This window comes from Coprothermobacter sp., from assembly GCA_013824685.1.
Taxonomy (GTDB): Bacteria; Caldisericota; Caldisericia; order Cryosericales; family Cryosericaceae; genus Cryosericum.
On the sequence record PNOG01000004.1, the window covers coordinates 1 to 57,357 of the forward strand.

General features: G+C 57.3%; 59 protein-coding genes, 7 tRNA genes and 1 other RNA gene (1 of these 67 only partly in view). 35 read left to right on the forward strand and 32 right to left on the reverse strand.

The genetic code is table 11. From position 1 onward, the window contains the following. Positions 1-61 precede the first annotated feature (61 nt). Genes C0398_00370 through C0398_00380 form a run of 3 tightly spaced genes read left to right on the forward strand, consistent with a single transcriptional unit; the run spans position 62 to position 3,246 of the window. Positions 62-1,081, forward strand: a complete 1,020-nt coding sequence (locus tag C0398_00370; GenBank protein ID MBA4364450.1) for an ornithine carbamoyltransferase — start codon at positions 62-64, stop codon at positions 1,079-1,081. 51 nt (positions 1,082-1,132) lie between these two features. Next, positions 1,133-2,218, forward strand: coding sequence for a carbamate kinase (locus C0398_00375; GenBank protein ID MBA4364451.1), 1,086 nt, complete (start codon positions 1,133-1,135; stop codon positions 2,216-2,218). 20 nt (positions 2,219-2,238) lie between these two features. Continuing rightward, positions 2,239-3,246, forward strand: a complete 1,008-nt coding sequence (locus C0398_00380) for an ornithine carbamoyltransferase (protein ID MBA4364452.1) — start codon at positions 2,239-2,241, stop codon at positions 3,244-3,246. A 219-nt stretch (positions 3,247-3,465) separates the two neighbouring features. Here the strand turns inward: C0398_00380 and C0398_00385 are convergent, their stop codons facing one another. Together C0398_00385 and C0398_00390 are read right to left on the reverse strand one after the other, a co-directional pair. Further along, positions 3,466-3,663: a hypothetical protein gene (locus C0398_00385; protein MBA4364453.1), complete on the reverse strand. Its 198-nt coding sequence runs from the start codon at positions 3,661-3,663 to the stop codon at positions 3,466-3,468. Next, entirely contained in the window at positions 3,663-3,872 is a 210-nt protein-coding gene (locus tag C0398_00390; GenBank protein ID MBA4364454.1) for a hypothetical protein, read from the reverse strand. The genes C0398_00385 and C0398_00390 overlap by 1 nt, the downstream gene beginning before the upstream one ends. A gap of 243 nt (positions 3,873-4,115) precedes the next feature. Between C0398_00390 and thrC the strand changes: the two genes are divergently transcribed. The 13 genes from thrC to C0398_00455 all read left to right on the forward strand — a co-directional run bounded on the left by thrC (position 4,116) and on the right by C0398_00455 (position 14,253). After that, the gene (gene thrC / locus C0398_00395) at positions 4,116-5,357 is read left to right on the forward strand and encodes a threonine synthase (protein ID MBA4364455.1); all 1,242 of its coding nucleotides are present in this window, start codon (positions 4,116-4,118) and stop codon (positions 5,355-5,357) included. A gap of 133 nt (positions 5,358-5,490) precedes the next feature. Continuing rightward, entirely contained in the window at positions 5,491-6,759 is a 1,269-nt protein-coding gene (locus C0398_00400) for a serine--tRNA ligase (GenBank protein ID MBA4364456.1), read from the forward strand. A 92-nt stretch (positions 6,760-6,851) separates the two neighbouring features. Continuing rightward, positions 6,852-6,939, forward strand: a tRNA-Ser gene (locus C0398_00405). A gap of 16 nt (positions 6,940-6,955) precedes the next feature. Continuing rightward, on the forward strand, positions 6,956-7,867 hold the full coding sequence (locus C0398_00410; protein MBA4364457.1) for an RNase adapter RapZ: 912 nt from the start codon (positions 6,956-6,958) through the stop codon (positions 7,865-7,867). Continuing rightward, on the forward strand, positions 7,864-9,174 hold the full coding sequence (locus C0398_00415; protein ID MBA4364458.1) for a hypothetical protein: 1,311 nt from the start codon (positions 7,864-7,866) through the stop codon (positions 9,172-9,174). Before C0398_00410 ends, C0398_00415 begins: the two co-directional genes overlap by 4 nt. Positions 9,175-9,180: 6 nt before the next feature. Beyond that, entirely contained in the window at positions 9,181-10,053 is an 873-nt protein-coding gene (whiA, locus tag C0398_00420; protein MBA4364459.1) for a DNA-binding protein WhiA, read from the forward strand. Continuing rightward, the gene (locus C0398_00425) at positions 10,043-11,302 is read left to right on the forward strand and encodes a hypothetical protein (protein MBA4364460.1); all 1,260 of its coding nucleotides are present in this window, start codon (positions 10,043-10,045) and stop codon (positions 11,300-11,302) included. Before whiA ends, C0398_00425 begins: the two co-directional genes overlap by 11 nt. A 97-nt stretch (positions 11,303-11,399) precedes the next feature. Further along, positions 11,400-12,407: a type I glyceraldehyde-3-phosphate dehydrogenase gene (gene gap, locus C0398_00430; protein MBA4364461.1), complete on the forward strand. Its 1,008-nt coding sequence runs from the start codon at positions 11,400-11,402 to the stop codon at positions 12,405-12,407. 10 nt (positions 12,408-12,417) lie between these two features. Next, entirely contained in the window at positions 12,418-13,608 is a 1,191-nt protein-coding gene (gene pgk, locus C0398_00435; GenBank protein MBA4364462.1) for a phosphoglycerate kinase, read from the forward strand. A 92-nt stretch (positions 13,609-13,700) separates the two neighbouring features. Next, complete coding sequence (gene secG / locus C0398_00440; protein MBA4364463.1) at positions 13,701-13,898, forward strand: preprotein translocase subunit SecG; 198 nt, start codon at positions 13,701-13,703, stop codon at positions 13,896-13,898. A gap of 18 nt (positions 13,899-13,916) precedes the next feature. Beyond that, positions 13,917-14,001: transfer RNA gene (locus C0398_00445), tRNA-Leu, on the forward strand. A 23-nt stretch (positions 14,002-14,024) separates the two neighbouring features. Then, a tRNA-Val gene (locus tag C0398_00450) sits at positions 14,025-14,099 on the forward strand. 78 nt (positions 14,100-14,177) lie between these two features. Next, positions 14,178-14,253, forward strand: a tRNA-Phe gene (locus tag C0398_00455). Positions 14,254-14,392: 139 nt separating this feature from the next. Here C0398_00455 and scfB read toward each other — a convergent pair. Then, positions 14,393-15,778, reverse strand: a complete 1,386-nt coding sequence (gene scfB, locus C0398_00460; GenBank protein MBA4364464.1) for a thioether cross-link-forming SCIFF peptide maturase — start codon at positions 15,776-15,778, stop codon at positions 14,393-14,395. A 3-nt stretch (positions 15,779-15,781) separates the two neighbouring features. Beyond that, positions 15,782-15,949, reverse strand: coding sequence for a six-cysteine peptide SCIFF (gene scfA, locus C0398_00465; GenBank protein MBA4364465.1), 168 nt, complete (start codon positions 15,947-15,949; stop codon positions 15,782-15,784). A 77-nt stretch (positions 15,950-16,026) separates the two neighbouring features. On the opposite strand from scfA, the gene C0398_00470 reads away from it, so the two are divergent. Beyond that, entirely contained in the window at positions 16,027-16,629 is a 603-nt protein-coding gene (locus C0398_00470; GenBank protein MBA4364466.1) for a hypothetical protein, read from the forward strand. Between the two features lie 21 nt (positions 16,630-16,650). On the opposite strand, the gene C0398_00475 is transcribed toward C0398_00470, so the two are convergent. Together C0398_00475 and iorA are read right to left on the reverse strand one after the other, a co-directional pair. Further along, on the reverse strand, positions 16,651-17,295 hold the full coding sequence (locus C0398_00475; GenBank protein ID MBA4364467.1) for a hypothetical protein: 645 nt from the start codon (positions 17,293-17,295) through the stop codon (positions 16,651-16,653). Further along, complete coding sequence (iorA, locus tag C0398_00480) at positions 17,241-19,115, reverse strand: indolepyruvate ferredoxin oxidoreductase subunit alpha (protein MBA4364468.1); 1,875 nt, start codon at positions 19,113-19,115, stop codon at positions 17,241-17,243. The genes C0398_00475 and iorA overlap by 55 nt, the downstream gene beginning before the upstream one ends. 178 nt (positions 19,116-19,293) lie before the next feature. Between iorA and C0398_00485 the strand changes: the two genes are divergently transcribed. Further along, the gene (locus C0398_00485; protein MBA4364469.1) at positions 19,294-19,452 is read left to right on the forward strand and encodes a rubredoxin; all 159 of its coding nucleotides are present in this window, start codon (positions 19,294-19,296) and stop codon (positions 19,450-19,452) included. A gap of 15 nt (positions 19,453-19,467) precedes the next feature. After that, the gene (locus tag C0398_00490; GenBank protein MBA4364470.1) at positions 19,468-20,673 is read left to right on the forward strand and encodes a hypothetical protein; all 1,206 of its coding nucleotides are present in this window, start codon (positions 19,468-19,470) and stop codon (positions 20,671-20,673) included. A 62-nt stretch (positions 20,674-20,735) separates the two neighbouring features. On the opposite strand, the gene C0398_00495 is transcribed toward C0398_00490, so the two are convergent. Continuing rightward, on the reverse strand, positions 20,736-21,701 hold the full coding sequence (locus C0398_00495; protein MBA4364471.1) for a hypothetical protein: 966 nt from the start codon (positions 21,699-21,701) through the stop codon (positions 20,736-20,738). A 205-nt stretch (positions 21,702-21,906) separates the two neighbouring features. On the opposite strand from C0398_00495, the gene C0398_00500 reads away from it, so the two are divergent. Next, on the forward strand, positions 21,907-22,341 hold the full coding sequence (locus C0398_00500) for a nucleoside-diphosphate kinase (protein ID MBA4364472.1): 435 nt from the start codon (positions 21,907-21,909) through the stop codon (positions 22,339-22,341). Between the two features lie 33 nt (positions 22,342-22,374). After that, on the forward strand, positions 22,375-22,806 hold the full coding sequence (locus tag C0398_00505) for a hypothetical protein (GenBank protein MBA4364473.1): 432 nt from the start codon (positions 22,375-22,377) through the stop codon (positions 22,804-22,806). A 115-nt stretch (positions 22,807-22,921) separates the two neighbouring features. Here C0398_00505 and C0398_00510 read toward each other — a convergent pair whose 3' ends face one another. The 10 genes from C0398_00510 to C0398_00555 form a co-directional block, all read right to left on the reverse strand. Further along, a complete protein-coding gene (locus C0398_00510) occupies positions 22,922-23,563 on the reverse strand; it encodes a uracil-DNA glycosylase (GenBank protein ID MBA4364474.1) in 642 nt (213 codons plus the stop codon). Then, on the reverse strand, positions 23,487-23,942 hold the full coding sequence (locus tag C0398_00515; GenBank protein ID MBA4364475.1) for a dUTP diphosphatase: 456 nt from the start codon (positions 23,940-23,942) through the stop codon (positions 23,487-23,489). Before C0398_00515 ends, C0398_00510 begins: the two co-directional genes overlap by 77 nt. After that, a complete protein-coding gene (locus C0398_00520; GenBank protein MBA4364476.1) occupies positions 23,923-25,218 on the reverse strand; it encodes a hypothetical protein in 1,296 nt (431 codons plus the stop codon). The genes C0398_00515 and C0398_00520 overlap by 20 nt, the downstream gene beginning before the upstream one ends. After that, positions 25,163-27,310 (reverse strand): polyribonucleotide nucleotidyltransferase, encoded by a 2,148-nt coding sequence (locus C0398_00525; GenBank protein ID MBA4364477.1) that lies wholly within the window; start codon positions 27,308-27,310, stop codon positions 25,163-25,165. Before C0398_00525 ends, C0398_00520 begins: the two co-directional genes overlap by 56 nt. Before the next feature lie 6 nt (positions 27,311-27,316). After that, a complete protein-coding gene (locus tag C0398_00530) occupies positions 27,317-27,583 on the reverse strand; it encodes a 30S ribosomal protein S15 (protein MBA4364478.1) in 267 nt (88 codons plus the stop codon). 149 nt (positions 27,584-27,732) lie between these two features. Further along, a complete protein-coding gene (locus tag C0398_00535) occupies positions 27,733-28,665 on the reverse strand; it encodes a hypothetical protein (GenBank protein MBA4364479.1) in 933 nt (310 codons plus the stop codon). Then, a complete protein-coding gene (locus C0398_00540; protein ID MBA4364480.1) occupies positions 28,662-29,564 on the reverse strand; it encodes a hypothetical protein in 903 nt (300 codons plus the stop codon). The genes C0398_00535 and C0398_00540 overlap by 4 nt, the downstream gene beginning before the upstream one ends. A gap of 81 nt (positions 29,565-29,645) precedes the next feature. Next, complete coding sequence (locus tag C0398_00545) at positions 29,646-30,869, reverse strand: hypothetical protein (GenBank protein ID MBA4364481.1); 1,224 nt, start codon at positions 30,867-30,869, stop codon at positions 29,646-29,648. Further along, on the reverse strand, positions 30,856-31,770 hold the full coding sequence (locus tag C0398_00550) for a TIGR00159 family protein (protein MBA4364482.1): 915 nt from the start codon (positions 31,768-31,770) through the stop codon (positions 30,856-30,858). Before C0398_00550 ends, C0398_00545 begins: the two co-directional genes overlap by 14 nt. Before the next feature lies 1 nt (position 31,771). Continuing rightward, a complete protein-coding gene (locus C0398_00555; GenBank protein ID MBA4364483.1) occupies positions 31,772-32,512 on the reverse strand; it encodes a hypothetical protein in 741 nt (246 codons plus the stop codon). 112 nt (positions 32,513-32,624) lie between these two features. Between C0398_00555 and C0398_00560 the strand changes: the two genes are divergently transcribed. The 9 genes from C0398_00560 to ffs all read left to right on the forward strand — a co-directional run bounded on the left by C0398_00560 (position 32,625) and on the right by ffs (position 41,781). Then, complete coding sequence (locus C0398_00560) at positions 32,625-33,428, forward strand: octanoyltransferase (GenBank protein ID MBA4364484.1); 804 nt, start codon at positions 32,625-32,627, stop codon at positions 33,426-33,428. Between the two features lie 78 nt (positions 33,429-33,506). After that, positions 33,507-35,111 (forward strand): hypothetical protein, encoded by a 1,605-nt coding sequence (locus tag C0398_00565; GenBank protein MBA4364485.1) that lies wholly within the window; start codon positions 33,507-33,509, stop codon positions 35,109-35,111. A 2-nt stretch (positions 35,112-35,113) separates the two neighbouring features. After that, a complete protein-coding gene (locus C0398_00570) occupies positions 35,114-35,956 on the forward strand; it encodes a hypothetical protein (GenBank protein ID MBA4364486.1) in 843 nt (280 codons plus the stop codon). Then, positions 35,953-37,626, forward strand: coding sequence for a hypothetical protein (locus tag C0398_00575; GenBank protein ID MBA4364487.1), 1,674 nt, complete (start codon positions 35,953-35,955; stop codon positions 37,624-37,626). Before C0398_00570 ends, C0398_00575 begins: the two co-directional genes overlap by 4 nt. Then, positions 37,623-38,306, forward strand: a complete 684-nt coding sequence (locus tag C0398_00580; GenBank protein ID MBA4364488.1) for a deoxynucleoside kinase — start codon at positions 37,623-37,625, stop codon at positions 38,304-38,306. Before C0398_00575 ends, C0398_00580 begins: the two co-directional genes overlap by 4 nt. Then, positions 38,270-39,802: a single-stranded DNA-binding protein gene (locus tag C0398_00585; GenBank protein MBA4364489.1), complete on the forward strand. Its 1,533-nt coding sequence runs from the start codon at positions 38,270-38,272 to the stop codon at positions 39,800-39,802. Before C0398_00580 ends, C0398_00585 begins: the two co-directional genes overlap by 37 nt. Beyond that, positions 39,802-40,410: a dTMP kinase gene (tmk, locus tag C0398_00590; GenBank protein ID MBA4364490.1), complete on the forward strand. Its 609-nt coding sequence runs from the start codon at positions 39,802-39,804 to the stop codon at positions 40,408-40,410. Before C0398_00585 ends, tmk begins: the two co-directional genes overlap by 1 nt. 7 nt (positions 40,411-40,417) lie before the next feature. After that, entirely contained in the window at positions 40,418-41,473 is a 1,056-nt protein-coding gene (locus C0398_00595; protein ID MBA4364491.1) for a hypothetical protein, read from the forward strand. A gap of 43 nt (positions 41,474-41,516) precedes the next feature. Then, an RNA gene (gene ffs, locus C0398_00600) (signal recognition particle sRNA large type) lies at positions 41,517-41,781 on the forward strand. Positions 41,782-41,794: 13 nt separating this feature from the next. Here the strand turns inward: ffs and ispF are convergent. The 14 genes from ispF to C0398_00670 form a co-directional block, all read right to left on the reverse strand. Next, positions 41,795-42,982, reverse strand: coding sequence for a 2-C-methyl-D-erythritol 2,4-cyclodiphosphate synthase (ispF, locus tag C0398_00605; protein ID MBA4364492.1), 1,188 nt, complete (start codon positions 42,980-42,982; stop codon positions 41,795-41,797). Continuing rightward, complete coding sequence (locus C0398_00610) at positions 42,979-44,385, reverse strand: DNA repair protein RadA (GenBank protein MBA4364493.1); 1,407 nt, start codon at positions 44,383-44,385, stop codon at positions 42,979-42,981. Before C0398_00610 ends, ispF begins: the two co-directional genes overlap by 4 nt. Before the next feature lie 28 nt (positions 44,386-44,413). Further along, the gene (gene lysS, locus C0398_00615; GenBank protein MBA4364494.1) at positions 44,414-45,892 is read right to left on the reverse strand and encodes a lysine--tRNA ligase; all 1,479 of its coding nucleotides are present in this window, start codon (positions 45,890-45,892) and stop codon (positions 44,414-44,416) included. After that, positions 45,889-46,425, reverse strand: a complete 537-nt coding sequence (locus tag C0398_00620) for a transcription elongation factor GreA (GenBank protein MBA4364495.1) — start codon at positions 46,423-46,425, stop codon at positions 45,889-45,891. Before C0398_00620 ends, lysS begins: the two co-directional genes overlap by 4 nt. Further along, positions 46,418-47,410, reverse strand: coding sequence for a tRNA dihydrouridine synthase DusB (locus C0398_00625; protein ID MBA4364496.1), 993 nt, complete (start codon positions 47,408-47,410; stop codon positions 46,418-46,420). Before C0398_00625 ends, C0398_00620 begins: the two co-directional genes overlap by 8 nt. Next, on the reverse strand, positions 47,407-48,186 hold the full coding sequence (locus tag C0398_00630) for a pantothenate kinase (GenBank protein MBA4364497.1): 780 nt from the start codon (positions 48,184-48,186) through the stop codon (positions 47,407-47,409). The genes C0398_00625 and C0398_00630 overlap by 4 nt, the downstream gene beginning before the upstream one ends. A 24-nt stretch (positions 48,187-48,210) precedes the next feature. Beyond that, positions 48,211-48,302 (reverse strand) — tRNA-Ser (locus tag C0398_00635). A 96-nt stretch (positions 48,303-48,398) separates the two neighbouring features. Continuing rightward, the gene (locus tag C0398_00640; GenBank protein MBA4364498.1) at positions 48,399-49,463 is read right to left on the reverse strand and encodes a Holliday junction branch migration DNA helicase RuvB; all 1,065 of its coding nucleotides are present in this window, start codon (positions 49,461-49,463) and stop codon (positions 48,399-48,401) included. Positions 49,464-49,466: 3 nt separating this feature from the next. Next, the gene (ruvA, locus tag C0398_00645; GenBank protein ID MBA4364499.1) at positions 49,467-50,060 is read right to left on the reverse strand and encodes a Holliday junction branch migration protein RuvA; all 594 of its coding nucleotides are present in this window, start codon (positions 50,058-50,060) and stop codon (positions 49,467-49,469) included. After that, the gene (locus C0398_00650; GenBank protein MBA4364500.1) at positions 50,044-50,559 is read right to left on the reverse strand and encodes a crossover junction endodeoxyribonuclease RuvC; all 516 of its coding nucleotides are present in this window, start codon (positions 50,557-50,559) and stop codon (positions 50,044-50,046) included. The genes ruvA and C0398_00650 overlap by 17 nt, the downstream gene beginning before the upstream one ends. Before the next feature lie 7 nt (positions 50,560-50,566). Continuing rightward, a complete protein-coding gene (locus C0398_00655; GenBank protein MBA4364501.1) occupies positions 50,567-51,322 on the reverse strand; it encodes a YebC/PmpR family DNA-binding transcriptional regulator in 756 nt (251 codons plus the stop codon). Beyond that, positions 51,323-51,913: a pyridoxal 5'-phosphate synthase glutaminase subunit PdxT gene (locus C0398_00660; protein MBA4364502.1), complete on the reverse strand. Its 591-nt coding sequence runs from the start codon at positions 51,911-51,913 to the stop codon at positions 51,323-51,325. Between the two features lie 2 nt (positions 51,914-51,915). Next, positions 51,916-52,800, reverse strand: coding sequence for a pyridoxal 5'-phosphate synthase lyase subunit PdxS (locus C0398_00665; protein ID MBA4364503.1), 885 nt, complete (start codon positions 52,798-52,800; stop codon positions 51,916-51,918). Between the two features lie 22 nt (positions 52,801-52,822). Next, positions 52,823-54,103 (reverse strand): aminoacetone oxidase family FAD-binding enzyme, encoded by a 1,281-nt coding sequence (locus C0398_00670; GenBank protein ID MBA4364504.1) that lies wholly within the window; start codon positions 54,101-54,103, stop codon positions 52,823-52,825. 108 nt (positions 54,104-54,211) lie between these two features. Here C0398_00670 and C0398_00675 point away from each other — a divergent pair. The 5 genes from C0398_00675 (at position 54,212) to C0398_00695 (ending at position 57,136) form a co-directional block, all read left to right on the forward strand. Next, positions 54,212-54,288, forward strand: a tRNA-Arg gene (locus tag C0398_00675). 8 nt (positions 54,289-54,296) lie between these two features. Next, positions 54,297-54,767: a tRNA-specific adenosine deaminase gene (locus C0398_00680; protein MBA4364505.1), complete on the forward strand. Its 471-nt coding sequence runs from the start codon at positions 54,297-54,299 to the stop codon at positions 54,765-54,767. Beyond that, positions 54,754-54,844: transfer RNA gene (locus C0398_00685), tRNA-Ser, on the forward strand. The genes C0398_00680 and C0398_00685 overlap by 14 nt, the downstream gene beginning before the upstream one ends. Positions 54,845-54,905: 61 nt before the next feature. Further along, positions 54,906-56,306 carry a hypothetical protein gene (locus C0398_00690; GenBank protein ID MBA4364506.1) on the forward strand — a complete coding sequence of 467 codons (1,401 nt, stop codon included), beginning with the start codon at positions 54,906-54,908 and terminating at the stop codon, positions 56,304-56,306. Further along, a complete protein-coding gene (locus C0398_00695; GenBank protein ID MBA4364507.1) occupies positions 56,303-57,136 on the forward strand; it encodes an adenylyltransferase in 834 nt (277 codons plus the stop codon). The genes C0398_00690 and C0398_00695 overlap by 4 nt, the downstream gene beginning before the upstream one ends. A 52-nt stretch (positions 57,137-57,188) precedes the next feature. Here C0398_00695 and C0398_00700 read toward each other — a convergent pair whose 3' ends face one another. After that, positions 57,189-57,357, reverse strand: partial view of an isoleucine--tRNA ligase gene (locus C0398_00700; GenBank protein ID MBA4364508.1) — the final stretch only. It continues 2,993 nt past the right edge of the window; the window shows 169 of its 3,162 coding nt (coding positions 2,994-3,162); its start codon lies beyond the right edge, outside the window; the stop codon is at positions 57,189-57,191.

Below are 57,357 nucleotides of genomic sequence, written 5' to 3' on the forward strand. Positions count from 1 at the left end.
ACGTGAGTTGACACGCGAATACTAAGAGCGTAAGATACTTAGCATTCCAGGAGGTAAACTAATGAAAACAGATTTGAGAGGTAGAGATTTTATTAGCGTACTCGACTTTGACCGAGAGGAGCTGGAGACAATTCTTGAGGTTGCTAAATGGCTTAAAATGAGAAATGCCGTGGGTGAGCCACAGACAGAAATCCTCAAAGGAAAGGTTTTGGGATTGCTTTTTGCCTCGCCTTCAACGAGAACTCGACTTTCTTTTCAAACAGGGATCGTTCAGCTTGGCGGGTCTGCTCAGGTCTATAATCCTGAGGAACTACAACTTTCCCACAAGGAGTCGTGGAAGGATACTGCCGAGATGATTTCGAGATTTTTGGACGGTTTTGCAATTCGTCTCTATAATCTCAAAACCCAGATGGGTGCAGAAACATATGAATATGGAGATGCTAGAGAGGTTTTAAGAGGAATAGCTGAATATGCGAATATACCTGTAATCAATATGCTTGATGATAAGGAGCACCCCTGTCAGATCATGGGTGATATTCTTACGATGACGGAAAAATTCGGTGGGTTGGAAGGAGCTCGAAAGAAAAAGATCGTTATGTCATGGGCATATGATGAGAGGGCAAAATCTGCAGGGGTACCTCAGACAATGATTGCTGCGGGTTGCACGCTTGGGTTGAATATTACTCTTGCCTATCCTGACGAGCCAGGGCTTTACGATCTTGATAGCGAATATGTTGAATTTGCAAAGAAGGCAGCAGCAGAAAGTGGCGGTTCTCTCGTGATTGAGAATGACATCTGGAAAGCATCAAAAGACGCAGATGTCATCTACGCCAAGTCTTGGGCCAGGAATCCCGAAAAACACGCTGAAGTGGGCAAGAAATACAAGGATGATTGGCGTATTTCGCATGAGCATTTCAAGATCGCCAGTAAGAATTCTGTGTATATGCATTGTCTTCCTGCTCGTAGAGGTTTTGAAGTTACTGATCTCCTGATTGATGACCCGAAGATCTCCATTGTTAATGATGAGGCAGAGAACAGGCTTCATGTTCAAAAAGCAATCATGTCATTGACAATGAGATAGTTCTGTTCTGTAAAAGAAGATCTGAGAGATTCAAAGAAACAGGAGTTCACTATGGGAACAAGACAAATCAGGATTTTTGCATTTGGTGGCAATGAAGTTGCCCCGGTCGGTCTCGTTGATGAACATGGAAAGGCTATTATCCCCGATATTGCTATGCAATGGAAAAGAACAAAAGAAACCTGCGAGTCTATATCAGACATCGTGAATTCTTTTCCTGAAGATGATTACATCCTTACCCACGGTAATGGCCCTCAGGTAGGCAATGTTCTACTTCGCTCAGAGTATTCGAGGCCCATACTTCCTCCTCTTCCCCTTGATGTGTGCGGGGCAGATACTCAGGGCTCGATGGGGTATATGTTGGCACAGATTCTTGCAAACCAGCTAAAGACAAAAGGCATCAACAAACAGGTTGTGAGCATCGTAACACAGGTTGTCGTTGGTAAAGATGACCCTGGCTTCCAGAACCCTACGAAATTTATCGGCCCTTCTTACACAAAAGAACAAGCAATGGTAAGAGCCCAGACCGACGGGTGGGTCGTTAAGCTATACAAGAAAGACGAAATCGGCAACGAAATCTGGAGAAAGGTTGTCCCATCACCTGTGCCCCTTGATATCGTTGAGATTGATCTCGTTGAGGCAGCACTTGAAAGAGGTATGGTACCAATAACCGTTGGCGGCGGCGGCATCCCTGTTGTTTTGGAAGAGCCTGACGAACATGGTGTTTATCATAGCAACTATGGCTTTACTTTTGAAGATGGTAAAGATTTAAAGGTTTACAGAGGTGTTGAGGCCGTGATAGACAAGGATCTTGCTTCTGCTTTGCTTGGTACGATGCTTATAGAGAGAGCAAAGGAAAATGGAGAAGATGTTGATGTCACACTCACTATATTTACAGGAGAAGACGGAGCCAAGCTTCACTATCAGAAGCCTGATCAGGTCAACCTGAGACATTTGACTCTTGAAGAAGCAAAGAAATACTATTCTGAAGGGCATTTCCCCGCGGGCAGTATGGGGCCCAAGATTCTTGCAATTATCAAATTCCTTGAAGGCGGCGGCAAGAAGGCCTATATTTCCTTGACTTCGAAATATCTTGAAACGCTTGAAGGAAAAGCTGGGACGACGATCGTTAGAGAATAATGTAGTCCAGGGAGGTGGCAATGGACCTTTATGGTAAGGATCTGATTACTACGCAGGATTGGGGAAAAGAATGGCTTGATGAAGTTCTTGCCCTGGCAAAAGACATGAAGAAACATAGGTATGAAAAGCCATACACTGAAATCCTCAAGTACAAGACTTTCTTCATGTTCTTTTATAACCCCTCGGTAAGGACGAGGCAGTCTTTTGAAGCGGCGGCCACAGAACTTGGAGGGCATGCTCAATTTCTCGAGCCCAAAACGATGAGATTGAAGTCAAAAGAAAGAGCGGGCGAAACGATAGAGGATGCAGCAAAGGTAATGTCGAGATATGGTGTTGGCCTTGGAATAAGGATTCTTGAAGATGCTATTGAGCAGTATGGCGATGGCGAAGCATTGCTTAGAGAATATGCAGAATATGCATCAATTCCTATTGTCTCGATGGCTCATGATAAGTATCACCCCTGCCAGGGGCTTGCAGACCTCATGGGGTTGCAGGAACACATGGGAGATGTGAAGGGCAGAAAGATAACCATGATGTGGGGTTACTCCCCTATGGTGCGTTCCTGGAGCTCCGTTCAGGAGGATGTCCTCCTTCTTCCAAGGTATGGAATGGACCTTACTCTCGCATATCCTGAAGGTTTTGACCTTGACCCGGAAGTCATTGAGACGGCGAAGAAAAATGCAGAGAAAGCTGGAACAAAGTTTGAAATGACCCATGACAGATTTGAAGCAGTTAAGGGTGCTGATGTTGTTTATGCAAGGCAATGGATGAGCCCAAAGAGATATGCCATTGGCAAAGAAGAAGACCAAAAGCTCGCGCTTCAATACAAAGATTGGAGGCTGACTTCGGAGCTCAATGATTTGACGAACAAGGCCTATTTCATTCACCCTATGCCAGCTGATAGAGGGGATGAAGTGGACGACGAAGTAGCAAGTGGCCCTCGTTCAATCATTTACGATATTGCAGAAAACAGGCTCCATGCCCAGAAGGCGATAATGGCCCTTACGATGGCAGCTGGCTGGAAATAATCAGTCCTGACTTGAGCATATGGTTACAGATTGGTATATCAGAACCTCGATATCTTCAGCCGTTGTTTTTGTCAGCTAGCTGATCTCCGTGAACGCGTAGAACTGGAGCAAGTCCTCGAGGCCCGCGTCGAGACACTCGATCGCCGGTGGGAACCGCTTTACATACGGCCAGGCTGACTGTTGCGCACACGCCGTGGCGCTCTCCTTGTTGGGTTCCAGTCAGCCCTTTTTGAGGTCCCACTCCCACTCCCGGGCGAATAGCGTCCGGCAGGTTTCCTCCGATTCGTTCTCCATCGCCTCCACAGCCAGGATCTGGCGCATCCCCTGCATATTCACCCTTTTCACGACCATGACCGCCATGTTCTGCATGTTCTGTAGACGTCGGCCTTCTCGGATCTTCCCCTGCAGGGCGTCCACTAGCCCGCGTGTCGAACCGGCGCACCCACATGCCCGATCAGGCAGGTCACCCGGTTCGTCTCGCGCATACCCTTTTCCGTTCCGATCTTGTCCGCCCCCTCCACCTCCACCGGCTTCTGCGTCACCCATTGCAGCATCGACAGCAGCGGATCCTCCTCCGCGATGAATTCCAGTGGCTTGCTTTCAAAGAACGTCGTATCCTTGGTCATTGGTTGCTGCCTCCCTGTTAGTTTTGGCAACAACATCTTGGAACTTCCATTTTGGTGGAAAGCTTCTGGTATGAGGCAATTGTCGGAGCTTCATTTGCTCTATTTGCTGGCGGATGTACAATCCAAGTGCAACGAGCTGAACTGAAAAAGGAAGTCCATCGACGATAGGCCAGCCACAGTAGCAACGAGTGATCTGGGCGGGTGAGGCAGCAACCTCGCCCGCCTTTCCGTCAAGGAGGAATAATGTCTTCAGTTCTTGGGCTGAAATGCATGAAGTGCGGACGCGAATACGACCCTTTCACAACCCGCTATGTCTGCCCCACATGCGGCAACGACGGAATCCTCGAAGTCCTGTACGACTACGATCGGGTCCGAACGGTCCTCACCAGGGAACAGCTGAAGGATGACCACGACCTCTCGATGTGGCGATATCTCGCGCTCTTGCCCGTCGAGGAGCGTCCTCCATCGCTGACACTCCAGATCGGATGGACACCGCTGTATGCGAGCCAACGTGTCGGTCCTCAACTCGGACTGGACCATGTGTGGTTCAAAGACGACGGGCGTAATCCCACAGCTTCACTGAAAGACAGAGCCTCCGCCATCGCCATCGCCAAGGCAGCCGAACTTGGCGAACGCGTTATCACGGCCGCAACGACGGGCAATGCAGGTTCCAGCCTGGCAGGGCTTGCAGCGAATGCAGGATTCACTGCATACATCTTTGCTCCCGCATCCGCGCCTGCAGGAAAGATAGCCCAACTGCGAGTCTTCGGCAGCCATCTGTTTCTCGTCGACGGCAACTACGACCAGGCATTCGACCTGTGCATGGACGCGACGGAGCGATTTGGCTGGTACAACAGAAATACGGCCTTCAACCCGTTCATGGTTGAGGGTAAGAAGACCGTTGCTCTCGAGGTCGCCGAACAGCTGCGCTTCGAAGCACCAGACAAGGTCATCGTCCCGGTTGGGGATGGATGTATCGTCTCTGGTGTCGCAAAGGGATTCCGCGACCTGTTGACCCTCGGACTCATCGACCACATGCCCCAACTGATAGCAGTCCAGGCTGAAGGTTGTGCTCCGATCGCACGCGCGGTCATTTCGGGCGAACCGGTCGCCTACCTGGAGAACCCGGCATCGTGTGCTGACAGCATCGTCGCCGGCATTCCGCGCAACCATCTCATGGCCATGCGCGACATCAGGTCCAGCGGCGGTCTGGCGGTCACTGTCTCAGATGACGAAATCATCGACGCCATAGGGTTCCTGGGCAGGAACGAGGGTATCTTCGCTGAACCGGCCGCGGCGGCTTCCGTGGCCGCACTGCGCAAGCTGGCTGACAGTGGTGACCTGCACCAGGGGGACCGCATCGTTGTCCTCATCACCGGGAATGGGCTGAAGGATGTTCAAAACGCACTCAGGGTAAAGGGTGCCAGCATGACGATACCGCCGCTTATCGATGCAGTGGAACAGGCGATTGCAGACGGGTTCTGATCTTCTACGTCTTCTGTGCCTTGGACACTGTCGGCGCCTGTCATGAATCACCTCAGCAGACCGCTACGTTGCTTTTTGGCTGCCGGACAGTAGAATTCAACGTGACAACTTTAGCTGTTGGGAGGAGATGCCAATGCTGAGCCTGGAACTGATTCGTCAGCACCCTGACCTCGTGAAGGCCGGGATAGCAGCAAAGAACGAAGGGCCGGAGATGGTCGACGAGATCCTTGAGGTCGACCGGGAGAGGCGAGACCTGCTCCAGAAGGTGGACGAACTCAAGCACCTCCGCAACGAAGCCAGCGAGCAGATCGCCACACTCAAGCGCTCCAAACTGGACGCTTCGGCCGCCATCGCCGAGATGAAAGACGTCGGCTCGCACATCGCAGAGCTGGATGACCGGGTAAGGGTGGTCGATGTGCGCCTTCGAACCCTGCTGCTCTGCATCCCGAACCTGCCTCAAGCGTCGGTCCCTGTCGGCAAAAGCGACAAAGAGAACACTATTGTGTTTACGTGGCACGAGAAGCCAACCTTCACATTTGTTCCGAGGCCTCACTGGGAGATTGGGGAATCCCTGGGTATCATCGATTCTGCTGCAGGCGCGAAGATTTCTGGATCGCGCTTTTATGTTCTCAAGGGGCTGGGGGCAAAACTCGAGAGATCTCTCATCTCATGGATGATCGACGTACACGTCCAGGAAGAGGGCTATACGGAGATCCTGCCGCCCTATCTGGTCAATCGGGAGTCGATGACGGGGACGGGACAACTGCCGAAGTTCGCGGATGACCTTTACCACACAGACACCGACGACCTGTTCCTCGACCCGACGGCCGAGGTTCCAGTGACCAATTTGCTCAGGGATGAAATCGTCCGCGAAGAAGACCTGCCCATCAAGTACGTCGCCTACACCGCATGCTTCCGAAAAGAGGCTGGTGCGGCGGGCAAGGACACTCGAGGCATCATCCGCGTCCACCAGTTCAACAAAGTCGAGATGGTCAAGTTCGTCAAGCCGGAAGATTCATATCATGAGCTGGATCTGCTCATCGAGAACGCCGAGGGCATTCTGAAGAAGCTGGGGCTTCCGTATCATCGCAGCGAGATGTGCACCGGGGATCTTGGCTTTGCGGCCGCAATGAAGTTCGACCCCGAGGTCTGGATGCCCGGCCAGGATCGATATGTCGAGATAAGTTCCTGCAGCAACTTCGAAGACTTTCAGGCGCGCAGGGCAAACATCCGGTACCGTACCAGGGATGGCAAGATCGCATTCGTCCACACCCTCAACGGCTCTGGGCTCGCTGTGGGCAGAACGATGGCTGCGATTCTGGAGAACTACCAGCAGGAGGACGGCAGCGTGAGAGTGCCGGACGCCTTGCTTCCATATATGGGAACAGACGTTATCCGCTGACGAAGACCAGCAACGTACGAAATCCCCGGTTAGCGAGCTTTCTGGCTCGTTTTGACAACCGGGGATTGTTCTGTAGACTTGTTTCAGAGCGTGGAGGGGTGGCCGAGCGGTTGATGGCACCGCACTTGAAATGCGGCAAGGTTAACGCCTTCGGAGGTTCAAACCCTCTCCCCTCCGCCACTGTAGTTGCCCAGAAGTGTCCTGTCAGGCAAACCGACACTACAAACGGGAGGCGTGCGTGGGAGTAGTCTCTAGTCTGGACCTTGTCATTGTGACCGGCCTGAGTGGTGCCGGCAAGACGAAGGCCATGGGATACCTTGAGGACCTTGGGTACTACGCCATGGACAATCTCCCGATTTCTCTCATGAGCCAGTTTCTGGACCTCGCCTCACAAACCGATGGCAGAATAAGCAAGATAGCAGTAGCCCTCGATGTGCGCAGCTCAGGGTTCAAGACCCAGTTTCATTCGATGCTCCAACGACTCGGAGCACGCGATGTTCATCCTCGCGTCATCTTCCTGGAAGCGTCATCCCGAGTTCTGGTGAACCGCTTCTCCGAGACACGCAGGCGCCATCCACTTCCTGGAAGCACGGTCTCAGAGAGTATCAGGAAGGAGAGGGAACTGCTTGCAGAGGTGCGCGAGCTGTCGACTGTCATCATTGATACCACCGACCTCACCGTGGGAGAACTGAAGGACCGGGTGCGCGAGGCGATTCTCGGATCGCAGCAATCGCAGGCTCTCACCGTCAATATCGTCTCCTTTGGCTACAAGAACGGCCTGCCAATCGACCTGGATCTTCTCTTCGACGTACGCTTCCTGCCGAACCCATACTACGACGAACACCTCGCGCATCGCACAGGCTTCGACAAAGGGGTCATTCTCTATGTTCTTCATGAACCCTACGCCCGGCAGTTCTTTGCTCGCCTGGCCGACTTCGTCGATTTTGTGCTCCCACACTACCAGGAAGAGGGAAAGAGCTATCTTACCGTCGGCATCGGGTGCACAGGTGGCAGACACCGTTCTGTCGTGATCGCGAACATGCTCTACCACCACCTCAAGCCACGGGCGAAAGCGGTACACGTGTTCCATCGGGACCTCCAGAAGTGAAGGGGCACAGACAGACGCTCTGGTACTGGCTCGTTCCCGGCATTCGTGTCAAGAGATACCTCTTGCTGTTTGCCGCCGGGACAGCGCTTCTCGTTCTCGCCATCCTCGGACTGCTTCAGACGCCGGGCACGTCATGGCTGATGAACCTCCGGCCGGCCGTTCAGCAGGTACTGCGCCGTTTCCTCCCTTCTGGAGCAGTCTCCACTGTCTTTGGGGTCCTGTGCGGCATCGCGGTGATCGTGTCCGCTTGCCTCATGGTTCTGGCGGCGGCCCTTCTGTCCCGTTCTCTGGTGGCTGCAATCACCGGGTCCGTTCCCCGGGAATCTGTCGCGCGGACCATCTATCGCTATCGCAAGGCCGAGTCCCTTCCCCGTGTCGTCGTCATCGGCGGGGGAACCGGCATCAAGCCAATCATCGAGTCACTCCGAACGGAGAACGTCAAGCTCACGACTATTGTCACCATGGCAGATAGTGGGGGAAGCACCGGACGTCTGCGCGAGACTACTGGGATGCTGCCTCCGGGCGATTTTCGAAACGCTCTCATCGCCACGGCAGGTGAGTCGACACGCAGTGCCCGTCTCCTAGCCTATCGTTTCCCGGAGCAGCTCGAAGGAATCGGCGGTCACAACGTCGGGAATCTCATGATCGCCGCTCTGAGCGACATCAAGGGAAATTTCGGCGATGCAGTGCAGGAACTTTCGGAACTCATGCAGTTGCCCGGCCGGGTTCTGCCGATGACTCTGGACAACATCTCGTTGCGCGCACACTTCACCGATGGTACGACGATCGATGGCGAAGACCAGGTCTCCCTGCAGGGCAAGAGCATCGACACCATCGAAGTACTGCCGCCTCATGCAAAGCCCTTTGTCCCCGCACTCGAAGCGCTGTCTCAAGCAGATTACATCATCATCGGCCCTGGCTCTCTCTTCACAAGCCTGCTACCACCGCTGTCCATCGAGGCGACCGCCGACACGATCGTACGTTCTTCAGCCACGAAGGTGCTAGTCGTGAACGCGATGACTGAGCGAGGGGAAACGGAAGGCTACACCGCAGGAATGCACCTTCACAAGGTTGAAGAAGTCCTTGGACGGTCATGTATCGACATGATCCTGCTGAGCAGTACCCCTGTCCCTGCCGAGACGCTTGGGCGGTACGCTTCCGCCGGGGTCAATCCCGTCCCCAATGATCTCCCCAGGAGTCAGCATCCGAGGGTCGTCGAGGCCGATATCTGCTCAACCGGCGATGGCCTCATTCGCCACGATCCAGGAAAGCTTCGCATCGTCCTGAGGTCGCTCCTCGGGCTCTAGACGCGAATGGCGACGATCGAGTTCCTGAAACAGGAACTGGCAGGGCTGGCTTCAACCGATCCCCTGCTTGAACTGTCCGGAGCCCTCTATGGCGGAAGTTCTCTGGTTCTCCGCCACGGGGGAGCGCTGTCGATCTCCTTTACATCAAAGAGTCCATTTATCATGCGCTACGTGCTTTCTCTGTCCTCCCACGCACTCGCCAGTTGGCAACCCGGGCAGGCACTCCTCTCAAGGGCTGGGCACAAGCTCAGTTTCAACGCCGACCTTACTCCCGTTCAGGTGCAGCAACTGTTCTCGGGACTGTCTCCGCTGGAGCCCGCGCAGCTCGAGCGGCGTCTACGCGGGAAACGCGCGGCGGCGGCATTCACCAGAGGCTTCTTCCTCATCTCGGGGTATGCCGCCGTGCAAGGGACCCATCTGGAGTTCAGCTGCTCCCTGCCCGTCGGGCGTCGGCTCGTCGAACGCTCGCTGACTTCTCTCCATGTGACGCATGGCTCGCAGATCCGCCGCGCCTCCGAGATCACTTATCTCAAATCACGCCAGGACATTATGTCGCTCCTCGCCGCCTGGGGAGCATCAAACTCGCTGGTGTCACTGGAAGAACTGCAGTTGGAGAGAGACATGGACAACCAGGTCAACCGGTCGGTCAATGCGGAGCTGGGCAATCTGCAGCGCGAGACGATGGCTGTCGACGTATTGCGCGAGGCCTTCGATCGGACTGACCGTACCTGTCTCTCGTCGCGCACGATCGAGGTCGTCCGGGCACGACTGAGGTATCCTGACCTCCCGCTGTCACAGCTCGCCGACAAGATACCCGGATGTGTCTCCAAGAGCACCATCCACTATCATATCGACAAGGTCCTTCGAAATGCGCGGTAGCCAGAAACAGCGACAACAACTGAGCCTTCGCCAGAAATCCTATCTGGCCACGCGTGGTCTGGTTCTCGAGCAGCCTCTGAGCGATTTCGGAACTCTCATGGATCGGTTCGCTGCCGGCAGCATCTTTGCCGAGAAGCATGCCCGGACCGAACCATCCGGTGATACATGGAACGGCGATCTCGATAGCTTTGCAGACTCCGAAGAGTCCACTCCTGCCGAATTGATCGTCGACGAGCTCCTGGACATGAATCTCATTGACGATTCTCAGGTCGAGTGTGCACGATTCGTCGCCTCGGATCTGGATGAACATGGCTTCTTCACGAGACAGATTTCGCGGTACGCCTTCTCGATCGATTTCGGCATTACAGAGGTTCGACGGGTATTGGCCGCCATGCGCACCCTCGAGCCGGCGGGACTCGGCGCCACAGACGTCGCCCATGCCTTTGCCCTGCAGATGTCGCGTGTGCTCCCTGAGCTTCCGGTGTCTGCCTGTGCGCAGTTCCTGCGTACGCGTCAGCGCTCTGTGTCTCCGGGCGTCATTCGCGCCTGTCTCAGAAAACTTGGGGTAGCGTGTGATCCGGCCACGTTGCAGCGCATCCTGGCCGTGCTGGACCCTGAACCCGCGAAACGCATGACGTCTGGACAACCACGTATCGTTGCGCCTGATATCATCATCGAGCAGGATTCGCTGACTGGAGCCCTCGTGTGCTCGGCACCCGGGCCCGCCTGGAGGCTCGCAATCGATTCTGTCGCCGTGTCATCAGCCCGCAAGGATCCTGAAGCGAGAAAGCAGGTCCTCACAGAGATTACCAGAGTCCGGTGGATCAACGATGCCATCGCGGAACGCACGACGATGCTTGCCGAACTGGGCGGCGCTCTCATCGCTTCGCTTGCTCCATACCTCGCCAACCAGTCGGACCACCCATCGCGTGTCCCAGTGGAGCGCCTGATGCAGGCAACCGGGATGTCGCGAACGGTGATGGTCCGCGCACTTCGCCGCAAATATGTGAAGACTCCTCGTGGCACCTTCAGACTCCGTTCGATGGTGATGGACCGGTGGCAGACCGCGGCGGCCCCGGCCAAGGAGGCAGTGGCACTGCTGCTCCAGTCCGACAGGGGCGCAACAGCCATGAGCGACCGGGAGATAGCGGGGCGCCTCGCAAACCAGGGCATCCACATCAGTCGACGAACCGTTGCCAAGTATCGTCTCTCACTTGGAATCCCTGCTCGCTACTTCAGGAACAGTTAATAACCTTCTGTTTTCATTTTGCCAGCATTTGGATATCATGTGTATACGTTGCCGTTCCGGTTCGGCCGGTGCGGTCCATTTCCTACGGAGGTAGACTATGGCAAAGATTGCAATCAACGGACTTGGCAGAGTCGGTCGGCAGGTATTGAAGCATCTCATCACGCGCTATCCAGAAATCGAGATTGTTGCCGCCAATGATATCACAGATGAGCAGACGCTGGCACACCTGCTGAAGTATGATTCGAACTATGGCACCTGGGACATCGATATCGAGGGCAAGGAAGGCGCAATCGTCATCGGCGGACGCGAAGTCAAGATCTTCCGTGAGAAAGATCCTGCCACTCTGCCATGGGGCAACTTGGGTATCGACATCGTCATCGAATCGACTGGAGTCTTCACGGACGCCGACAAGGCTCGCGGACACATAACCGCTGGCGCCAAGAAAGTCCTGATCACCGCTCCTGCGAAGGGCGAGGATATCACGATCGTTCTGGGCGTCAACGAGGACCTTCTGGATGTATCCAAGCACAGCATCATCTCCAATGCCTCTTGCACAACGAACTCACTAGCTCCCGTGGTCAAAGTGCTCAATGACAACTGGGGCGTCGAGAAGGGCTACATGACCACCGTCCACAGCTACACGCTGGACCAGCGCATTCTCGATGCTCCGCACAAGGACCTGCGCCGAGCCCGCAATGCTGCCACCAACATCATCCCCACAACGACAGGCGCAAGCAAGGCCGTCGCACTGGTCATTCCGGAGATGAAGGGCAAGCTGGACGGTATCTCGTTGCGCGTCCCTACGTCCACTGTCTCCCTCACCGTGTTCGATGCTGTTCTCACCAAGCCAGCCACCAGGGAAGAAATCAATGCGGCACTCAAAGAGGCTTCCGAGACGAAGATGAAGGGTTTCCTCGGGTACAACGAACTACCTCTTGTCTCTTCCGACTACCGTGGCACGATCTACTCGGGCATTGTCGATGGCCTTTCCACCAAGTCGAGCGGCACTCTCGTACAGGTTCTTAGCTGGTACGATAATGAGTGGGGCTATAGCGCAAGGGTCGCTGACCTCACGAAGCTCATCGTCAAGAAGGCATCCTACTAGGGGCGTCGTCATGACGAAGCGGAGTATCAAGGATCTCGACGTTCAGAACAAGAGAGTACTTCTGAGAGTCGATTACAACGTCCCTGTGTCGAAGGACGGAGCGATTACCGATGACAAGCGCATCCTCGAGACGCTGCCGACCATTCGGTATCTGCTCGACAAGAACGCCACCGTCATCCTCGTGACGCACATGGGCCGTCCCGATGGAAAAATCGTGGAATCGCTGCGGCTGGACAAGATAGCGCAGAGGCTGTCGGCTCTGCTGGGCAAGCCGGTCAACAAGCTCAATTCTGTTGTCGGTCCCGACGTCACGGAAGTCGTTGCAAACGCCAAGCCAGGCGACATCATCATGCTCGAAAACGTGCGGTTCCTCAAAGAGGAGAAGAATGGCTCCGAGGAACTCGCAAAGAAGCTTGCCGCCCTCGCGGACGTCTACGTGGACGATGCGTTTGCCACTGCTCATCGGCCCGATACCTCGGTTGCCGGCGTACCCCAGTTTCTTCCATCGGCAGCAGGCTTCCTGCTCGAGAAGGAGATCGATGTTCTTGAGACCGTCACGACATCTGCCAAGAAACCCTTCATTGCTATCCTGGGTGGCGCCAAGGTTTCCGACAAGATCGGCCTCATCAAGAACCTGCTGACCAAGACCGACGCGATTCTCATTGGCGGTGGCATGGCGTTCACCTTCCTGAAGGCTATGGGATACGCCATTGGGTTCTCCCTTGTGGAAGAAGACTACCTCAAGGTCGCTGACGAGATTATCGAAGCGGCCAAGACAAGGGGAACCCGTCTCCTCCTCCCTGTGGACGTCATTGTCACGAACGAGATCAAGGCCGGAAGTTCATACCGCATCGTCGACATTGAAGAGATTCCCGCGGATCAGATTGGCGTAGACATCGGTCCAAAGACCATCCAGGCATTCGAGGAGGAGATCGCGAAGGCTAGTACCATCATCTGGAACGGACCGATGGGAGTCATCGAGATCGATGAGTTCGCCGAAGGCACCAAGTCTCTCGCACGGATCATTGCTGTGAGGTCAGACGCGCTGACCGTTGCCGGCGGAGGTGAGACCGCCTCGGTCATCGACGCATTGAATCTCCAGCATGACTTCAAGCACGTGTCCACCGGTGGTGGCGCGTTCCTGGAATACCTTGAAGGCAAGCAACTTCCCGGCATCGAAGCTATCGATTCGGTGGACTAGCGCGCCTCAGCACTTGAAATCGAAGCGGCTTTCCGTATAATAGCTCTTGTTACCGGAGGTTCACGTTGCTAAAAACTGTTTTGGAAATAGTCATGGCTTTGGTTGCAGTCGGCGACATCCTTGCGATTCTGTTCATGGACCCCAAGGGTAGCGGATTAGGCTCGATTTCAGGCAGCGCAACCGTGTTCAACTCGCGCAAGCCCAAGGATGCTCTCCTTGACCGGCTTGCGGTTGTTCTATCCATTGCGTTTGTGGGATTGTCCCTGGTACTCGTAGTCTTCAAGTTCTAGGGTAGCACCAAGCCTCGTGCCGGGGTGGCGGAATTGGCAGACGCGTGCGTTTAAGGGGCGCATGGAGCAATCCGTGTGGGTTCAATTCCCACCCTCGGCACCATCCGTATGAATACTACAATCCAGGGGCGGATAGTTCAGCGGTAGAACGCTTGCCTTACAAGCAAGAAGTCGCAGGTTCGAATCCTGTTTCGCCCACCAGCAGTGCGGTATTGTTGCTTGATGGTGGGACCGCTCATCGGCCTAAGCGCACGGTGAGCGGTTTCTTTGAAGTAGAGTGCCGAGATAGCTCAGTTGGTAGAGCAGGGGACTGAAAATCCCCGTGTCGACGGTTCAATTCCGCCTCTCGGCACCATTTTTGTATCCGGACTCGATCGTCTCGATCCATGAAACCATTCCCCAGTCAGCCACCGTCGGAAATACAATCGCCGCCACAATGCTCCGTGCGCTGGGCGGCAACGAGTCTTCCCTCAAGCTATCAATTCACGTACTGGTCATGGCTTGTTCTCTGGAGACTCCGCCGCTTTCACCGCCAGTGCAGCCTCGATACGCTCTTTCTGGATCGAACAGCCGAGCGCGTAGGGCTTCAGGAGGGCACCGCTGGTCGCGTGGTTGTTAGCAAGGCACCCGCCACTGCAGTAGAAGCGCGCCCAGCAGCTGCCACACTCCTCTTTGGCAAACAGAAAGTTCGCGTGAGCGAACTCTGCTACCAGCTCAGGGCGCTCCAGCACCGGGCTCATGAGGACATTCCCCATCCTGTACTCCTGAACGCCATCAAACTGATGACAGGGGAACACGTCTCCATTCGGAGCAACAGCCATGTATTCGACACCAGCACCACATCCATAGATGCGCTTGCTGAGACATGGCCCTGCTTCGAGGTCCAGCTTGAAGTGAAAGAAATCAAACCCCGAGCCTGAGCCCAGTTCACCCAGGAAGTACGCAATGAGTTCCTCGTACTGGGCGCGAATTGCTGGAAGGTCACTGTTCTGAAGGGCAAGAGCCGAGTCTGCCGAAAGCACGACAGGCTCCATCGAGATGTACTTGAACCCCAGGCTATGGAGCTCTCGAACGCTCTCGGCAAATGCCAGCGTGTTGCGCGCATACGTTCCCCGCACAAAGTAGCCCCCTTCATCGCGTGTCCGCGTGAAGTGCCGTATCCGTTCAATGATGGTATCGAAGGTGCCACGTCCATCCTTGAAAACACGGTTGGCATCGTTGGCCCTCCGACTGCCATCCAGGCTGAGGACAACAGACACGTCATTCGCCTCGAGTATCGGGAACATGTCATCCCGAAGCAATGAGCCGTTGGTTGTCAGCGTGAACCGCCACTTCTTCAGGGGATATGTTGACCGCGCGTACGCCATGGTGTCAACCACAACACCCCAGTTCATAAGTGGCTCACCACCGAAGAAATCGACCTCGACGTTATGGTGGACACCGCTCTCGCGTACGAGGAAATCGATTGCTGCGCAGGCAACCTCTTGTGTCATCAACGTCGTCTCGCCATGGTAGTCGCCCCCATGAGCGAAACAGTATACGCATGAGAAGTTGCACTCATGTGCGACATTGAGGCACAGAGACTTCAGTGTCAACACCGATCCGTCTTCTGTCGGCCGTATGGCCGGCGTGAACAGACACCCTGCGGCGATAAGCTGCTCGAGTTCACCTTCGATCTCGGTGATCGTCTGCGTGTCCAGACCTGTCAGCCGTTGGACAGATTCGCCCTCCGCCCAAGAGTCTGCGAGAACCAACTGAAGATATCGGTAGACTCGCTCGTCAAGCGAGAAGATCGACCCTGATGGAACGTCCAGGAGCACAAAAAAACCGCCTCTCTCGAAGAGATGAGTCGAGGCGGGTAAGATGCGGGAGAGCGCCACGAGCTACCAGATGAACCGCTCGGGCTTTTTCCTGGTTTCGCAGACCTGGTTGCCTACGGTCGAGGACGTCTTGCAAGCGGACTTGCAGGGAGTCTGGCACTCACGACACGCCCTCGCAAGCTTGTCGTCGACGTCAATGGTCTTTGCTGCTACCACCTTGATGAACTTCACAGTGTTGCTCCCTTCTCAAACCAGGATTTTGTCCACATAATATCCACGATAAGCAGCGATAAGTCAAGAGGTTCAGCATGAAAACCGTCTATCTCGTACGTCACGCCGAAACGACCTGGAATCTGGAGGGCAGAGTCCAGGGCAGCCACGATACGCCCTTGTCCATCGATGGCCTTGCCCAGACAGCCAAGACTGTCGAATATCTCTCGGCTCTCCGATTCGATACGATCTTCACAAGTCCCCTGACTCGTGCCCGTGCCATCGCGGAACCCGTGGGTGTCAACCTGGGCATCTTACCCATCGTCGTGCCCGGATTGCGGGAGATCGAGTTCGGAAGCTGGGAAGGGCACACGTGGAACGAAATAGGGGCCATGTACCCCACAACGTTGGCAGCATGGGAACTCAAGTCGCCAGAAGCACGGCCCGATGGCGGCGAGTCTCTGGCTGATGTGGGCCGCCGCGCCGGAAAGGTACGTTCGATGATTGAATCCAGTTGCGGGAGCCTGGCGCTCGTCGTCGCTCACGGAGGGTTCAATCGTGTCCTCATGTCCGTTCTGCTGGACCTTCCCCTCAGCAGCTGTACCAGCTTGGCCCAGCCAAACGCCAGCATTTCGGTATTCGAGGCCGAGAACAGTAAGTGGCAGGCCCGAGTCATCGACTCGACCTGCCACCTTGCCTAGCTCTCCTGCTTCGCAGCCTTTCTAGACCTTCCGGGTCAACTCGAATCCCTCCTGCAGTGCTCTGAAGTTTGCCTCCAGGGCTTTTGCCGGCACGCTGCGGGATAGCGTCTCGCGTATTGTCTCTAGCTCCAGAGGAATCAGGCCGGTTCCCATGGCCGCTCCAAGTAAGACGACGTTCGCGGCCTGGGGCAACCCGATTTCCTCGGCAATAGCAGCGGCAGGAACAGCGTAGACCGCCGCAACCTGCGAGCGAAGATACGCCAGGAGATCCTCCACCGCAGGGTAAGCTATTCCTCCCAGCGAGACACTCACTGGGATGATCGGGCGCACCTCGGTAATGACAACAGTACGATGGTTGGCTCTTGTGAGTGACCGGACCGTCTCGACCGGCTCGAACCCTATGATAAGGTCTGCCTCGCCCTCCGGGATCATCGGGCTGTGTGCATCTCCCAATCGAAGATCACACACGACCGAGCCACCCCGCTGTGCCATGCCGTGAACCTCACTCATGACAGCACCAACCCCACCGGCAATGGCGGCTCGTGCGATGATGCTGGCCCCAGTGATGATCCCCTGACCTCCGACTCCGGCAACAAACACATTCAGTGAACTCATTGCTTCACCTCGATCGCATGCACTGGACAGATCTGCGAGCATACGCTGCATCCATCGCACAGTTCCTGGTTGATCTCAGCCTTCTCTTCAGATACGAAGATGGCAGGGCACGCGGCCTCGCGCACGCATATCAGGCAGCCCGAACAGACGCCACGGTCGACCTGAAACGTCTGCCAGATTCCCTTCGCACGCTTCGCACGATCCAGGAGGAGACTGCAAACCTGTTTCGACACGATGACAGCGACGCCGTCCACCTGGGCGGCCTCCTTGTAGGCCTCGGTAGCCTCGACCACCCTGTATGGGTTGATGACCTTTACGAATGGAACGCCCATTGCCTTTGCCACGGCTTCGATGCTGATAGCTGGTGCCGGATCACCCACGGCATCCGTCAGCATGGACGGATTGGGCTGATGTCCCGTCATCGCGGTCGTCCGGTTGTCCAAGACCGTCAGAACAAACCGATGCTTGTTGTGAATGGCGCTTGCCAAAGCGGACAACCCTGCATGGAAAAAGGTGCTGTCACCGATAAACGAGAAGACCTTCTGGTCAGTTGCCACGTCGAAGCCGCCGGCAGTCCCCACGCTGGATCCCATGGACAGGAGATAGTCCGCTGCGCTGAACGGAGCCGCCATACCCAGCGTGTAGCAGCCGATGTCGGATGCGAAAACAGGTTCCGGGATTCCCAGTTCGCGTATGGCTCGACGTACAGCGAGATACGACCCGCGATGAGGGCACCCAGGACACAGGACCGGCGGCCGCGATGGGAGGGGTGACGACCAGGGCTGCACCCCGCCCGAAGCGGGCGCGTGCAATGGTACGCCGAAGTGATTAGCCAATGCTTTTGCCACAACATCAACGTTGAGCTCATGCACGCGCGGCACGAGAAGCTCATCCTTGCCACATACCGGCGTCCTGGTACCGTGCGACAGAAAATCGGCCTTGATGTCGATTTCCATGAGAGGCTCGAGCTCTTCGACGACAAGCAGCTCGTCGACGCCCATGGCAAACTCACGGATCCTGTCGAGCGGCAGCGGATAGGAGAAACCTACCTTGAACACTCGGGCAGAAAGTCCGAGCTCCTCCAGGGCGTCAACGACATAGTTGAACGCACTACCGACGGTAACGATCCCCACTGATCCTCCGACACCCACACCGACGACACGGTTCAGCGAAGACATCTCGCTGAGATGCCGAGCCTCGCCAAGCTTACCCAGCAACTTGACATGCATTTTCGAGGAGTTGGCGGGCACCGGCACGAACCTTGGCGGATCCTTCTCGAAAAAGCCTCGCCTCACGACGGGCCTTCGATCACCGAAAACAACATCGCCGCGCATGTGGGCAACACGGGTAGTCGTTCGCAACAGAACCGGAAGCTCGAGTTTCTCCGAGATGTCGAAGGCCTCTACCGTGTAGTCCTTGGTCTCCTGTGGGCTCGAGGGTTCCAGCATGGGAACGTTCGCGAGGCGTGCGTAGTATCTGTTGTCCTGCTCATTCTGTGACGAGTGCGTCGATGGATCGTCCGCAGAAAGGACGACGAATCCCGCCCTGGTCCCTATGTATGCCGTCGTCATGAAGGAATCCGAGGCAACGTTCAGCCCAACGTGCTTCATGAACGTGAAAGATCGCACCCCACTTGCTGCCGAGGCCGCTGCGACCTCAAGAGCCACCTTCTCGTTCGCAGAGTACTCGAAGTACACTCCTGAGGCTTTCGCCACGACGCTGAACACATCCCCGATCTCTGACGACGGGGTACCAGGATAGCTGGCCGCCACACCGATACCGGCTTCCAGAGCACCACGGACCGCGGCTTCGTTGCCAAGGAGCAGCTCATGTTCACCTGCCTTGCCGTCAACTAGCGCTTGATACTTCATGTCACCTCCTGACCTTTTTCAGATGCTGTTTTTACAGAATACCGCGTCCGCCTCGGCTGTCAAAGAACCGCTGCACCGTATGTGGTTTGCTGACTTGCAGGAAAGGGCCTTTCACCGTACACTGGCTATGGAAAAGAGTATTCCTCTTCCCAACCACTCGACACAAGGAGGAATTGTCATGGAGAAGTGGATTTGTACTGTGTGTGGATACGTGTATGACCCTGCTATCGGTGACAGCACGCAGGAAATCAACCCCGGCGTCAAGTTTGAGGACCTCCCCGAGAGCTGGGTCTGCCCGGACTGTGGCGCCGGCAAGGATCTCTTCGAGAAAGCCTGACGGCAAACGGTCACAATGACGTACCTCATTGCCGGAGGCTGGGCTGCCGGCACAGCGGCGGCACAGCACCTGCGAAAACTGGATCCATCGTCGGAGATCACGATCGTCGACGTCGAGTTCGTTGCCTATTATCCTCGTCCTGACTTGATCGAGTACTTGGCCGGTCGCAAGTCCAGAGACCAGCTCTTTATGCATGCTACAAGCTGGTATGTTGAAAACAGGATAACGCTGATCAGTGGACGCCGCATCGTGCACGTGCATGCCGCAGAGCATGAAGTGACGCTCGACGACGGCACTGTGCTTTCCTACGACAGGCTGTTGCTGGCTAACGGAGCGTCACCCTTTGTACCGCCCCTGCCCGGCGCAGACCAGGTCGGTGTCTTCACGCTCAGGACACTTGATGATGCAGATGCTTTGCTGGCTCGCATCGTCCCAGGTGCCACTGTGGTCGTCGTGGGCGGAGGCTTGCTGGGATTGGAAGCGGCAAGAGCATTGGCAGAGCGAGGAATGAGAGCCATCGTCATCGAGTTCGCCGGTCGGCTGTTGCCCAACCAGCTCGACGAACGCTCAGCGGAAATGCTGGTGGAACACCTGAAGAGTCTGGGCGTCACTGCTCTTCTCGGCGCCGAGTCTCAGCAGATTCTCTCGGGAGAACATGGTGCGGCAGGCGTCCTCCTCAAGGGCGGCCGCCTCGCACAAGGCGAGTTCGTCCTGTTCTCCACGGGAGTCCGCCCCAATGTCACCGTCGCCCGGGAAGCAGGTATCGCCACAGGACGGGGTGTTCAGGTGGATGATTCCATGCAGACATCTGCACCTGATGTCTATGCCGCCGGCGACGTCGTCGAGCACCGCGGACGTGTCTACGGCATCGTCCCTCCCTGCCTGGAACAAGCCAGGGTTGCGGCTCAGAACATGGTCTCACCCGGCACAGCTGCGTACGAGGGGAGCATCATGTCGAGTTCGCTCAAGACTTGTGGCATCGATGTTCTGAGCATGGGCAACGTCAATCCGACCCAGGAGCAGCATGTCCAGGTGATCCAGGCGCAAGGTCAACAGACCTACCGCAAGGTTGTCCTCGAGGATGGTGTCATTGTGGGCGTTATCCTCTACGGGACAACGAACGGCGCACGACAGCTGCAGCAGGCAATGAGATCTCACGCAGATCTTGCGGCGTTCCAGGATCGACTAGCTGACATTGACTGGGATTTTGCCGGCATGTAGGATTCGCCAGCGACCGAACAACCAATGATTCCACGCGCCCCACACTACTGTGGGGCGCTCCTCTATCTGCCTGAGTCCCAATCACCCGAGAAGGACGTCGCGAGAGTTGAGATGACCATGGTGTCGTCCGTTACGACGCCGACTTCACGGTTCTCGTCGAGTGAGCCGGCGGTGAGATTGTGTGACCCGACATATGCCACGCGCCCGTCCACCACGATATACTTCGCGTGAAGATACGGAGACTCGAGGTATCGGACGGCGACCCCTTTTCCTTCCAGATCCGACCTTGCCACGGCATTGACAGCGATTCTCTCGGGTACCGCTATGAGCACACGCACGACGACGCCTCGCCTCACAAGATCCTGCAAGAGCCTGGACGTCTCGTGGTCGTCGAACACTTCGCTCACGATGTCCACACTGCGGCTTGATCCTCTCAGCATGTCAAGAAGGCGTTGGCGAGCATTCACGGGGCTGACGACAAGCGACCCGGCAGCACACGGATTCCGCCGTCGATCTGCCCAAAAAATGCGCACGAGATCTTGTACTATGCTCTGGCTGGAAGTCCGGACAAGGATCTCGCGGTTCTTGTCGAAGGCGCTCTTGCTCAGATTGGCCGTCATGATCCAGGCAACCACTTCATCGATGACCACATACTTGGCGTGAGTGAACGAGTAGACCCTGTTGCCCCAGCCGGCGTCGATGCCGGAGCTTCTCAGCTTGTTGCGAACCGTCTGGTTCATGGAGAAACCCCCAAACGGCGCCTCCTCCATGATGACCCGCACATCGCATCCGCGCAGTCTGGCAGACTTCAACGCCTGGACAATTGCAGGGTCAGAAATGAGATAGCACTCCACCAGAACCGACTTGCGTGCGTTCAGAATGTCATTCACGACAAGACTCCGCGCTTCGTCACTGGGGGTCACGACACAAAGGGCCTGGGCGCCCAAAGGTACAGCTGGAACGGCAGAAGCAGGCGCAGTGCCTCGCAACCCCATCCAGCCGAGCCCCAATGCGGCCACCAGCAGCACTGCGATAAGTACGGTGAACCACCGAATCCCTTTTCCTGGCACTTCTACATGATATCAGGCTGGCAGCGCCTGACAAGTGAGCCGGTTGGCTGCCGCGTTAGAGAGACGTTGCGAAGCAACGAGAAATAGCTACAATTGGAAGGGAAGCGAAGCAATTCTGCCCTCAATCCTGCACGAACAGCTCTGCCTGGAGGCAATCGAAGTGATTAGTGAGCGAACACTCCTGATGGTGAAACCGGATGGCGTACGCCGCAGTCTCGTCGGTCTGATCATTACGCGCATCGAGCAGAAGGGTCTTGAGATCTCGAACATGCGGATGTTTCGCATGGACGACGCATTCGCGCGCATCTTCTATGCTGAACACAATGGACGTGACTACTTTGCGGCACTGCTGTCCTTCATGACATCGGGCCCCGTCGTCGCCCTTGAGGTCGAGTCGCCCAACGCAATAGCGCTTGTTCGAACGGCGATCGGGGCAACCAGACCCGAAGACCGACTGCCCGGAACCATTCGAGCAGACTTCTCCACTCAACTGACCGAGAATGTGGTCCACGCGTCCGCATCCCCAACCGACGCAGAACGAGAGTTGACACTTGTCTTTGGGGACTCTCGCGCGACTCTCGGCACTGTCCATGAATAGACGCCTGGAATCAACAATCAACGCTGGAGGGGTGTGGAAACCATGAGGGAGACGACTACCGAACTAGAGTCCTTGTTGCGCGACATCTCATACTGGATCAAGAAGAAGGGCCGCGATGCACTGTCGAGCGTGAGAATCACGCTGCCGCAGTTCCAGGTGCTCCAGCTTGTCTACTTCGGTGAGGCCATCAATGTCAAAGACCTCACGCACCTTACGGGCCTCGCTGCGTCCACGGTCTCAGAGATGGTCGATCGCCTCGTCGAACTCACCTATGTCACCAAGACACAGAACCTGGTGGACAAAAGGCAGGTCGTCCTGAAGTGCACGAAGCAGGGAGCATCGATCATTCGGAAAGTCATCCGACAGCGTGTCCGGAGCGTGCAGGAGGTTACAAAGAGTATGAAGCCCGGTTCAGCCGATTACCTTGTGGCGGTGCTGACCGAGTTCGTAGGATTGTGCAAATAGTCCTCCATCCATCATTCCCTGGATTCGACTGAACGATAGCTGACGGTCTGGAGGGCCACAAGAGCGTGCTGCCCATCCACGATTGGCAGCTTTCTTTTCTGAAGTCGGCGCGAACCTAGTCCATCGTCCGCTGAATCAAGGCAGCAAGCTTTCGCAGGTCACTCTGGATGACCTGCACATACTGAGGATTCCGTAGAGCAGCCGCCGGGTGATATATTGGCATGAAGCGCTGTTCATCCTTGACCAGAATCGTGCCGCGCACCTGCCCGATGGAGTATTGCTCTCCAAAAAAGAAGCGCAGTGCCGTATTGCCCAGGAGGCAGATGACCTCCGGCTCCACGACGGCCAACTGCGCATACAGGTAGAGCGAACAGGCCGACACCTCGGAAGGCTCCGGCACACGGTTGTTTGGCGGCCTGCACTTGACGATATTGCAGATGTAGCAGTCTCTGCGGCTCAGCCCCTCGGCTATCAGGATCCTGTCCAGCAAACGTCCCGCCTGGCCGACGAATGGGATACCCGACAAGTCCTCCTCACGTCCCGGGCCTTCGCCTACAAAACAGATCTGGGCATGGGCCGATCCGACGCCTGGGACGGCCTTCGTCCGAGTGGCTCCAAGCTTGCACTTCTGACAGGACGCGACTTCCTCGGCAATTGAAGCCAGGAGAGTCTCTCTCATGTCAGACACCTGAGGACCCAAAGCCACCAGCCCCCCTCTCTGTCGGTGCCAATTCGTCGACGGCCACGAGGCAGACATTCGGGACCTGTATGAACACTAACTGTGCGATACGATCTCCCGGGAACACCGAAAAGGGCGCATTGCCGAAGTTCGCCAGCACAACCTTCACTTCACCACGGTAGTCGCTGTCGATGGTGCCTGGCGAGTTGAGGACAAACACACCGCTTCTGGCCGCCAGGCCGGAACGACTGCGAACCTGCCCTTCGAGGCCAGGAGGTAACTCAAGCGCCAACCCCGTCCGCACCAGAGCGACGGCGCCAGGCAGAATGGTCAGCTCCCCGTCTTCTGCACTTGCAAGATCGTAGCCGGACGACCCTGATGTTGCACGCGCCAGCTGTCCCGCGCGAGAAGACAGTCTGTGAACGCCTACGCACAACTCAGTGCTTGTCGGGTCCATGGACAATCGAGACCGCCAGCTGGGAGATGTCAAAAACGTCATCAATGACACTCAATGCTTCACCAAGCGTGATCGAGTTGACCTGTTCGGTGACGTCCGCGACCGTCCGTATCCAGTCTCTCATGTAGAGCTCGGACGCGTTTCGATGCATACGACGGAAGAAGGATTCCAGCGAAAGCAGGAATCCGCCGAGAACAGTCTCCTTGGCATGCTGAAGCTCGGCCATACTGATCTTGTCGTGCCGCATGTTCTCGATCTCCTCGCGGATGACCTGCTGGACACGCAAAGCGTTTTCCGGGGAACTCTCGGCCGAAACGCCCAGCAATCCGGTATTGCTGAAGGCCACAGGAAAAGAGCCAATGCTATAGACAAGAGCCTCCTTCTCGCGCGCCCTCTGAAACAGGCGACTCGACATATTGCCACCGAAGATGCTGGACACGAGATTCAGAATCGACCCATGCTTCGAATACTGAGCGAAGCCGGGTAGTGCCATAGCCAGATAGACCTGCTCCGTCGGTCGCTCTGTCTCCCTTCGAACAGCGGCCCGGGTGGGGATTCCCCACTCGACCCTGCCTGGTCCCTTCGCAAGCCGCCCAAAGGAATCCTCGAGAAAACGTGCCGATGCGTCAACATCGATGTCTCCCGCAAGTGAGAGAACGATGTCCGGGGCAGCAAAATGCTTATGGAAGTATTCGACGAAGTCGCTCCGCCTGAAGGAACGCACTGACTCTACAGTTCCCAGCGGATTCGACGCAACAGGGTCGCTTCCATAGACCCCTTTGAGAAGCTCATCCGTGACGACGTCGTCGGGACTGTCCTCAAATGAGTAGATTTCCTGTTCGATGACTCTGCGCTCAAGTTCGATGGCTGCCGGGTCAAACGAGGGATGCAGAAGAATGTCGGAAAGCACGTCGAGCGCGAGAGGCGTATGAATTGCCGGGACGCGCATATAGAACATGGTGTACTGGGTATCAGTGAATGCATTCAGCTCACCGCCCACATTCTCGATAGCTGACGAAATCTCGAGCGAGCTTCGATGCTCTGTGCCTTTGAACAGGATGTGCTCCATGAAATGACTCAACCCATGCGTGTGGTCATCCTCAAACCGGGAGCCACTAGCAACAAGGGCCCCGACCGCTGCGGTCGGGTGCCCTTTGTCAACGTCGAAAACGACGCGGATGCCGTTGCTGAATGTTATGACTTCCGGTTTGCGCTCTCCGCTATTGATCACCATGGTGATGGTCATCGTGGGACTCAGGAGAAGTCTTGTCGGCATTTCCACCAGTCAGGCCCTTGCGGGTCAGAGAGATCTTGCCATCGTCCTTGAGCGGCAGAGTCTTGACCAGAATCTGTTCGCCGACCTTGAGCACGGAATGGATGTCTTTGACATACGAGTCAGATATCTGTGAGACATGCAGCAGACCGGACTTGCCGGGTGCTATCTCCACGAAAGCGCCAAAGTCTCGCAACTCGGTCACTTTGCCCATGTAGACCTTGCCCACAACGATATCCTCGGTAATCGCGTTGATCGCATCCATGGCAATCTGACCCTTTGCCCCGTCTGGTGCAGTCACGAACACAGAACCATCATCCTCGATGTCGATGTCACACCCGGTATCGGCAATGATCTTCTTGATGACCTTGCCCCCGGGGCCGATGAGGGCGCCGATCTTGTCTCCGGGAATATGCATCGTGAAGATGCGTGGAGCCAGCGGATTGACTTCGCTACGAGGAGCAGGAAGAACCGACAGCATCTTGTCCAGAATGAAGAGACGCGCAGTGCGGGCATGATCCAGGGCCGCAGACAGCAAGTCGCTGTCGACGCCGTGAATCTTGATGTCCATCTGCAATGCCGTGATGCCTCTTGCAGTGCCCGCGACCTTGAAGTCCATGTCGCCATTGGCGTCCTCGGCTCCCTGGATATCAGTCAGGATGACACTCTTGTCGCCTTCTTTCATCAGGCCCATCGCGATGCCGGCAACCGGCGCCGTGATCGGTACTCCAGCATCCATCAGTGCCAATGTACTGCCACAAATGGAAGCCTGCGACGTCGAACCGTTGGACTCAAGCACCTCGGAGACAACGCGAATCGAGTATGGAAACTCGCTCTCATCCGGAATAACGGGAAGCAGTGCCCTCTCTCCCAGTGCACCGTGGCCAATCTCGCGACGTCCAGGTCCCCGCATAGGGCGAGTCTCACCCACCGAGAAGGGAGGGAAATTGTAGTAGTGCATGTAATGCTTGGTAACCTCTTCCTCGAGGCTTTCGACCAACTGACCTTCTTTCTTGCCTCCGAGGGTGACAATCGAAAGGACCTGAGTCTGACCCCGGGAAAACAATCCCGAGCCATGACTCATCGGAAGAACGCCAACATCGACCCCGATCGGCCGAATCTCTTCGGGAGTGCGACCATCGATACGCACGCCTTCAGTCACGACACGATGCCGGATGAAATGCTTGATCTCTGCGTCAAGAACCTCGCCGATCGCCAGCCCACTTTCGGGATACTTCCCCACGAGTTCGGTGGCGAGTTCACCCTTGAACTCATCGAGGATCTTCTCCTTCTTCAGCTTCTCCTTGTCCTTGAGCACCAGGGGAAGACGCTCCTCGATCATGGAACGAGCTTCGCTCTGAATGGCTGCATCGAGCTTCAGCTCGGGGACGACGATCTTCTCCTTGCCAGCCTGGACGCGAAGTTCTTCCTCCATGCGACACGTCTCTTTGATCGGTTCCTGTGCCAGCACCAAGGCCTCAACCATCTCTGCTTCACTGATCTCGCGAGCCCCGGATTCCACCATGAGAATGCCATTGGTCGTGCCAGACACGATAAGATCCAGTACACTCTCGTCGATCGCAGAAGAGGAGGGGTTGAACACAAGTTCGCCATTGACTTTGCCGACCCTCACTGCGGCGACTGCTTCAACGAACGGGGCATTGCTGATAAGAAGCGCCGCCGATACCGCGTTGATGGCCAACACGTCAGGCGAATTCTCTCCATCGGCAGACAGCACATAGACGATGACCTGCACTTCCCGACGGAAGTGCTTGGGGAACAGAGGCCGGACCGACCTGTCGATCAGCCGCGAACGAAGAATCTCACGCTCGCTGGGACGTCCTTCTCTCTTGTAGAATCCACCCGGGATCTTCCCGGCCGCATACATTTTCTCAAAATAGTCGACAGTCAAGGGGAAGAAATCGAGTCCTTCCTTTGTGCTGTTGCTGACAGTGACTGCGGCGAGTACGACAGTGCCACCCATGGTCGCCAGAACAGCTCCGCCGGCCTGCTTGGCCAGCCGTCCAGTCTCATACGTGACAGGCTTGCCTGCAATACTGCCGCGAACGGTCTTTATCTCATCATTCTGCAACATTGGCTCCTACTTTCGGATTCCCAGCCGTTTGATCAATGAAGCGTAACGGTCCTCGTCGACGCGTCTCAGACTGCTGAGAAGTCTCCGGCGCTCACCGACCAGCTTGTAGAGCCCGCGCTTGGAACTGAAATCCTTTCGATGGCTCTGCAGGTGCTCTGTAAGCGCAAGAATGCGCTTCGACAGCATTGCAACCTGAACCTCAAACGAGCCGGTATCATCTTCACTGAGCTTGAACTCACCGATAATCTTCGACTTCTGTTCGGCTGTAAGCATGTTGTACCTCCAAGGTGTCCCAGGACCCAGTCTCACGTCCAGCCGGAACGAGAGACCGAGTGCGGGAGAAATGTACTAAAATTGTACCAGAAACACAGGACAAGTAAAGGAAAACCGGTCAGCACAAGACTTCACTATGTCATTCCCTGTCAGTCGCCGGCCGGCCCGAGGATGACGCGCGCCATGAGCACGTCACGCGAGATTTGTTTCGCGAGTGCGGCCGGTGAGGCAAAGCGCACCTCCTCGCGAAGGCGGGCCGCAAACCTTACGGACACCAGGTGCCCGTATACTTGCCGGTCAAAGTCGAGCAGATGCACTTCGACGGTGCGCCTTGATGCGGCAACGATTGTCGGACGAACGCCGATGTTGCACACCCCATTCACAATCGCCCCATCCACCACGGCTCGCACCGCATACACACCATTGCCGGGAAGCAACTTCACGGGATCGGGGACCTCAACATTCGCTGTTGGGAAACCAAGGCGCCCTCCCATACGGTTTCCCGTGACGATGACTCCCTCGATGGAGTAGGAACGCCCGAGGAGCCTTGCTGCGCGTTCCACATCACCCTCCACGATGGCCGTGCGAATCATGGAACTGGAGCACGGTTCCCCGTCGACCATCACGGGAGCGACGATGATGAGTCTGCGCCCCACGTTGTCGAGCATCCGCGCCATCGTCTCCGCATCGCCGGCGCGGCCCTTGCCGAAATGGAAGTCCCGACCTACGACAACAACCCATGCATTCAGGCGGCCGATAAGGACCTCGCTTACGAAGGCCTCAGCAGACAGCCCCTGGAAACGAGCCGAGAAATCCTCGAGGACGATGGATTCAACCCCATTCTTCCCAGCATACTCAACACGCTCACTGTTCGTGGTCAGGAGACCCTGGATGCCCCGAGTCGTTAGTTTTGGATTTCGTCGGAAGGTATAGATGACAGTTGCAAGACACGCCTTGCGGCCACAATCGACAAGTTCCCGGACAATCCGCTGGTGACCGACATGAAACCCGTCGAACGCCCCTACGGCGACCGCGGAGGCAATCCCTGGGAACTCGAAAGACGACAGATAGACGCTGCTCACTCGCTAAACACTTTCACTGGCCACGCCTTCCCGCCTCTGACCGCCGCCACACCGCCCAGGCGACCATCGGGACGCTTCACCATGGCAGTCGCTTCCACGTCAATGTCGCAGTCCACGGGCAGCCCATGGCCAAATGTACTCCATTGGACATCGTCAAGAGCAATGTGTGGCAGTGTCGCCAGAAGACCTGCCTTGGTCTCGCCCCACGTCAGAAACGACAGGTCCCCACCCTTTACCCTGCGCCGCAGCGTTCCCAGTGACAATGTGTCGCCGACACCAAACCCGTGGGCTCCCGTACGCAGGAGTCGCCCCATACATGCCCCACATCCCAGGACAGCCCCCACATCCCGGCAGAACCCTCTCACATAGAAGCCCGGGGTCACGGTCATGCGAAACACGATACGACGAAGGTCAGCGTCCTGCCGCTCCTGCAGCACAGTCAACCGCCGCACTGCCACCGGGACCGGAGCAAAATCGATGAGACGGCCCTGGCCTCGCATTGCCTTGTATCCTCGTACGCCATCGTGGTGCTTGGCTGAAACATGCGGGGGAACCTGCACAGTCTGTGCTGTCACGCCTTCGATAGCCTTCTTCACGGCCGCAGCCTCGAGACCGGTGGCACCCCTGCGCTCGATGACTTCCCCCTCCATGTCGTCGGTAATCGTGGTAATCCCCAGAACGAGTTCGCCGACATACTCTTTTTCGCTCGGCGGAAGGAAGGAGATGAGCTTCGTTGCAGAGCCAAGAGCAATAGGAAGCACTCCCATGGCCGGAACGTCCAGTGTACCGAGAAAGCCGGCCTTGTCGGCGCTCAGAATCCTCTTGACAACCCGGAGCGCGCCAGCACTACTGAGGCCGCTCGGCTTGAACAGCGCAAAGAAGCCTTCCGGCTGCAACATACTCACAGGCGGGACACCAGGCCATGAGCGTCGATGTATCTTGTGCTCCAGGCTGGGCTCACCAGAGCCACCACGCGTCGGCTACGGCCCCTTCTGCACGTCGACAACAACCGAAGACGGCGTCACCGTTGCAGAGACAACGCCCTGTATCAGCCCATCCACTGAGACAGCGTAGTTGCCATCGGCGAGCGGAGGCTGGCTGACGTCGACATATGCCTTGATCTGCGAAGACCCGAGAGCCATGACGGCGGAGGTCGTCCCGCTGATAAGGACCGACGCGGATGTCGTACCAAGAGATACCTTCCACCCCAATCCTGCTCCTCGAACCTCGATCGGCACGTCCGGGATGGCAAGAACGACAACCTGCTCGATGACGACACGGCACGACACGGCCTTGCTGCCAGCCACAAGCGAGACTCCCGGCGGAAGGACCAGGTCAACTGGCTTCGTGATAATCCCCGACTCGCCTGACACATCAACTGCAATCGTCGAAATCGCCTGAACCTGGCTCAGCGCCACTGCCGTGCCCGTAACCATGACGATTGCCGGGGTGCACGAGCCGCTTGCCACGACGTACCCACTCATAGGATGCCCGATGACACTCGGAATGACTGGCACCGTCTTCAACGTTGCAGCATCAAGAATCGGAAGAATGGCAACTGCCGACCGCGGAGACAACAGTACGCCCTCAACGACATTCCCCCTGGCATCATACGCGACGACGTCCCCGGCAACCGTGAGATTGCCACCTACGGCGGTTCCCAGCTTGTCCAGTGCAACGACCAGCGCCGCCTCCTTCACTTGGCTCACGAGCGATCCGGGGCCCGACACCTCGATGGACTCCGGCTCAACGCGCAGGGTCCCGAGGACCAGACTCAGCGGCAACGTACCGCTCACCTCTGCGTGCACAGGGACGGTAATCGTCTCCAAACGCTCGAGCTGCACATTGACTTCCCTGGGATCAACAGCCTCTACTGTCACGCCAGTAAGCCCAACGACCTGAGCTTGAACCGATGCAATGAAGGACCCCTCACTTCTTCCCCGAAAGTCGACGGTAGGCGTCACATAGCCGCTCGTGACGTTCCACAGCGTATTCATGGGGCCAGCCAATGTCACCGTCACCGTGGGGAGCGTCCCTGCCAGGACGTACCCCTGAGGTACGTTCACGGCGATCAACTGCGCCTCGACGGATTTCGTCGTGTCAGGACCCCTGATCCCGATGACGTAGACCCAGAGCAGCACAGCCAGGAGCACGGAGACGATCTTGGAGTTGAACAGCATGGCACCGATATTACGCTTGGCCATCTCCACCTCCCTGTTGTCCGTTCGACTTCCTTCTACGGAAGAATCCGGCCAGGCTGAACCTGTGCTCACTGGCTATGGGCTTCGTCATGACCAGCAGCATTCCTCTGAGCTCAAGTGGGCTCAGATAGCGCGTCAATTTGCCGCGTACTGCAAGAGAAATGACTCCTGTCTGCTCGGACACGACGACAACAATGGCGTCAGTCTCCTCCGTAATGCCAATGGCGGCACGGTGCCTGGTTCCAAGTCCTCGCTCCAGGTCCGCACTTGCAGTCAACGGAAAGAGACACCTCGCAGCAACGATTCGATTGCCCGCTACGATGACGCCGCCGTCATGGAGCGCGCTGTTGGGGTAGAAAAGCGTGGACACTGTTTCGGCTCTCACCAGAGCGTCAAGCCGGACTCCGGTCTCGACATAGTCTTCGAGACCCGTTTGTCTCTGCATGCAGATGAGCGCCCCGATCCGGTTCATCGACAGGTACTTGACACTCTTCACAACCTCGTCAACGGACTCTTCCCAATCGTGAACGTCCATGAACTGAGTGCGCGTGTCGGATGATACCAGCTTGCTGCTGCCTAGTCGACCGAGCATCCGCCGCAGTTCAGGCTGGAAGACCATGACAAGCAGCAGGGGAAGGAAAGTGGTCGAGAAACTGCGCAACCAGCTGAACACGCTGTTGAGAGCCAGCAGCCCGGCCTTGAGACTGAGCCACTCCACTCCGAACACGAGCAGATAGTAGATCACGAGACCCTGGGCCAGCTGCAGCGCGCGTGTGTTCGAGATGAGTCTCAGGACAGCGTAGAAGAGAAGGGATGTCAGGGCGACGTCGATGACGATGGAAATGCCTCGTGCTGGCGTAAGATTCACGAACAGGTCAGCAAAAAACCTCTGCAGGAAAACCATATCACCTCTCAGCAATAGCGATCATGCGCCTGGACTCAAGTCCAAACCGTGATCCATCATAGTCACCGCACCAGCGTTGAGGCCGCAGCCCCGCTGCTTCAAGCAGCGCTGTCAGCTCAGTCACAGTATACATACGCAGCACCCGACGGTACTCACGACGCTCTCCCCCGCTCAGAACGACGCGTCTCGTGGAGACAGTGCCATCCGTCGCGTCGAATCGACGCTTCTCGAAGACAAGTCCCTGCTCATTTTCATGCCACTCTTCGGGTACGAAGTGCTTCACGATGTAGTCACGGTTCTCAACGTCGAGGACTACACGCCCGCCTCGCCTCGTGTGCTCCGCAACTCTCTCAAGTACCTGCAGATCACCGATCTCACCGTAGTAGCCGAATGAGCTCCAGAGAGAGATGGTCAGATCTGCTCTCACGTCAAGCTTCATGACACGACTGTCCACCGCATGGAACTCGGCCTTCAACCCCAGCTGTGCAGTACGCTCGCGACACGCAGCAATGTAGTCTGCATTCATGTCCACGCCCGTCACCCTGAAGCCAAGTTTCGCAAGCTCGATGCTGTGTCGTCCCACGCCGCATCCAACATCGAGCACGGCGGCTCCAGGGAGTACTGTGCACAGCCTCAGGAGCTGCTGCACCTGTTGCCTTGTTCTGGCCGGGTCTACCGTATCCAGAAAGAGGCGCCTGTACGTATCGTCAAAGTACTCGTGTGTCCAGTCGGCGGTCATCATGTGCCATCAATACTAAGACATCAGGGCCAAAATGCAACACGAAAGCAGCTCTTGGACTTCTCTTCACTCTGGTCTTCCTTGACACCGGCGTCCATGCCCGTAGCATGTTGGCATGAGAACTTGGCGATGCATCATGTCCGGCATCGGCACTCCATACGAGAACATGGCCACAGACGAGGCACTGTTTGACGCTGCCTGCACGTCGGGCGTTCCAGTCCTCCGTCTCTATGGATGGACGCCTGCCACCGCATCCCTTGGCTTCGCTCAGCGAGCTTCAGAGGCTCTGGACTTTGCCGAAATGGATAGGAGACATCTTGCGTGGGTCCGACGCCCTACGGGAGGCAGAGCGGTGCTTCACGACATGGAAGTCACCTACTCGGTGTCCGTTCCACAGTCGGATCCTCTCTATGCTCTGGGGCTGGAAGCGTCGTATGAGTGGATATGCGGGCCGATTGTCGCGGCTCTCCTGACTGTTGGAGTATCGGCCGCGCTTGCCCCGCACGGCTCCACCGGCTTTGTGTCCGCATCGTGCTTCACCGCGCCGGGGACAACCGACATCGTTGCTGGACACAGGAAAATCGTCGGCTCTGCACAGCTGCGAACAAGGGACGGTTTCCTCCAGCACGGCTCAGTCGTCCTGAAGAACGACCTGGAGAAGCTCTTTGCTGTAGTCCGGACATCCCAGCCAAACGCGCATGATGCCGCACAGCGGGCCGCTCGCCTCATGACCAGCGTCAGCGACGAGACACACCGGGCCGTCTCATTCGGTGAAATGGCAGATGCCCTCGCCGGAGCCTTTTCAGGTGCCGACGGCGTCCGCCTCCTTCCCGATTCTCTTACGGCGCGAGAGACACTCAACGTCTCCGGTATTGTTGCTCGGAAATACAGCCGAGAAGACTGGAACGCTTTCAGATGAGAGGAATCATGGTATAGTCTTATGATTACTATCTGAGTCGTCTGTCCACAGAGGCAGACGCGACCGAGGAGTGATAGGATGGGAAAAGAAAGCAGGATCAGACAGGAACGCAAGGCGGGACTCGTCGAGAAGCCGGGAACGTATCACAAGGACCGGTTTCCCGTTGTCATGCGAGTCATTGCCGTCGTACTCATCGTCGCGCTCGCCACGTGGGGCTCCTTGTTTGCAGTCAAGAGCACTACCGGAACGATAGCATATCAGGTCGGCACCGGCAAAGTCCTCCAGTCCGATATCACGGCGCGCGTCCAGAACTACATAGATATGTATACGCAGTATGGAATGGACCTGACGGCTGCAGAGAATGCCAGCACACTCAAGTCCGTTCGCAAGAACGTCATTGACAGCTCGATCGAGCAGGAGCTGTTCATCCAATATGCCACATCCAAGAACATGAAAATCGACGAGGCCAAGCTGAAGACCGCTCTCGACACGGAAGTCGAAACTGCCGTCACACAGTCCAAGACGCAGTTTGGAACGGACGCTCAGGGATTTGATGATGCCGTCATAGCTCAGTATGGCTCGATGGACAAGTTCAAAGCCAAGCTCCGCACGCAGATCCAGCCATATGTCGAACGGCAGCAACTTGCTGATGCGGTGACTGCTGAGGTCAACGCCGGCGTCACCGTCTCGGACGCGGACATCAGGACCTATTTCGCGTCTCAGGGACGTGTCAACGCCGATCATCTCCTTATCATGATAGACGCCGACAACGACTCTTCCTCGACCATCGCCGCCAAGAAGAAGGTGGCTCAGGCCATCTACGACGAAGTCGTCAAACAGAAGAGTGAGAATGCCACGTTCGATTTCGTCAAGTACGCGCAGGAAAAAGCGGCCGAACTCAACAAGAAGACCGCAGGATATGCTCGCTACGAGACACTGGGCTTCTTCACCACAGGGCAGATGGTCAAGGAATTCGAGACTGCCGCCTTTGCGGCCAAGACCGGCGACATCGTCGGACCCGTCCAGACAGAGTTTGGCTTCCATATCATCAACAAGATCGCACAGGAACCTGTCAGCACGATCTACGATACCGCCGAGACGGTGAAAGCCGCACACATCGTCCTCGGCTTCGGAACCGGAGACCAGACAACCGGAGCAACGGCTGCCGAGGCCCTTGCAAACAAGGTATATGCAGAGCTGCAGAAGGGCTTGTCGTTCAAGACCGCGATCACGAAGTACTCCACGGATACCGACGCCACAATGGGAGGCATCCTGGACTACTTCTCGAGCGTAAGCGATGCGACCCGCTTCGACGCCCTCGCAAGTCTGAAAACCGGCCAGTATACCAAACCTTTCGTCGATGGTTCTTCATACGAGATCGTCCAGCTTCTGGACCGAAAGCCGCTCGTGAAGGCAAACCTGAGTGACAAGGCTACGTATGACAAGGTCAAGACCGCTCTGGAAGATGAGCGCAAGGCGGCCGCAATAACTGCACTGGTGACCAAACTCAAGGAGCAATTCCCCGTCCGCGAGGGTCAGTGGTCGCGTATCACCCGATGGTACAGCCGTGGTATCGGCAAGGTGCTGGGAGCAATTGGGCAGTGGATCGTCAAAGCCACGGGCAAGGGAACGACGACGACTCCGGCAGCGACGGACGTGCCAACCACTCCATCAGCTCAGTAGCCATGCTTGCGAAAGACGACACTGATTCGTCCAGAAGGCCCCCAGTCCAGGCGCGCCCAAGGGCGCGCCGGACAGCCTTCATCATGATGGCATCGCTTCTCCTGGTCGCTCTTGTCGCAGCTATCGTCGCCATCCCGGTAGCAGGTTCCCGCAACGTCGCCTTCTATGTCAATGGCAAACCTGTTACTGAGGAACATGTCCTGGCGATGATTGTCGACCTGCCCTTCGACGCGACCAGCGACTATTACAAGGCACGAGTGGATCTCGCGGACCCGTCGGACCCAAAGACACAGTATCTTGTTACAGGGTTGAACACGGAAGCCATTCAACGACTCATTGTCATGCACGCTCAATCCGACGAGGCTCGACGACTAGGAATCATCGTGAGTCCATCGGCCATCGACACTGCCGTCGAGGCCTATGTGACCGACCACGTCTTGCCAGACGACACGACCGAGACCGAGAGACTGCGGTCTCCGGCTATGCGCTCGTACATCCAGCTCTGGGCCACGTCCAAAGCCTATGAAGAGACCCTGACAAAGGATACCACCGTGTCGTCAGACGAAGTACGCGAGTACTTTGCCACATGGGGCTGGAAGTATACAGACGCGGCCGGCCGCCAGCTCACCTTCGAGCAGGCGGAGAGTGGAAGACTTGCAGAAGATGCCTTGGCCACCAAGAAGTTTCAGCTGATCCCTGAGAATCGGGCACAGTTGCTCAAGAAAGAGAGCGGTCTTGTGAACGGTGATACACGCTACAAACAGTTCATGAGGTGGTGGAACATCATGTTTGGCATCCAGGTTCCAGATTCACTTGAACCACTGCAGGTCGACACAGTCTCGTGACACGCCCACGAAGAGAGGTTCCGGCTGGTTCGGCCGCCCCGGAGAACCCCAGGAACATCAGCCCAAAGACAAACCGTCCACCTCGTAGCAGACGTTCCAGAGCGGACACCCGCCAAAACAATCCCCAGGCTGAGCCGGCACTGACCAAGTACAACGAACTCCTTCAGGACATCCAGGATGAAACCAGCTTCTTCCTGCCCGTGGATGCACTGAGCGCAGGCACGCACAGATACCTTTATCATCTGGGAGACTTCTCGGCCACGAATGCTGCACAGATGCAGCGGTTTCTCGACGACAAGCGTGAAGTGCTTGCAAAGCTCGAACAAGGGAAGCTCGGCAACAGCGAGCATCGCTCAGCGCTCGTTCTCCGGCCCTACATGGACAGCCTGTCCGTCCTGATTGGAGCCGGATACTTCGGGGACACTCTCTGGCAGCTGCGCAACGCCCGACGGGGCCTCTATCAGTTGCTGTATATGACAGAGATCCCCGCGTACGTCCGTGGGAAAGCCCTCGCTCGCCGGCTCGAGGAACTGTCGACACCTCCGACCGCGCCTGCAGAACAAATCCAGCTGCGTTCTGGCTCTCACCAGGAATTGGCTCTCGAGGAATCCCACATCATTGACCAGTACCTCCACTTCGCAGAAGACAGGGCCAGTCGCTTCGATGACAAGCAGGCTATTGCGGAGCGCATTCTCAAGGCACGCCAGTACATGAGCAGGCTGGAACCACGGCTGGCTCACTCCACCAGTACTGGCGATTCCACCCGGGATCCAGTACTCTCTATCCTGCTTCCTTCACTCGACGAGGCAAGCACAAAAGAAGCACAGGAGCATCTGGAACGTGAGACAGAGACGTTGAAGCGTCAATTGAGCGAGACAGCTGCCCAACTGGATGCCTCCAGAAGCACGGACGAGGTTGTGAGGGACGTTCTCCAGGCTTCTGTCGCACGGCGCCTGGATCAAGCAGCCATCGACGACTGGATGAACAAGGATTATCCCCGCCTCCACTCTTTTTTCCCCGGCTACAGACTCAAGTCCGTACCCGTGCTAGGGGACGAGCTCGCGCCTCGTCCGGCATATGATGATCCAGAAGCGGTTGCCCTGAAAGGCGCCTCACTCGACCGCCGACAGACCGTCTGTCCGATAGCGTCTTCCCGTCGCTGGCTTTCGCCCGAGATCGCTCTCATGATGACCTATTTCCCTGGCAAAGCATACATCCAGACCGCAATCAGCAGCTGGGACCCATGTCTGGCATTTCACGTTCAGCGAGAGACATTCATCACGGCACTCTCCCTGTTCGAGCTGCAGAACATTGCCAACCTCGACGGCGTGCTGACACCACAGAACAGTCTGCTTACGACGCTCCAACTCCTCATCGAGGACACGGCAGCTGCGCTCGATATCGAGATCCTGCAGAACAGGCTCACCCATCATGACGCGTGCTCGTTCCTTCAGGAACGCGTCCCGTTGCCTCCCGATCTTGCATCGTCGTTCTCATCGATCGCCACATTCGACTTTGGCGTCTCTCTCGCCCGGTTCATGTTCCGAACTCGCTTCCGCGAAATGCGCAGAATCTCCCGGACCAGCAACAAGAAAGTCTCCTGGGCCTCGTTTTATCAGAGTATCTTCGAGCAGGGTACGTTCGACCCCGCTCAACTCAAGAATTCATGAGCAGTGAGCCTCTGCCCACGACGGCCAGCGCTGACCGTCCACTGTTCCTTGCCATCGCCGGAAACATCGGCGTGGGAAAGTCCACGCTGACGCGTCATCTGGCCGACACCTGGGGGCTTACTCTGCTCCCTGAACCGGTCAAGGAGAACCCTTTCCTCAAGCTCTACTACGATGATCCCAAGCGATGGGGCATACAGTCACAACTCTTCTTTCTCACACAACGAGTGAAGCTCTTCAAGGAAGCCGGCGCCCTGAATCATGCCAAGATCGTGGATCGCACCCTCTATGAGGACGCAGAGATCTTCGCCCGTACAGCGCTGTCCCGTGTCGAGTACGAGATCTATCTGCAGCTGTACGAGTACCTGCTGGAGAACCTCCCGGTACCCAACCTCGTCGTCTATCTCCGTGCGTCCACAAGAACACTCTCACGACGCATACAGTCGCGGGGGCGTTCGTTCGAGAAGGCCCTGCCCTCTTCCTACCTTCGGAAACTCAACGAGCGCTATGATGCATGGGCAAGCTCGTTTCTGCGCGCCCCCCTGATCGCCATCGATACAGACGACCTTGATCTGTTCAGCCTCTTCGGCGAATACGAGAGGGTTACCGACCGCATTGCTGAAGCACTTATCCAGAAAGGACTGACATGGCAGCACACGACTACGATACCCAGGCATTCCTGAGTATCCTCCCCGAACCTCTACAGGAGGAGCTCGAGAGGCTAGACCGGTTCGACGAGCTCGTCGAGGTCGTGCTGGACCTTGGACGTGTCCCTGAAGCTCGGTTCGAATTCGACTTTGTTCCCCTCAGCGAGAGCAGGGTCACGAAGGGGGACATCGACTCGATCGTCCGAAAAGTTGGAGAATTCGACCGCGACAACCGCGCCGGAATCGAACGGACGCTGCATCGCATTTCCGCCATCCGCAACAGGCACAACGACGTGGTTGGACTGACGTGCCGGGTCGGACGGGCCCTGTACGGCAAGATCGAGATCATCGAAGACCTCGTCAAGAAAGGTTCGAGCATCCTGATACTCGGCAGACCGGGCATCGGCAAGACGACTCTGCTGCGCGAGGCCTCCCGCTACATCAGCGATACACTGAAAAAGCGCGTCATCATTGTCGATACCAGCAATGAGATCGGGGGGGATGGTGACGTTCCCCATCCCGGCGTCGGGTCTTCTCGCCGCATGCAGGTACCGTCTAACAAAGAGCAGCACGACATCATGATTGAAGCCGTGGAGAACCACAATCCGGAAGTCATCGTCATAGATGAGATCGGCCGCATCGAAGAGGCGCAGGCATGTCGGACGATCGCTGAACGCGGCGTCGAGCTCATTGGAACGGCACATGGCAACGATCTGGGCAACCTTATCACCAACCCGACCCTCATCGACTTGCTCGGAGGTATCCAGACGGTTACGCTGAGCGATGAAGAAGCGCAGCGCCGTGGAACGCAGAAGAGCGTTCTCGAACGCAAGTCTGCTCCCACATTCGACGTCCTCGTGGAACTGCGTGAACGCGATATCCTGGCCGTATACCGCAACCTGGCAGACGTTGTCGACAGAGTCCTGCGCGGCTTCGACGTACAACCCGAGATACGCAGGAGAACGGCCGGCAAGGAGTTCGTCATCGAACCTCTTGGTCAGGAAGAGGCTTCCGCTCCACAAACTGGCACCGAGCAGCTATGGACGCAGGATTCCAGCGTCAGGCTGTACATCCAGGGAGTCAGCCAGAGCTACATCGAGCGGGCTTCCCACAGTCTGCACACCGACGTACGAGTCGCGCGCACGATGGAGGACGCAGACATCGTGCTGCTGAGTGACACGCTCGCAGCCAAGAAACCATTTCTTGTAGAACGAGCCGAGGCGCTCGGATTGCCGCTGTATACAACCAGCAAGAACAGTCTGGCTGCCATCAAGGACCTCCTCAGACGCATCCACTCGATGTCCGTGGATAAAGATCAGTATGCTTCGTGGATTCATCTCATGCGCGAAGCTGTCGTCTCCTCGGCCTCACGTGAACTGCCGTATTCCGATGCCTTCGAGCGGCGGATGCAGCACAGACTGGCAGAACGACTTGGGCTGTTCAGTGAGAGCGAAGGCATCGAGCCATTCCGGCGCGTCGTCGTGTACTCTCCGACGATGAAGCCGACTCAGGGCCCACCAGGAGCCGTGTGATGCGGCGTGCCTTCTTTCTCACGTTCGAGGGAATCGACGGATGCGGCAAGAGTACACAGGCTGAGCGGCTCAAGCGGGCGTTGACGGAGCGACTGTTCTCTGTCACGCACACATTCGAGCCGGGAGGAACGATGCTCGGACGGAAGCTCCGAACGATCCTCGTGCACGACGAGATCAACCTGTCGCTGTTCTCTGAAGTATTGCTGTTCGCGGCCGATCGCAGACAGGACATCGATGAGATCATCAACCCCGCACTCGAACGCGGCGACGTCGTCATTGGAGAAAGGTTTGCAGATTCATCTGTCGCCTACCAGGGGGTTGCAGGAAAGGTCGGAAAAGAACGAGTCGAGCGACTCATGGACATCGTTACCTCGGGCCTGGTCCCTGACCTGACGCTGCTTCTGGATATCGATCCGCGCATTTCCCTGGCCCGGAAGACCGACCTCGACCGGATCGAGCAACGAGGCTCGTTCCTCGACGCCGTGCGCCACGCCTATCTGGACATAGCCATGAGCCAGCCCCAACGGTGGGTGATTATCGATGCGGCTCGTCCTGCGGATGACGTCTTCAGCGATGTGCTGGGGGCAGTGTTGAAACGACTGGAATAGCGGAGGTATGAACATGTCCGAACGGCAGTCTCGTGAACCTGACCGCATCGACGAGCTCCTTGGAAGCCTCCAGGAGTCACGCACGGCACAAGCTCTTGCTGGAAATCCTGTGCTCCCCGCCCCGCAGCGCCGTCGCAGAAGCAGGATCTGGATCATATTCGTACTGATCGCTGCAGTTGCGGCCGCGGCGGTCTTCCTGCTTCTCCAGGGAAGGACAGCCAGCCTGAACATCCGATCATTCCCATCAGGAGCTACCGTGTTCCTCGACGAGCAGCAGGTCGGGACGACGCCACTGCTGTTGTCCCACGTGGCCCCAGGGACCCATGCGATACAGATCCGCCTTCCTGGTTGGGAAGTCTGGAACGGTACCACGACGGCAGAGAGGGGATCCACTACGCAAGTCATTGCAAACATGACACACGCTGCCTACTCCCTGGTCGTCACGTCTACCCCGCCTGGCGCAACAGTTGCGCTCGATGGCGCGGCCAAAGGCGTCACACCTTTGACAGTGGCGGGTCTCAAACCGCGCAACTACGCATTGGTCGTTTCCCTCAAGGGCTACGCCGCAATCTCGCGCACAGTCGACCTTTCCGATGCGGCACAGAGCGCCCAGGACTTCTCTCTCATGCAGGCCTTTGGCAAACTGAGCATCATGTCGGACCCGACTGGAGCTCAAGTCATCATGGACGGCAAGCCATACGGCGTGACACCATTGAAGATCGACTCATTCCCCGTGGGCGACTACGCTCTGACACTCAAGCTGGACGGGAGCACAGACATCACTGATATGCTTTCCGTGAAAGAAGGCATCCTTCTCGCCAAGCAGTACAAGCTCGACCTTGCACTTGGCGGGCTTGCCATATCCACTGACCCTGCCGGAGCGTCCATAACAATTGATGGCCAGGCCACGAGTCAGATCGCGCCCTTCACGTTCAGCACGCTGAAGGAGGGCTCGCATGAGATCTACCTGGAACTGCCAGGGTATCTCCCGTGGTCAGGCCCGGTATCAGTGTCCAAGGGTCAGACGAGTCGCCTCTCCATCGCCCTCACGAAGTTGCAGTAGCGACAGGTTGACGGGGAACATCTCAGCCTATATACTACTGAAGCCGTACAGGACGGGGAGCTAGCGGTGCCCTGTCGCCCGGAATCCGCTCACCGGGGTCCATGCTGGGCACGCGGGACGTACGTTTCCGAAACAGTCCCTGTTGAAGGCGTTGAAGGCTGCACACCATGCAATGGGAAGCTCTGAACTCTGCCAGGTCCGGAAGGAAGCAACAGTACTGAGTGGAACATGTGCCGTGGCCCGATGCAACTGGAGCCGGAGACAGTCGACCACGCCGGGGGCCTGCGCAACAAGTGCTCGGCGTACGGCTTTGTCTTCTTCCTACCTTGGGCGGAGGGCAGTCACAACACAGAGCGAGGCAATGCCTTCACCCCTGCCGATCCAGCCTATCACGTCGTTGCCGCTCACCTTGACGTCGACATCAGTCGACCGAAGTCCAAGGAGGTATGCGAGTCTTCTCTGCATAGGAGCCTGGTAATCCCGCAATCTTGGCCTCTCAGCAACAATAGTGATGTCCGCCGAAACGATCCTCAGTCTGCGAATCCGTTTATCCGCCATGACACGTCCCAGAAGCACGGAGCTGTCGATTCCGACGAACTGCCCGTCTGACGATGGAAACATGCGGCCAATGTCTCCCGCCCCAGCACATCCGAGGACAGCGTCCATGACCGCATGCAAGACAGCATCGGCGTCCGATGTCCCGTCAAGCCCCAGCTCCGAGGCGATCCTGATGCCGCCGAGGATCAGCGGTCGCCCGGACACGAACCGATGGACATCGTAACCGAACCCCACCACGGTCCTGGCTCTCGCGCTGAATGCCGCTTCGACAATCTCAGCATCCCCTGGCACGGTCACCTTGATGTTCCGGGCGTCGCCTTCGACAGTCACAACCTGACCACCGGCTGACTCGATCAGCGCCGCCTCGTCACCAAACAATGCGTGATCCGCACCCCTGAGATACGCGGACTGGAGCGTTGCCACTCGGCAGAACTGAGGTGTCTGAACAGCGACGACCCCCGTTCTGTCCAGTATCTCTGTCCCGCCTGCCGACGTTCGCCGCAATGAGTCGGCCACCGGAATCACAGGTACGACAATGTCTCCCGTATCCCTTGCCGCGAGCAGTCTCTTCAGAAGTGCTCGGCAGACCAGCGGGCGGGCGCCATCATGAACCAGAACCCAATCCTGATCGGAAGCACCATTGTCTAGAAGCGTCTTGAGGCCGCAAAGAACGCTTTCGGCTCGCGTTGGACCTCCGCTCGCCAAAAAAACGTGCACGCGGCGTGGAAGAGCTGCCTGGGTAACGCACTTCTCCATCTTCGCACGGTCCTGCAGTCTGCAGACCAGAACCAGTCGGCGCACGGGTGCCTGGCACACCGCTTCCAGAGTAGTGCAGATCAGCGGTTTCCCTGCGAAAGGAGCGAGAAGCTTGTCCCCTCCAAACCGCGTACTGCTTCCAGCCGCCACGACAATGGCGGCAAGACTCGGCCGATGAGCTCTGACAGCCTTCACTGTGACTCGCCTCCGGCATCGGAGACTCGTGGAAAACTGGCGGCAATCGCCTCACTCACATAGCGTTTTCGATGAATCGTGAGACCATGGAGGTCCGAAAGGTCGTCGCGAACCTTATCGCTCACGATGAACTCTTTGAACCCCATGCGTGCCCCCAGCTCGATGCGCCGGTGCAAGTTGAACACGGGGCGCAGGTCTCCTGCGAGACCGACCTCTGCGATCGGCATGACCCCGTCACGTACTGCCACGTTGCGTATTGCACTGTACAGTGACAGGACGACACCAAGATCGATACCTCGATCCTCAACCGAAAAATCACCCGAGATATTGACATACACGTCTCTGCCTCCAGCGCTCGTGCCCGCCCTGCGTTCGATCACTGCCAGCGCGATCATGAGCCTGCCATAGTCCAGTCCGGTCGCAATGCGGCGCGGGGAAGGCAGGTAGCTAGTAGCAGCCAGAGACTGGACTTCAACGAGCACAGCAAAACTCCCCTGGGCTGCAGGGACCACCACAGACCCCGACTGCAGGTTGTGTACGTCGGTCACGAACGCGCTCGACGGATCCGAAATGGGTACGAGCCCTGACGACGTCATCTCGAAGAACCCGGTCTCCCCGCTCCTGCCATAGCGGTTCTTCCCCGACCTCAGCAGTCGGTACGCACCAAATCGATCTCCCTCCATGTAGAGGACGGCGTCGACCAGATGCTCGACGTACTTGGGACCCGCAATCGTCCCGTCCTTGGTCACGTGCCCGATGATCAGCGCAGCCACTCCAGACTTCTTGGAGAACCCGGCGATGGCAGCAGCAGTGATCTTTAGTTGAGCCGGCGTACCGGATCCGAAGAAATCCTCCTCCGTCGAGAACGACTGCAGCGAGTCCATGACAAGCGCCACCGGTCTAGCTCGATCAGCCATGGCCAGCGCATCAGCAAGCGAGTTGGTGGTGGCAAGGAGAAGGTTCTTCGGGTCCAGCCCCAGTCGGCGAACGCGCCCGAGGATTTGAGAGCGAGACTCCTCACCGCTCACGTACAATACCTTTCCGTGTTGTCCCAGAGCAGTTGCCGCCTGCAGGACAAGTGTCGACTTTCCGATGCCGGGTTCCCCTCCCACAAGGACGGCAGAGCCGACCACCAGGCCACCTCCCAATACTTCGTCCCATGGTCCGATATCTGTCACCATGCGCTGCTCCGGCTGGACATTCTCCGATGCGACTTCCAGATCCGCCTCTGCGGGCAGTATCCCGGAAATCGGCACTCTCGAGGCCGGCCGCTCCGTGACCTCGATTCCGGGCACGTCCTCAACGAAGGAGCCCCAGGAACCGCACTCGGGGCACTTTCCGAGTCTCGAGACGCTGATATGTCCACACTCGCTGCACCTGTACTGAACCTGGGGCTTCGCCATCGTGCCCTCCTATGTCGAGACAAGAACGTCAGTCCTGTGACTCCCTTCTCTTCAGCTGAGGGAACAGGATAACCTCACGGATAGACTCCACGCCGAGCAGAAGCATGACAAGCCTGTCGATGCCGATGCCCAGCCCACCCGCAGGCGGCATGCCGTACTGCAGGGCACGCACGTAGTCGAAATCCATGGACTGGCTTTCGTCATCGCCCCCGGCTTTCGCTGCAGCCTGCTGCGCAAACCTTTCTTCCTGGTCCACAGGGTCGTTGAGTTCGGTGAAGGCATTGGCAAGCTCCATCCCGTCGGCAAAAAGCTCGAAGCGCTGAACTCTCTGCGGCTGATCCGCCATGCGCTTGGCAAGCGGCGAGATTTCCACAGGATAGTCATGCACAAATGTCGGATCGACGAAGTTGGGCTCGACCATCTTGTCGAAAACCTCGTTGACGACGTTGGCATAGTCGAACGACTTGTCCATGTGAATGCCGAACTCAGCGATCTTGCGGTGCGCCAGCCCATCATCGCGCAGCTCCTCCAGACCAACACCCGCGTACTTCTGCATGGCCTCGTCGAACGTCATCCGGGCAAATGGCCCGATGAAGTTGATCAGCCGCTCGCCCATGTGCACCTGCGACACACCCGTGACCTTTTCCACCAGGTCAAGGATGAGGTTCTCGGTCAGGCTCATCATACCACCAAGGTCCGAATAGGCTTCGTACAGTTCCATCATCGTGAACTCCGGGTTGTGCACCGTATCGATGCCCTCGTTCCTGAAACTGCGGTTGATCTCAAAGACCTTCTCGAAACCGCCGACCAGAAGCCGCTTCAGGTACAATTCCGGAGCGATGCGCAGGAATAGGTCCTGATCAAGTGCATTGTGATGCGTCACGAACGGTCGCGCAGTGGCACCACCCGCGATTGGCTGGAGCATTGGTGTCTCGACCTCAAGATATCCTCGCTCGGTCAGGTATGTCCGGATATGCGAGACTACATGGGACCTCTTCTCAAAAGCGTCTCGAACCTCCGGGTTGACCATGAGATCGACGTAACGCTGACGATAACGGATTTCGACATCCGTGAGGCCATGAAACTTTTCGGGCAACGTACGGATCGCCTTCGACAGAACCCACAGTCTTGCGACAGCGATGGTCTTCTCTCCCGTCTTTGTTACGAACAGTGTTCCTTCGACCCCAATGATGTCACCGGAATCGACGTACTTCTTGAACCAGTCATAGGCAGGCTCTTTGAGGTCGTCAGAGCGCACATACAGCTGGATCCGCCCGGACATGTCCGCCAACACGAGGAAACACGCCTTCCCATGGCCACGAACAACCATGACGCGCCCTCTGGCACGAACCGTCCTGTCTCCCAGCTCATCAAAGTGCTCCGCGATGTAGGCTGCCGCAAGCGCGTCCCCAAAACTGTGACCAAACGGGTCAATTCCCTGTTGGCGAAGTTCCCCAATCTTGTCCCTGCGGCTTTGCTCAACCTCGTTGAGTTCCAGCACGACTATACCTTTTCGATGGACAGAATCTTGTACGAGACTCGACCCTTGGGGATACGCACAGCAACGGTCTCCTTCTCGCGCTTCCCCACGAGGGCCTTGCCCACCGGACTGTCAATGGAAATGTGACCTTCCATGGGATCAGCTTCAAGATTGCCGACGATGGTGAACCAGCGAGTTTTGGCAGTCTCGATGTCGAGTACCTGAACCTTACAGCCCATGTGAACTTCGCCTGTGCCCGTATCGTCTGGTTCGACGACCACGGAGCGCTCGAGCTGACGCTCGACGTCCATGATGGTCCCCTCGATGAACGCCTGCTCCTTCTTTGCCTCTTCGTACTCGGCATTTTCCGACAGATCGCCGAACCCTTTGGCGTCCTTGATGCGCTCTGCGATACGAAGGCGCTCCTTGGTCTTCAGCCTGTTGAGCTCCTCAAGCATCTTCTTGTGCTGAGAGGGGCTGATGTACAGCTTCTCTTCCTCATCTTCACGCACATTGGTAAGTTCAATCTCTTCGTCGAAATGCTCTTCTTCGTCATGCATCATGGCGAACCTCCTCGCTGGCACTCGTGCACAGCGCACCGTACTCATTCAGCAGCTTCTTCAGCTGGTCTGCTTCCTTCACCTGGTTGATGCGCCCTCGATACGTCGTCGCCTCAGGGAAGCCCCTGAAGTAGAAGGCGAGGTGCTTGCGCATCTCCTTGACTCCGATGACCTCACCCTTGAGAGCGACCTCGCGGTCGACATGCTCCTGCATGACCCTGAACCGCTCGTCAACGCCAGGCTCGCGAGGACTCCTGCCACCCAAGACATCGTTAATCTGCTCGAAGACCCACGGATTCCCGAGAGCCGCCCTTCCTATCATCACGTAGTCGGCTCCAGTGTAGTCGAGAAACCTCTTTGCGTCCTCAGCCTTCTTGACGCCTCCGTTCGCAATGATTGGTATAGTCGCCTTTGCCTTTGCCGCAGCGATGACATCCCAGTCCTTCGAGCCCGAGCGTCCCTGCACGGCAGTACTGCCGTGAATGGCAAGGGCTGCTACGCCGTTCTTCTCGCAAATTGCCAGGATTTCTTCGGCAACGTTGTCGTCGAGGAGGAATCCCTTGCGTATTTTCACCGTCACTGGCAGCCGTGTCGCCCGTACAACCGCGGACGTGATTGCATCGATAAGCGGAAGATCCCTCAGGAGCGCCGATCCGGCACCGGTCTTCACGATCTTTGGCTCGGGACATCCCATGTTGATGTCGATGGCATCGACCCCGGCCTTCGCCAGAACTTCTGCAGCTTGTGCCATTGCATCAGGCCGAGCCCCAAACATCTGACAGTCGACAGGGCGCTCGACAGGATCGAACACCAGCATCCCGAATGTCTTGACATTGCTGAACGTGATGCCGAGGGACGAGACCATCTCTGTGTAGACCATGGCTGCGCCATAGCGCCGGCATAGAATGCGAAAAGGGGAATCGCCATACCCTGCAAGGGGCGCAAGGAAGGCACGCCCATCAAGCTTCAGCGGCCCAATGTTCACTCAGTCCTGCCCCTGTTCAGCTCAAAGAGGATTCGCAAGCCATCGAGGGTGAGATTCAGATCATGCACACAGGGGGTCCGCAAGCCAGGAACCACTACACCCGACAGCCCGCCTGTCAGGATTACTCTAGCGTCTGGACAACCCGTGTCCTGGCGGATGCGCTGAATCATGCCGTCGACCATGAATACCGCACCCCAGACAACGCCAACCTGCATCTGCGTGATCGTGTCGATTCCAAGGCTCGTTGCCGGGCGTTCAAGCTCAATACGGGGCAATTTGGCCGTCTTGGTAAACAGGGATTCGCTTGAGTTGAGAAGGCCGGGCGCTATGGAGCCCCCAAGGTACCTTCCATCGCCGCTCACAAAGTTGAACGTCGTCGCGGTCCCAAGGTCGATGATGATGCAGGGGCCCCCGTATTTCATATACCCGCCGACACAATCAGCAATACGGTCGGCCCCCATCTCCAACGGGGACTCGACCTCCCATGCGATATTGGTATTGAGTGCTGTCGAGACCATGAGGGGTCGGAGATGAAACATGCGATCGACGAGGCGCCGCATGATCGGCGTGAGCGGTGGGACAACAGAAGCTAGAACAACAGACTCTATGTCCCCCGGCTGGACATCGGAAAACTGAAATAGACTGCGGATGAACACGCTGTATTCATCGGCAGTCTTGCCCCGGTCGGTCGTCAGGCGCCAACTATCGCGCAGGACAGTACCATCGAACAGGCCACAGACTATGTTGGTGTTCCCGACATCAATGGCAAGAAGCATGGTGGCGCGCCTTCAAAACCAGAATGGCGGAGAGACCGGGATTTGGACCCGGGAGGCGGTATTAGCCACCCACTCGCTTAGCAGGCGAGTGCCTTCAGCCACTCGGCCATCTCTCCGTGCTTTGGAATCTGACAAACCCGTACTATTGCACGGGCTCTTATTGATTATACCGGCTTCCCGCACATTATCAAGGGTCAGAGCCTTCGCAGACGTCAGAACAGCACATCGTCCCCGCCGCTCGAGGCACTATCATGACCCTTCAGATATCGCCGGCCCAGGTCCGTTATGACGCGTCCCTGCGATGTCCGCGCGATGAAGTTCAACTGAACCAGATACGGCTCGATCACGACGGACACCGTATCAGGGTCTTCACTGATGGCAGAAGCCAGGCTGTCGAGTCCCACTGGGCCGCCTCTGAACTTTTCATCGATCGCGCCAAGGAGCCGCCGATCGATGTCCAGCAGGCCATACTTGTCGATGTTGAGCCGTGAGAAAGCCTCGTCGACCAGCTTGACATCGACGACGGAAGCCCCCGCGTATGCCAAGTAGTCTCTGATGCGTTTCAGGTTCCGAAGTGCTATGCGAGGAATGCCGCGTGAGCGACCGGCAATGCGTCTGGCAGCAGCCGGCTCGACAGACGTCTCAAGCCGGCAGGCGGCATTGGCAATGATCTGAGCCAGTTCTTCCTCATTGTATGGATCCATGCGCATGACGATGCCGAACCTGTCGCGAAGAGGGGCGGACAACATGCCAAATCGGGTGGTCGCTCCTACGAGTGTGAACGGCTTGAGACGTATCGTCAGTGTCTTGGCGCTTGGTCCCTTCCCAAGAATGATGGGCAGTTGAAAATCCTCCATTGCAGAATAGAGACTCTCTTCCACCGCGGGGGGCAGACGATGAATCTCGTCGATGAACAGCACATCCCTGTCCCTGAGCGATGCCAGAATGCTGGCAAGATCACCCGCCCGTGTAAGTGCCGGTCCGCTCGTGAACTTGAACCGCACACCAAGCTCCGCGGCAATGATCTGCGAGAGTGTCGTCTTGCCCAGACCTGGAGGACCGTAGAGCAGGCAGTGGTCCAGCGGCTCGTTGCGGCTGAGTGCGGCCTTGATGAAAATGGCCAGGTTGCGCCGCAGCTGCTCTTGTCCTATGAAATCCTCCAGACGTCGTGGCCGCAACGTCGAACCCACCGCGTCACCCTCGGGCTTCCCGGACGGCAGTGGGGCTTGAGCAACAGTCGCTTTCCGACGTACCCGCTTCTCCTCGCCGGCAGCCATATCTTATTTCCTCGAAAGATGCTGCAAGGCATCACTCACGAGTTCCTCGGCTGAACGGTCCTTCGTAGCGCCAAGCTCCCGGAGAGACCCACTGATCTCTTGTTGTGAATATCCGAGAGACCGGAGCGCCATCTCCACCTCTGCCAATACGGTGGGTTCGGTTCCTGTCATTCCCTCCACAGACAGAAGCTCAGCATACTTGCGATTGACGATCGGACGCAACTCGATGAGGATGCGCTCGGCATTCTTCTTCCCTACGCCGGGCGCGGAAGTGAGTAACCCAACACTCTGTTCCCGCACGGCTTCGATGAGGCGAGATGCAGGTACAGCACGCAGAAGGCTCAGGGCGGTTTTGGCGCCTACGCCCGGAACATGCTCGACCAGGTCGGCGAAAACTTCATAGTCCAGCGGTTCAACAAAACCGTAGAGCTCCTGCCGGTCTTCCTTGACGACATGGTATGTCCGCAGTTCGACCTCTTCCCCAACCTCAAACATGGTGGGGTCCACCACCCGTACCTCATACCCGATGTCGCCGACAAGAACGATGACGGCGGAATCCAGTCTGCGATATACGGTCCCCCTAATCAGTGCAATCATCGGTCTCCTCCGCCAGAACTACCTCGCGATAGGCCCCCGTGAACGTATGGCAGAGGGCGATAGCAATGGCGTCCGCTGTATCATCAGGTGAAATGTGCTCCTCGACACCAAAAATCTGGCGCACGGCAATCTCGACGTTCTTCTTGCTCTCCATGCCATATGATGAGACGGCCTGCTTCACCTGCTGAGGGGTATACTCGAACGCAGGAACGTGACATGTGCCGATGGCAAGGACGATGACTCCGCGCGCCTCACTGACCTTCATGACCGTCCGGGCGTTTCGAAAAAAGAACAGAGACTCGAGGGCCACCGCATCCGGCTTGTACCTGCGGACGAGTCGGCGAACGCTGTCGTAGATGTACTTGAGCCTGTCTGGATACGGCGTGCCAGGATGGGTCTCCAGACACCCATAGTCGAGAAGGGCTACGGTGTCGCCGTCTGACGAGACGACACCGTAGCCGATGCGTGCCAGTCCGGGATCGATTCCCAGAGTAAGCATAACGTCTCTAGCTTTCCTGCTCCAGCAGCTTGATGATCTCGTCGCTCATCTCGTAGTTGGAGAAGTAGTCGCTGACGTCATCGTGCTCGTCCAGCGCTTCCTCCAGCCGCGCGATTTTTCGCGCATCGTCAATGGCGACGGCAACAAGAGTCTTGGGAATCATGGTGAGAGACGCGGACTTCACGACAATCCCGGCAGCCTCGAGGGCCTGACGCACCTTGTAGACATCCTCAGGTCCGGTGACGACGGTCGTCGTCTCCTCGTCCTGCTTGAGGTCCTCTGCGCCGCTGTCCACTGCAATCATGAACAGATCGTCGTATCCCTTGTCAGCTGGATCGATTTCCAGCGAACCCTTCCGCTCGAAGCCCCAGCTGACAGATCCGTTCTCGCCCATCGCGCCACCGTGCTGAGAGAGGATCCTCCTGATTTCCGACGTCGTGCGGTTCTTGTTGTCAGTCGAGGCCTGGATGATGAATGCAGTGCCATTGGGACCGTAACCTTCGTACGTGGTCTCCTCGTAGCTGACACCCTCCATCTCTCCGGTTCCGCGCATGATTGCCTTCTTGACGTTGTCATTGGGCATACCCGCTGACTTGGCCTTTTCTACGGCCGCCCTCAGCCGTGTGTTCGTGTCGGTACTCCCGCCGCCTGCCTTCGCCGCGATAATGATCTCACGAGTGATCTTGGTGAAAGCACGACCGCGCTTGGCGTCTTCTACGCCCTTCTTGGCCTGAATATTGTGCCACTTGGAATGCCCGGACATCTAGACCTCCTGATTTGAGCTCTGCCCTGCCAATTGCAGAAAATGTTCATGTACCCTTGTATCGCTTCCAAGCTCCGGATGGAACGAAGAAGCAAGGAGCCTTCCCTGCTGCACATAGACCGGCCCCTGTGCTACCCTTGCCAATACGTTTACAGAAGGTCCTGTCCGGATGATCACCGGCGCCCGAATAAACAGCGCATGTAATGGTGTATCTAGCCCTTCGATTCCCAGATCTTCCTCGCTGGACTCCTTCTGACGTCCAAACGCATTCCGCTGGACAGTCACATCCAGAAGTCCCAGATGAGGCTGCGCCTGGCTTCCCTCAATCTCCCGAGCCAAGACGATCATTCCTGCACACGTGCCATAGATCGCCAGTCTCCCTGCATTGAAGCGGTCGACGATAGCTCGATCCACTCCGTACTTGACCATGAGCTTCCCCATGGTCGTGCTTTCGCCTCCCGGGATGATCAGCCCATCCACCAATTTGACTTCCTCGGGGAGACGAACGAGGCAGACCTCCACGCCAAGGAACCGCACCATCCTGGCGTGTTCTCGAAAGTCGCCCTGAAGAGCGAGGACGCCGATGACCACGTTTAGTTGCCCCTCACCTGCATCTTATCCAGCTCGACGAGCGTGCGTGCGTCTATGCCTGACATCCCTTCCTTCAGGCCCTTGCTTACCTCGAAGAGCACCTTGGGATCTTCCCAGAAGGTCGTTGCGGCCACGATGGCTTTTGCTCTCGGAAGTGGATCGGAACTCTTGAAAATGCCAGAACCCACAAAGACACCATCGGCCCCAAGCATCATCATAAGCGCCGCGTCAGCCGGGGTGGCAATGCCCCCCGCTGCAAAGTTGACCACAGGAAGGCGTCCCAACGTACGCACTTCGCGCAGTAGCTCAACATTGACCCCAAGGTCCTTCGCCTCGACCACGAGTTCATCCTCAAGCATCGATTGCACCTTGCGAACCTCGTTCATGACCGCTCGCATGTGGGTGACCGCCTCAGAGACGTCTCCGGTGCCCGGCTCGCCCTTCGTCCTGATCATCGCAGCTCCCTCGCTGACACGCCGCAGCACCTCGCCGAGATTGCGCGCTCCACATACGAAGGGAATCTTGAACTGCCACTTGTCGATATGATAGGTGACGTCGGCGGGAGTCAGCACTTCGCTCTCATCAATAAAGTCGACGCCCATATATTCCAGTATTCGTGCTTCGGCAATGTGCCCGATTCGTACCTTGGCCATGACGGGAATCGAGACGGCGTCTATGATCTGCTCGACAAGTCCCGGGTCAGCCGCCCGTGCGACGCCACCTTCCCTGCGAATATCAGCCGGAATCCGTTCAAGTGCCATCACTGCCACTGCACCGGCGTCTTCGGCAATCGTCGCCTGGTCGACCGTCGTGACGTCCATAATGACGCCACCCTTGAACATCTCTGCCAAACCACGCTTTATCTTGGTCGTTCCGATTTCAGCCATGTCGTTGTCACCTCTTCAACCCCTAAAGTCTACTGTCATTTGGTGATTTGGCAACGTATTCGGCTGCACACCTTCCGGCCAGAAATCCGGTCGAGAAAGCTGCCTGCAAATTGTAGCCACCGGTGACGGCCTGCAGGTCCAGGAGCTCGCCGGCAATGAACAATCCGGGGACGAGTCTCGATCCCATGGATCGCGGGTCGACCTCCCGTAGAGCAACACCCCCCTGCGTGATGATCGCGGAGGCGAGAGGGTCGGCACCTGTGCATCTCAGCTCCACGCCCTTGATTGATCTGGCCACCACAGCAAGTGTTTTCTTCGGCAATGGCGTCCTGCCCTTTGCTTCGATGCCCCACACGCGCATCAGCTCAAGAGCCATCCGCCTCGGAAGGAACCTCGAGACATACACCAGGATCTCATCAGCATTTCCGCAAGCCTCGATGTCGTGAAGCTCCTGATCCAACGTCTTCTCGGGCCGCAGGTCCATGCACAGAAGGACAGCCTTGCTCTCGGCAAGGGCCGGTGTGACGGCCAGACTCAGCGACAGGACGGCTGGCCCTCCGATCCCTCGGTCCGTTATCATGACTTCTCCCTGCCTTCGAGCCAGCAGCTGAGGACCAACCCATGCCTCGACAGCGACGCCTTCGAGCGAGGCCCCCGCAAGTTCTCTCAACCACTTCTCGGGACAGTGCAGGGAAACCAGGCCAGGAAGCAGGCGACCGGGGTGATGGCCCACGCGCTCAAGAAGCTCATAGCCGTCTCCTGTCGACCCTGTACCAGGGTAGGATTTTCCACCCGTGGCCACGACCACCGCCCGGCAGCGGACGGACCCACCAGACTCCAGACCGATCTTCCAGTCGCCGGACCCAGAATCCATGCTTCGGACGCGAGCCGAGTAGCGAACATCGACGCCATTTCGCACGAGAAGCAGCCCGAGAGCCTGGACGACGTCCTGCGCCTTATCCGTCACAGGGAACACTCGGCCACCCCGCTCGGTCTTGAGTTGCAGGCCGGCTTCGGCGAAGAGGGCGACAAGGTCATCCGAGAAAAAGGAATCGAACGCCGGGTAGAGGAATCGGCCGGAAGGGCCGAAGGCCTGGACAAACTCGCCGACTGAACGCGCATTTGTCACGTTTGCCCTGCCCTTGCCCGTGATCGCCAGCTTCCTGCCGAGCACCCGATTCCGTTCGAGGATGAGGACTGAGCCATCATGGCCAGAGGCTTTGAGGTGCCTTGCAGCAGACAATGCCGCCAGCATGCCGGCAGCACCACCACCTATGACACAGACCTCAGCTCTTGTTTCCATCGCCGGCTAGATTATAACAGATTTGTGTGCGTCACTACTGCCACGTTGCTCAGCAATCCTCACTGTTCTTCTTGCCAACCGGGGGAAATGGAATACAATCAACGTTGTGCGCCCGTAGCTCAACTGGATAGAGTGACGGTCTACGGAACCGTAGGTTACAGGTTCGATTCCTGTCGGGCGCACCAGTCCTGACATGGCTCTCACAGATGTTGATTGCATGCTCCTTGCTCTTGATGAGGCCAGGCGTGCCCTTGATGAAGGAGAGATCCCCGTGGGATGCGTTGTTGCGAGGGCTGGTGAACTGCTTGCTTCTGCACATAACATGCGAGAGAGCGCCAAAGACCCGACGGCACATGCCGAGATGCTTGCGTTGCGCTCCAGTGCCGAGCGTCTCCAAGATTGGCGGCTGGACGGATGCGTCCTGTATGTTACTCTTGAGCCGTGTCCGATGTGTGCTGCCGCAATAGCTCTTGCGAGGGTACAGCGGGTGGTCTTCGCAGCGTACGATTTCGACAATGGAGCAGTGGGCAGCAATGGCAATATGCTTACGCGGCCTATCTTTGGATATGCTCCGGAGGTGGTTTCTGGTTTGTTGCGCGCTGATGCCGAGGTTGTCCTGCAACAGTTCTTTGCACGTATCAGGTCCAAACGGAGAGGTGGCTGAGCGGTTGAAAGCGCCTGCCTCGAAAGCAGGTGACGGGGTTCCCTCGTTCGTGGGTTCAAATCCCACCCTCTCCGCCAGCATTGCGCAGATGCTGGAGCTATCATCGGCCCATACAGTTCTTGATGCCGGAGTGCAGCCGTGAACCCGGGATTTGCCCCCAGATACGGCATCGGCTTTGCTTCGCTTCTCGATGAAGTCTCCAGTGTACCCCTCAGCGTCACGGGAATTGTTCCTCCCGACCTCATCGGCACGATGTACAGAATCGGCCCCGGCAGGTTCCAGATCGGGGGTCACTCTGTTGGACACTGGCTGGATGGCTTCGCCCTCCTCGCATCAGTGAGCTTTGGACCACATGGGGTCACCTGCAGCAACCGCTTCCTTGCGAGTTCCTGGTATCGCCGAGCCCTGACGGAAGACGCCGTGCCGGCTGGCGGTTTCGATTCCCAATCCATCCACCGGGGCAGGCATCTCACGAGCGACAATGCCAACATGAACATCACGAGTTGGAGAAACGAGCTGGAGGCTCTCGGCGACACACCACAGAGGATCTTGATCGATCCCGCGACGCTGGCGACAATCCGCACAAGGCGATGGACTCATCTGAACAGATGCTGCGCGTCCTCGCCACACCCCATCTTTGACCGGCTCACCGGAGAGCGTTTCGACCTGTCGCTCTGCAACGGGGATCCTGCGGGATATGTCATTGCCGTCACCAGTCCTGAAGGAACGACGCGACGTTTGTGTGCTCTCCCGTCTTCGCGCCTTGGATACATGCACTCCTTCAGCGTAACGCAACGATGGGTCGTTCTCGTCGAAGGTCCGTTCACGGCATATCCTCGCTCCCTGAGCTCATCCAGACGTCTATACCTGCGCAACTATGTCTGGGATGCAGGGCGGGGGAGTAGAATCCTGGTCGTCGATCGGAGGACAGGTGCGCTGAAAGCGACGCTCTCCACGCGCCCACTGTTCGCACTCCACCACATCAATGCCTGGGACGATGGAGATCAGATCCTCGTCGATCTCGCCGCCTACGCGGATCCGAGTATTCTCGACTCTCTGGCTTTCGACCATGGAGAGGTTCCTGCAGGCGACTTTCCCGCTCCGCTGGCGACCCGGCTGGTCATTGACCTGGAGCACAAGCGAGTCCTTTGCTCGCCGCTGAAGTGCCCGCCGGGAGAGTTCTGCATCATAGACGCCAGGTTTTCGATGCGCCCGCATACCATCCTCTTCGCAGCAGGACCGACGAGAACGGGCGAGCCAATCGACCGGCTGTGGCGTTCCGACTTGACGACCGGTCCATTTGTCGCGTGGTCATCCGACAACTGTCTCCCCGGCGCTCCGATTCTTGTTCCCGCTGCTGCGGACGGTCCAGAAGGAGAAGGCTGGCTGCTCTCAATCGTGCTCGATGTCCTGGCGAAACGCTCATTTGTTTTGATTCTGGACGCTGCGACAATGACCGAACAAGCCCGCGCATGGCTTCCCTGGGCGCTACCGTTCGGACTGCATGCACTGTTCGTGCCAGAGGAGGCAACGACATGACTTCATCGAAACAGGTACGCGCTTCGTCCTGCGGGGTCCCCGCCGGGGGTCGCTACGAACGTCAGCTATGGATGAAACAGGTTGGCCCTCGGGGACAGAAGAAGCTGTCAAGAGCGTCTGTTCTGGTCGTGGGAGCCGGAGGACTCGGCTCCCCGATCCTTCTGTGCCTGGCTGCGGCCGGCGTGGGTACGCTGGGAGTGGTCGATGGAGACACCGTGAGCCTGTCCAACCTGAACCGGCAAATGCTCTATGTCACCGGAGACATCGGTCAACCTAAGGCTCTTGTCACAAAGGAACGGTTGGCGGCTCTAAACCCGGAAGTACGTGTCGAGGCCTATCCAAGCCGGCTGGACCCAGACAACGCCTATGCTCTCTTTAGCGCCTACGACATGATCGTCGACGCCACAGACAACTACAGTACGCGATATCTCGTTTCCGACGCTGCTGTCCTTTTTGACAAGCCGCTGTTCGTCGGTGCGGTCAGCAACCTCCACGGAATGGCATTCACGGTCATCCCGCGAAAAACGGCCTGCTTCCGCTGCCTCTACCCCAAGTCTCCTACTACTGCCATGGCACGTGAGGAGAGAGCCCGCGGCATTCTCGGCAGCACTCCCGGCATCATCGGATCCATCGTCGCGCAGAACGTGCTCAAGTATATTGTCGGGTGCGGAGACTGGCTGGCCGGAAAAATGCTGCTCGTGGACGGAGAGGACAATCGCTTCGACCTCGTGCCGCTTGAACGCGACCATGCGTGCCGAGTGTGTGGTGACCTGCCAACCATTACCGAGTTGTTCTCGATGAAAACAGATTCCCGGCAGAGTTCCTGCTGAAGACAGGGAACCCCGCCGGGAATGTAAACGTGCTGCACCTGCCGCAGCGCTCTTACCGTTCCAGTCGGCAGGCTACTTTCCATCCTTCAAGCTCCAGGGCCAGGGCACCGTCCTCGACCGCGCCGGTGACTACCGTCACTTCGTTTGCAAGGACTTCCTGGGCTACGTCCTGCACCGCAGCGGTGAGCGCCGCCGTCACTGCTGCATCGGTACACGTCAGA

Excerpts from the sequence above, each read along its gene's own strand:
- C0398_00370 (MBA4364450.1), top strand. The coding sequence starts at position 62 with ATGAAAACAGATTTGAGAGGTAGAGATTTTATTAGCGTACTCGACTTT.
- C0398_00375 (MBA4364451.1), top strand. The coding sequence starts at position 1,133 with ATGGGAACAAGACAAATCAGGATTTTTGCATTTGGTGGCAATGAAGTT.
- C0398_00380 (MBA4364452.1), top strand. The coding sequence starts at position 2,239 with ATGGACCTTTATGGTAAGGATCTGATTACTACGCAGGATTGGGGAAAA.
- C0398_00390 (MBA4364454.1), bottom strand. The coding sequence starts at position 3,872 with ATGACCAAGGATACGACGTTCTTTGAAAGCAAGCCACTGGAATTCATC.
- thrC (MBA4364455.1), top strand. The coding sequence starts at position 4,116 with ATGTCTTCAGTTCTTGGGCTGAAATGCATGAAGTGCGGACGCGAATAC.
- C0398_00400 (MBA4364456.1), top strand. The coding sequence starts at position 5,491 with ATGCTGAGCCTGGAACTGATTCGTCAGCACCCTGACCTCGTGAAGGCC.
- whiA (MBA4364459.1), top strand. The coding sequence starts at position 9,181 with ATGGCGACGATCGAGTTCCTGAAACAGGAACTGGCAGGGCTGGCTTCA.
- C0398_00425 (MBA4364460.1), top strand. The coding sequence starts at position 10,043 with ATGCGCGGTAGCCAGAAACAGCGACAACAACTGAGCCTTCGCCAGAAA.
- gap (MBA4364461.1), top strand. The coding sequence starts at position 11,400 with ATGGCAAAGATTGCAATCAACGGACTTGGCAGAGTCGGTCGGCAGGTA.
- pgk (MBA4364462.1), top strand. The coding sequence starts at position 12,418 with ATGACGAAGCGGAGTATCAAGGATCTCGACGTTCAGAACAAGAGAGTA.
- secG (MBA4364463.1), top strand. The coding sequence starts at position 13,701 with ATGGCTTTGGTTGCAGTCGGCGACATCCTTGCGATTCTGTTCATGGAC.
- C0398_00470 (MBA4364466.1), top strand. The coding sequence starts at position 16,027 with ATGAAAACCGTCTATCTCGTACGTCACGCCGAAACGACCTGGAATCTG.
- C0398_00475 (MBA4364467.1), bottom strand. The coding sequence starts at position 17,295 with ATGCAGCGTATGCTCGCAGATCTGTCCAGTGCATGCGATCGAGGTGAA.
- iorA (MBA4364468.1), bottom strand. The coding sequence starts at position 19,115 with ATGAAGTATCAAGCGCTAGTTGACGGCAAGGCAGGTGAACATGAGCTG.
- C0398_00485 (MBA4364469.1), top strand. The coding sequence starts at position 19,294 with ATGGAGAAGTGGATTTGTACTGTGTGTGGATACGTGTATGACCCTGCT.
- C0398_00490 (MBA4364470.1), top strand. The coding sequence starts at position 19,468 with ATGACGTACCTCATTGCCGGAGGCTGGGCTGCCGGCACAGCGGCGGCA.
- C0398_00510 (MBA4364474.1), bottom strand. The coding sequence starts at position 23,563 with ATGTCTGCCTCGTGGCCGTCGACGAATTGGCACCGACAGAGAGGGGGG.
- C0398_00515 (MBA4364475.1), bottom strand. The coding sequence starts at position 23,942 with ATGGACCCGACAAGCACTGAGTTGTGCGTAGGCGTTCACAGACTGTCT.
- C0398_00520 (MBA4364476.1), bottom strand. The coding sequence starts at position 25,218 with ATGCCGACAAGACTTCTCCTGAGTCCCACGATGACCATCACCATGGTG.
- C0398_00525 (MBA4364477.1), bottom strand. The coding sequence starts at position 27,310 with ATGTTGCAGAATGATGAGATAAAGACCGTTCGCGGCAGTATTGCAGGC.
- C0398_00530 (MBA4364478.1), bottom strand. The coding sequence starts at position 27,583 with ATGCTTACAGCCGAACAGAAGTCGAAGATTATCGGTGAGTTCAAGCTC.
- C0398_00540 (MBA4364480.1), bottom strand. The coding sequence starts at position 29,564 with ATGTTGCAGCCGGAAGGCTTCTTTGCGCTGTTCAAGCCGAGCGGCCTC.
- C0398_00545 (MBA4364481.1), bottom strand. The coding sequence starts at position 30,869 with ATGGCCAAGCGTAATATCGGTGCCATGCTGTTCAACTCCAAGATCGTC.
- C0398_00550 (MBA4364482.1), bottom strand. The coding sequence starts at position 31,770 with ATGGTTTTCCTGCAGAGGTTTTTTGCTGACCTGTTCGTGAATCTTACG.
- C0398_00555 (MBA4364483.1), bottom strand. The coding sequence starts at position 32,512 with ATGATGACCGCCGACTGGACACACGAGTACTTTGACGATACGTACAGG.
- C0398_00560 (MBA4364484.1), top strand. The coding sequence starts at position 32,625 with ATGAGAACTTGGCGATGCATCATGTCCGGCATCGGCACTCCATACGAG.
- C0398_00565 (MBA4364485.1), top strand. The coding sequence starts at position 33,507 with ATGGGAAAAGAAAGCAGGATCAGACAGGAACGCAAGGCGGGACTCGTC.
- C0398_00570 (MBA4364486.1), top strand. The coding sequence starts at position 35,114 with ATGCTTGCGAAAGACGACACTGATTCGTCCAGAAGGCCCCCAGTCCAG.
- C0398_00580 (MBA4364488.1), top strand. The coding sequence starts at position 37,623 with ATGAGCAGTGAGCCTCTGCCCACGACGGCCAGCGCTGACCGTCCACTG.
- C0398_00585 (MBA4364489.1), top strand. The coding sequence starts at position 38,270 with ATGGCAGCACACGACTACGATACCCAGGCATTCCTGAGTATCCTCCCC.
- tmk (MBA4364490.1), top strand. The coding sequence starts at position 39,802 with ATGCGGCGTGCCTTCTTTCTCACGTTCGAGGGAATCGACGGATGCGGC.
- C0398_00595 (MBA4364491.1), top strand. The coding sequence starts at position 40,418 with ATGAACATGTCCGAACGGCAGTCTCGTGAACCTGACCGCATCGACGAG.
- C0398_00610 (MBA4364493.1), bottom strand. The coding sequence starts at position 44,385 with ATGGCGAAGCCCCAGGTTCAGTACAGGTGCAGCGAGTGTGGACATATC.
- C0398_00620 (MBA4364495.1), bottom strand. The coding sequence starts at position 46,425 with ATGCATGACGAAGAAGAGCATTTCGACGAAGAGATTGAACTTACCAAT.
- C0398_00630 (MBA4364497.1), bottom strand. The coding sequence starts at position 48,186 with ATGCTTCTTGCCATTGATGTCGGGAACACCAACATAGTCTGTGGCCTG.
- C0398_00640 (MBA4364498.1), bottom strand. The coding sequence starts at position 49,463 with ATGGCTGCCGGCGAGGAGAAGCGGGTACGTCGGAAAGCGACTGTTGCT.
- ruvA (MBA4364499.1), bottom strand. The coding sequence starts at position 50,060 with ATGATTGCACTGATTAGGGGGACCGTATATCGCAGACTGGATTCCGCC.
- C0398_00650 (MBA4364500.1), bottom strand. The coding sequence starts at position 50,559 with ATGCTTACTCTGGGAATCGATCCCGGACTGGCACGCATCGGCTACGGT.
- C0398_00655 (MBA4364501.1), bottom strand. The coding sequence starts at position 51,322 with ATGTCCGGGCATTCCAAGTGGCACAATATTCAGGCCAAGAAGGGCGTA.
- C0398_00665 (MBA4364503.1), bottom strand. The coding sequence starts at position 52,800 with ATGGCTGAAATCGGAACGACCAAGATAAAGCGTGGTTTGGCAGAGATG.
- C0398_00670 (MBA4364504.1), bottom strand. The coding sequence starts at position 54,103 with ATGGAAACAAGAGCTGAGGTCTGTGTCATAGGTGGTGGTGCTGCCGGC.
- C0398_00680 (MBA4364505.1), top strand. The coding sequence starts at position 54,297 with ATGGCTCTCACAGATGTTGATTGCATGCTCCTTGCTCTTGATGAGGCC.
- C0398_00695 (MBA4364507.1), top strand. The coding sequence starts at position 56,303 with ATGACTTCATCGAAACAGGTACGCGCTTCGTCCTGCGGGGTCCCCGCC.